The sequence below is a fragment of the Oceanobacillus sp. GQ8 genome, from assembly GCF_059758495.1.
The window spans coordinates 1-57,551 of sequence record NZ_JCAXEV010000006.1 but is presented as its reverse complement, the minus strand read 5'-3'; the positions used below and the strand labels follow the sequence as shown (position 1 = coordinate 57,551).

General features: G+C 39.6%; 64 protein-coding genes (1 of these 64 running past the window's edge). 41 read left to right on the top strand and 23 right to left on the bottom strand.

Going from position 1 to position 57,551, the window contains the following annotated elements:
- The 4 genes in view from AC6CHS_RS17405 to AC6CHS_RS17390 are tightly spaced (at most 30 nt apart) and all read left to right on the top strand, a layout consistent with a single transcriptional unit that may run on beyond the window.
- Window positions 1–1,143 carry the 3' portion of a M20 family metallopeptidase gene (locus tag AC6CHS_RS17405; RefSeq protein WP_498237998.1) on the top strand. Its footprint begins 15 nt before the window's first position, so 1,143 of the gene's 1,158 nt are visible here — the last part of the coding sequence; the start codon falls outside the window, past its left edge; it ends in the stop codon at window positions 1,141–1,143.
- Between the two features lie 11 nt (window positions 1,144–1,154).
- The gene (locus AC6CHS_RS17400; RefSeq protein WP_498237997.1) at window positions 1,155–1,928 is read left to right on the top strand and encodes a basic amino acid ABC transporter substrate-binding protein; all 774 of its coding nucleotides are present in this window, start codon (window positions 1,155–1,157) and stop codon (window positions 1,926–1,928) included.
- A 30-nt stretch (window positions 1,929–1,958) separates the two neighbouring features.
- On the top strand, window positions 1,959–2,618 hold the full coding sequence (locus AC6CHS_RS17395) for an amino acid ABC transporter permease (RefSeq protein ID WP_498237996.1): 660 nt from the start codon (window positions 1,959–1,961) through the stop codon (window positions 2,616–2,618).
- Window positions 2,611–3,333, top strand: a complete 723-nt coding sequence (locus AC6CHS_RS17390) for an amino acid ABC transporter ATP-binding protein (protein WP_498237995.1) — start codon at window positions 2,611–2,613, stop codon at window positions 3,331–3,333. The genes AC6CHS_RS17395 and AC6CHS_RS17390 overlap by 8 nt, the downstream gene beginning before the upstream one ends.
- A gap of 267 nt (window positions 3,334–3,600) precedes the next feature.
- On the opposite strand, the gene AC6CHS_RS17385 is transcribed toward AC6CHS_RS17390, so the two are convergent.
- Window positions 3,601–4,077 (bottom strand): glutathione peroxidase, encoded by a 477-nt coding sequence (locus tag AC6CHS_RS17385; RefSeq protein ID WP_498237994.1) that lies wholly within the window; start codon window positions 4,075–4,077, stop codon window positions 3,601–3,603.
- 174 nt (window positions 4,078–4,251) lie between these two features.
- Complete coding sequence (gene trhO / locus AC6CHS_RS17380) at window positions 4,252–5,220, bottom strand: oxygen-dependent tRNA uridine(34) hydroxylase TrhO (protein WP_498237993.1); 969 nt, start codon at window positions 5,218–5,220, stop codon at window positions 4,252–4,254.
- A gap of 248 nt (window positions 5,221–5,468) precedes the next feature.
- On the opposite strand from trhO, the gene AC6CHS_RS17375 reads away from it, so the two are divergent.
- From AC6CHS_RS17375 to yxiS, 5 genes are all read left to right on the top strand, one after another.
- On the top strand, window positions 5,469–6,641 hold the full coding sequence (locus AC6CHS_RS17375; protein ID WP_498237992.1) for a hypothetical protein: 1,173 nt from the start codon (window positions 5,469–5,471) through the stop codon (window positions 6,639–6,641).
- Window positions 6,638–7,756 (top strand): 5,10-methylene-tetrahydrofolate dehydrogenase, encoded by a 1,119-nt coding sequence (locus tag AC6CHS_RS17370; protein ID WP_498237991.1) that lies wholly within the window; start codon window positions 6,638–6,640, stop codon window positions 7,754–7,756. Before AC6CHS_RS17375 ends, AC6CHS_RS17370 begins: the two co-directional genes overlap by 4 nt.
- A 223-nt stretch (window positions 7,757–7,979) precedes the next feature.
- The gene (locus tag AC6CHS_RS17365; protein ID WP_036577114.1) at window positions 7,980–8,177 is read left to right on the top strand and encodes a cold shock domain-containing protein; all 198 of its coding nucleotides are present in this window, start codon (window positions 7,980–7,982) and stop codon (window positions 8,175–8,177) included.
- 129 nt (window positions 8,178–8,306) lie between these two features.
- Window positions 8,307–8,984, top strand: coding sequence for a class I SAM-dependent methyltransferase (locus tag AC6CHS_RS17360; protein WP_498237990.1), 678 nt, complete (start codon window positions 8,307–8,309; stop codon window positions 8,982–8,984).
- Window positions 8,985–8,995: 11 nt separating this feature from the next.
- The gene (yxiS, locus tag AC6CHS_RS17355; RefSeq protein WP_498237989.1) at window positions 8,996–9,304 is read left to right on the top strand and encodes a protein YxiS; all 309 of its coding nucleotides are present in this window, start codon (window positions 8,996–8,998) and stop codon (window positions 9,302–9,304) included.
- A 22-nt stretch (window positions 9,305–9,326) separates the two neighbouring features.
- Here the strand turns inward: yxiS and AC6CHS_RS17350 are convergent, their stop codons facing one another.
- Complete coding sequence (locus AC6CHS_RS17350) at window positions 9,327–10,202, bottom strand: NAD(P)-dependent oxidoreductase (RefSeq protein ID WP_498237988.1); 876 nt, start codon at window positions 10,200–10,202, stop codon at window positions 9,327–9,329.
- A 131-nt stretch (window positions 10,203–10,333) separates the two neighbouring features.
- Window positions 10,334–11,269 carry an aldo/keto reductase gene (locus tag AC6CHS_RS17345; protein ID WP_058949330.1) on the bottom strand — a complete coding sequence of 312 codons (936 nt, stop codon included), beginning with the start codon at window positions 11,267–11,269 and terminating at the stop codon, window positions 10,334–10,336.
- Window positions 11,270–11,365: 96 nt separating this feature from the next.
- Between AC6CHS_RS17345 and AC6CHS_RS17340 the strand changes: the two genes are divergently transcribed.
- The 3 genes from AC6CHS_RS17340 to AC6CHS_RS17330 all read left to right on the top strand — a co-directional run bounded on the left by AC6CHS_RS17340 (window position 11,366) and on the right by AC6CHS_RS17330 (window position 12,830).
- Entirely contained in the window at window positions 11,366–11,812 is a 447-nt protein-coding gene (locus AC6CHS_RS17340) for a GNAT family N-acetyltransferase (RefSeq protein ID WP_498237987.1), read from the top strand.
- 67 nt (window positions 11,813–11,879) lie between these two features.
- Window positions 11,880–12,584: a TraR/DksA C4-type zinc finger protein gene (locus AC6CHS_RS17335; RefSeq protein ID WP_498237986.1), complete on the top strand. Its 705-nt coding sequence runs from the start codon at window positions 11,880–11,882 to the stop codon at window positions 12,582–12,584.
- 39 nt (window positions 12,585–12,623) lie between these two features.
- A complete protein-coding gene (locus AC6CHS_RS17330; protein WP_498237985.1) occupies window positions 12,624–12,830 on the top strand; it encodes a zinc ribbon domain-containing protein in 207 nt (68 codons plus the stop codon).
- Between the two features lie 43 nt (window positions 12,831–12,873).
- Here the strand turns inward: AC6CHS_RS17330 and AC6CHS_RS17325 are convergent, their stop codons facing one another.
- Window positions 12,874–13,677 (bottom strand): zinc ribbon domain-containing protein, encoded by an 804-nt coding sequence (locus tag AC6CHS_RS17325; protein ID WP_498237984.1) that lies wholly within the window; start codon window positions 13,675–13,677, stop codon window positions 12,874–12,876.
- 215 nt (window positions 13,678–13,892) lie between these two features.
- Complete coding sequence (locus AC6CHS_RS17320; protein ID WP_498237983.1) at window positions 13,893–15,242, bottom strand: S1C family serine protease; 1,350 nt, start codon at window positions 15,240–15,242, stop codon at window positions 13,893–13,895.
- A gap of 169 nt (window positions 15,243–15,411) precedes the next feature.
- On the opposite strand from AC6CHS_RS17320, the gene AC6CHS_RS17315 reads away from it, so the two are divergent.
- The 5 genes from AC6CHS_RS17315 to AC6CHS_RS17295 all read left to right on the top strand — a co-directional run bounded on the left by AC6CHS_RS17315 (window position 15,412) and on the right by AC6CHS_RS17295 (window position 21,303).
- A complete protein-coding gene (locus AC6CHS_RS17315) occupies window positions 15,412–16,104 on the top strand; it encodes a response regulator transcription factor (protein ID WP_498237982.1) in 693 nt (230 codons plus the stop codon).
- On the top strand, window positions 16,101–17,426 hold the full coding sequence (locus tag AC6CHS_RS17310) for a sensor histidine kinase (RefSeq protein ID WP_498237981.1): 1,326 nt from the start codon (window positions 16,101–16,103) through the stop codon (window positions 17,424–17,426). Before AC6CHS_RS17315 ends, AC6CHS_RS17310 begins: the two co-directional genes overlap by 4 nt.
- A 138-nt stretch (window positions 17,427–17,564) precedes the next feature.
- Window positions 17,565–19,394 (top strand): translational GTPase TypA, encoded by a 1,830-nt coding sequence (gene typA / locus AC6CHS_RS17305; protein WP_498237980.1) that lies wholly within the window; start codon window positions 17,565–17,567, stop codon window positions 19,392–19,394.
- 213 nt (window positions 19,395–19,607) lie between these two features.
- Window positions 19,608–20,738 (top strand): PQQ-dependent sugar dehydrogenase, encoded by a 1,131-nt coding sequence (locus AC6CHS_RS17300; protein ID WP_498237979.1) that lies wholly within the window; start codon window positions 19,608–19,610, stop codon window positions 20,736–20,738.
- Between the two features lie 292 nt (window positions 20,739–21,030).
- The gene (locus AC6CHS_RS17295) at window positions 21,031–21,303 is read left to right on the top strand and encodes a YkvA family protein (RefSeq protein ID WP_498237978.1); all 273 of its coding nucleotides are present in this window, start codon (window positions 21,031–21,033) and stop codon (window positions 21,301–21,303) included.
- A 164-nt stretch (window positions 21,304–21,467) separates the two neighbouring features.
- Here AC6CHS_RS17295 and AC6CHS_RS17290 read toward each other — a convergent pair whose 3' ends face one another.
- The 6 genes from AC6CHS_RS17290 to AC6CHS_RS17265 form a co-directional block, all read right to left on the bottom strand.
- Window positions 21,468–22,331 (bottom strand): dimethylarginine dimethylaminohydrolase family protein, encoded by an 864-nt coding sequence (locus AC6CHS_RS17290; protein ID WP_498237977.1) that lies wholly within the window; start codon window positions 22,329–22,331, stop codon window positions 21,468–21,470.
- A 152-nt stretch (window positions 22,332–22,483) separates the two neighbouring features.
- Complete coding sequence (locus tag AC6CHS_RS17285) at window positions 22,484–22,663, bottom strand: hypothetical protein (protein WP_498237976.1); 180 nt, start codon at window positions 22,661–22,663, stop codon at window positions 22,484–22,486.
- A gap of 125 nt (window positions 22,664–22,788) precedes the next feature.
- Window positions 22,789–23,751: an ABC transporter permease gene (locus tag AC6CHS_RS17280; RefSeq protein WP_498237975.1), complete on the bottom strand. Its 963-nt coding sequence runs from the start codon at window positions 23,749–23,751 to the stop codon at window positions 22,789–22,791.
- Window positions 23,744–24,670 (bottom strand): ABC transporter ATP-binding protein, encoded by a 927-nt coding sequence (locus AC6CHS_RS17275; RefSeq protein ID WP_498237974.1) that lies wholly within the window; start codon window positions 24,668–24,670, stop codon window positions 23,744–23,746. The genes AC6CHS_RS17280 and AC6CHS_RS17275 overlap by 8 nt, the downstream gene beginning before the upstream one ends.
- A 137-nt stretch (window positions 24,671–24,807) precedes the next feature.
- Window positions 24,808–24,966 carry a YfhE family protein gene (locus AC6CHS_RS17270; protein WP_081779442.1) on the bottom strand — a complete coding sequence of 53 codons (159 nt, stop codon included), beginning with the start codon at window positions 24,964–24,966 and terminating at the stop codon, window positions 24,808–24,810.
- Between the two features lie 162 nt (window positions 24,967–25,128).
- A complete protein-coding gene (locus AC6CHS_RS17265; RefSeq protein ID WP_498237973.1) occupies window positions 25,129–25,851 on the bottom strand; it encodes a 3-ketoacyl-ACP reductase in 723 nt (240 codons plus the stop codon).
- A gap of 166 nt (window positions 25,852–26,017) precedes the next feature.
- On the opposite strand from AC6CHS_RS17265, the gene AC6CHS_RS17260 reads away from it, so the two are divergent.
- Both AC6CHS_RS17260 and AC6CHS_RS17255 read left to right on the top strand, forming a co-directional pair.
- Entirely contained in the window at window positions 26,018–27,169 is a 1,152-nt protein-coding gene (locus tag AC6CHS_RS17260; RefSeq protein WP_498237972.1) for a thiolase family protein, read from the top strand.
- Between the two features lie 226 nt (window positions 27,170–27,395).
- Window positions 27,396–28,559: a CapA family protein gene (locus tag AC6CHS_RS17255; RefSeq protein WP_498237971.1), complete on the top strand. Its 1,164-nt coding sequence runs from the start codon at window positions 27,396–27,398 to the stop codon at window positions 28,557–28,559.
- A 162-nt stretch (window positions 28,560–28,721) separates the two neighbouring features.
- Here AC6CHS_RS17255 and AC6CHS_RS17250 read toward each other — a convergent pair whose 3' ends face one another.
- Window positions 28,722–29,408, bottom strand: a complete 687-nt coding sequence (locus AC6CHS_RS17250; protein WP_498237970.1) for a DUF1129 family protein — start codon at window positions 29,406–29,408, stop codon at window positions 28,722–28,724.
- Entirely contained in the window at window positions 29,395–29,739 is a 345-nt protein-coding gene (locus tag AC6CHS_RS17245) for a PadR family transcriptional regulator (RefSeq protein ID WP_036577140.1), read from the bottom strand. Before AC6CHS_RS17245 ends, AC6CHS_RS17250 begins: the two co-directional genes overlap by 14 nt.
- A 161-nt stretch (window positions 29,740–29,900) precedes the next feature.
- Here AC6CHS_RS17245 and AC6CHS_RS17240 point away from each other — a divergent pair, with 161 nt between their 5' ends.
- Both AC6CHS_RS17240 and AC6CHS_RS17235 read left to right on the top strand, forming a co-directional pair.
- Complete coding sequence (locus tag AC6CHS_RS17240) at window positions 29,901–30,728, top strand: DUF368 domain-containing protein (protein WP_498237969.1); 828 nt, start codon at window positions 29,901–29,903, stop codon at window positions 30,726–30,728.
- Between the two features lie 58 nt (window positions 30,729–30,786).
- Window positions 30,787–31,107, top strand: a complete 321-nt coding sequence (locus tag AC6CHS_RS17235; protein ID WP_036577142.1) for a thioredoxin family protein — start codon at window positions 30,787–30,789, stop codon at window positions 31,105–31,107.
- A 58-nt stretch (window positions 31,108–31,165) separates the two neighbouring features.
- Here AC6CHS_RS17235 and AC6CHS_RS17230 read toward each other — a convergent pair whose 3' ends face one another.
- Window positions 31,166–31,792 (bottom strand): VOC family protein, encoded by a 627-nt coding sequence (locus AC6CHS_RS17230; protein ID WP_498237968.1) that lies wholly within the window; start codon window positions 31,790–31,792, stop codon window positions 31,166–31,168.
- Window positions 31,793–32,026: 234 nt separating this feature from the next.
- Between AC6CHS_RS17230 and AC6CHS_RS17225 the strand changes: the two genes are divergently transcribed.
- From AC6CHS_RS17225 to AC6CHS_RS17205, 5 genes are all read left to right on the top strand, one after another.
- A complete protein-coding gene (locus AC6CHS_RS17225) occupies window positions 32,027–32,593 on the top strand; it encodes a GNAT family N-acetyltransferase (protein WP_498237967.1) in 567 nt (188 codons plus the stop codon).
- A 55-nt stretch (window positions 32,594–32,648) separates the two neighbouring features.
- On the top strand, window positions 32,649–33,341 hold the full coding sequence (locus tag AC6CHS_RS17220; protein WP_498237966.1) for a response regulator transcription factor: 693 nt from the start codon (window positions 32,649–32,651) through the stop codon (window positions 33,339–33,341).
- Window positions 33,338–34,690, top strand: a complete 1,353-nt coding sequence (locus tag AC6CHS_RS17215; protein ID WP_498237965.1) for a sensor histidine kinase — start codon at window positions 33,338–33,340, stop codon at window positions 34,688–34,690. The genes AC6CHS_RS17220 and AC6CHS_RS17215 overlap by 4 nt, the downstream gene beginning before the upstream one ends.
- A gap of 70 nt (window positions 34,691–34,760) precedes the next feature.
- A complete protein-coding gene (locus AC6CHS_RS17210; RefSeq protein ID WP_159033188.1) occupies window positions 34,761–35,384 on the top strand; it encodes a PepSY domain-containing protein in 624 nt (207 codons plus the stop codon).
- A 192-nt stretch (window positions 35,385–35,576) separates the two neighbouring features.
- Window positions 35,577–36,128 (top strand): PepSY domain-containing protein, encoded by a 552-nt coding sequence (locus AC6CHS_RS17205; RefSeq protein WP_498237964.1) that lies wholly within the window; start codon window positions 35,577–35,579, stop codon window positions 36,126–36,128.
- Window positions 36,129–36,183: 55 nt separating this feature from the next.
- On the opposite strand, the gene AC6CHS_RS17200 is transcribed toward AC6CHS_RS17205, so the two are convergent.
- From AC6CHS_RS17200 to AC6CHS_RS17180, 5 genes are all read right to left on the bottom strand, one after another.
- Window positions 36,184–37,761 carry a bifunctional metallophosphatase/5'-nucleotidase gene (locus AC6CHS_RS17200; protein ID WP_498237963.1) on the bottom strand — a complete coding sequence of 526 codons (1,578 nt, stop codon included), beginning with the start codon at window positions 37,759–37,761 and terminating at the stop codon, window positions 36,184–36,186.
- A 265-nt stretch (window positions 37,762–38,026) separates the two neighbouring features.
- A complete protein-coding gene (phnE, locus tag AC6CHS_RS17195; protein WP_498237962.1) occupies window positions 38,027–38,827 on the bottom strand; it encodes a phosphonate ABC transporter, permease protein PhnE in 801 nt (266 codons plus the stop codon).
- Window positions 38,827–39,645 carry a phosphonate ABC transporter, permease protein PhnE gene (phnE, locus tag AC6CHS_RS17190; RefSeq protein ID WP_498238240.1) on the bottom strand — a complete coding sequence of 273 codons (819 nt, stop codon included), beginning with the start codon at window positions 39,643–39,645 and terminating at the stop codon, window positions 38,827–38,829. Before phnE (AC6CHS_RS17190) ends, phnE (AC6CHS_RS17195) begins: the two co-directional genes overlap by 1 nt.
- Complete coding sequence (gene phnC, locus AC6CHS_RS17185) at window positions 39,639–40,415, bottom strand: phosphonate ABC transporter ATP-binding protein (RefSeq protein WP_379550817.1); 777 nt, start codon at window positions 40,413–40,415, stop codon at window positions 39,639–39,641. Before phnC ends, phnE (AC6CHS_RS17190) begins: the two co-directional genes overlap by 7 nt.
- Before the next feature lie 102 nt (window positions 40,416–40,517).
- Entirely contained in the window at window positions 40,518–41,480 is a 963-nt protein-coding gene (locus AC6CHS_RS17180) for a phosphate/phosphite/phosphonate ABC transporter substrate-binding protein (RefSeq protein WP_498237961.1), read from the bottom strand.
- Window positions 41,481–41,702: 222 nt separating this feature from the next.
- On the opposite strand from AC6CHS_RS17180, the gene AC6CHS_RS17175 reads away from it, so the two are divergent.
- From AC6CHS_RS17175 to AC6CHS_RS17150, 6 genes are all read left to right on the top strand, one after another.
- The gene (locus AC6CHS_RS17175; protein WP_498237960.1) at window positions 41,703–42,599 is read left to right on the top strand and encodes a YegS/Rv2252/BmrU family lipid kinase; all 897 of its coding nucleotides are present in this window, start codon (window positions 41,703–41,705) and stop codon (window positions 42,597–42,599) included.
- A gap of 82 nt (window positions 42,600–42,681) precedes the next feature.
- Complete coding sequence (locus tag AC6CHS_RS17170; RefSeq protein ID WP_498237959.1) at window positions 42,682–43,137, top strand: MarR family winged helix-turn-helix transcriptional regulator; 456 nt, start codon at window positions 42,682–42,684, stop codon at window positions 43,135–43,137.
- A gap of 95 nt (window positions 43,138–43,232) precedes the next feature.
- Complete coding sequence (locus AC6CHS_RS17165) at window positions 43,233–43,859, top strand: SDR family oxidoreductase (protein ID WP_498237958.1); 627 nt, start codon at window positions 43,233–43,235, stop codon at window positions 43,857–43,859.
- Window positions 43,860–44,086: 227 nt separating this feature from the next.
- Window positions 44,087–44,374, top strand: a complete 288-nt coding sequence (locus tag AC6CHS_RS17160) for a glutaredoxin family protein (RefSeq protein ID WP_498237957.1) — start codon at window positions 44,087–44,089, stop codon at window positions 44,372–44,374.
- A gap of 36 nt (window positions 44,375–44,410) precedes the next feature.
- Window positions 44,411–44,812 carry a YppG family protein gene (locus AC6CHS_RS17155; protein ID WP_498237956.1) on the top strand — a complete coding sequence of 134 codons (402 nt, stop codon included), beginning with the start codon at window positions 44,411–44,413 and terminating at the stop codon, window positions 44,810–44,812.
- Between the two features lie 150 nt (window positions 44,813–44,962).
- Window positions 44,963–45,649, top strand: coding sequence for an alpha/beta hydrolase (locus tag AC6CHS_RS17150; RefSeq protein ID WP_498237955.1), 687 nt, complete (start codon window positions 44,963–44,965; stop codon window positions 45,647–45,649).
- A gap of 176 nt (window positions 45,650–45,825) precedes the next feature.
- Here AC6CHS_RS17150 and AC6CHS_RS17145 read toward each other — a convergent pair whose 3' ends face one another.
- Window positions 45,826–46,683, bottom strand: a complete 858-nt coding sequence (locus tag AC6CHS_RS17145) for a DegV family protein (RefSeq protein ID WP_498237954.1) — start codon at window positions 46,681–46,683, stop codon at window positions 45,826–45,828.
- A 76-nt stretch (window positions 46,684–46,759) separates the two neighbouring features.
- A complete protein-coding gene (locus tag AC6CHS_RS17140) occupies window positions 46,760–47,671 on the bottom strand; it encodes a DMT family transporter (RefSeq protein ID WP_498237953.1) in 912 nt (303 codons plus the stop codon).
- A gap of 395 nt (window positions 47,672–48,066) precedes the next feature.
- Here AC6CHS_RS17140 and cshA point away from each other — a divergent pair, with 395 nt between their 5' ends.
- On the top strand, window positions 48,067–49,530 hold the full coding sequence (gene cshA, locus AC6CHS_RS17135) for a degradosome RNA helicase CshA (protein ID WP_498237952.1): 1,464 nt from the start codon (window positions 48,067–48,069) through the stop codon (window positions 49,528–49,530).
- Between the two features lie 485 nt (window positions 49,531–50,015).
- Here cshA and AC6CHS_RS17130 read toward each other — a convergent pair whose 3' ends face one another.
- On the bottom strand, window positions 50,016–50,771 hold the full coding sequence (locus AC6CHS_RS17130) for a rhomboid family intramembrane serine protease (protein WP_498237951.1): 756 nt from the start codon (window positions 50,769–50,771) through the stop codon (window positions 50,016–50,018).
- 162 nt (window positions 50,772–50,933) lie between these two features.
- Between AC6CHS_RS17130 and acpS the strand changes: the two genes are divergently transcribed.
- From acpS to AC6CHS_RS17090, 8 genes are all read left to right on the top strand, one after another.
- A complete protein-coding gene (gene acpS, locus AC6CHS_RS17125) occupies window positions 50,934–51,308 on the top strand; it encodes a holo-ACP synthase (protein ID WP_498237950.1) in 375 nt (124 codons plus the stop codon).
- Window positions 51,309–51,352: 44 nt separating this feature from the next.
- Window positions 51,353–52,867: an NAD(P)H-hydrate dehydratase gene (locus tag AC6CHS_RS17120; protein WP_498237949.1), complete on the top strand. Its 1,515-nt coding sequence runs from the start codon at window positions 51,353–51,355 to the stop codon at window positions 52,865–52,867.
- 59 nt (window positions 52,868–52,926) lie between these two features.
- A complete protein-coding gene (locus tag AC6CHS_RS17115; protein ID WP_498237948.1) occupies window positions 52,927–53,943 on the top strand; it encodes a LolA family protein in 1,017 nt (338 codons plus the stop codon).
- Between the two features lie 374 nt (window positions 53,944–54,317).
- Window positions 54,318–55,442 carry an alanine racemase gene (gene alr, locus AC6CHS_RS17110; RefSeq protein WP_498237947.1) on the top strand — a complete coding sequence of 375 codons (1,125 nt, stop codon included), beginning with the start codon at window positions 54,318–54,320 and terminating at the stop codon, window positions 55,440–55,442.
- A gap of 165 nt (window positions 55,443–55,607) precedes the next feature.
- Window positions 55,608–55,892, top strand: a complete 285-nt coding sequence (locus AC6CHS_RS17105; protein ID WP_081779446.1) for a CopG family ribbon-helix-helix protein — start codon at window positions 55,608–55,610, stop codon at window positions 55,890–55,892.
- A 3-nt stretch (window positions 55,893–55,895) separates the two neighbouring features.
- Complete coding sequence (locus AC6CHS_RS17100) at window positions 55,896–56,255, top strand: type II toxin-antitoxin system PemK/MazF family toxin (protein ID WP_036577165.1); 360 nt, start codon at window positions 55,896–55,898, stop codon at window positions 56,253–56,255.
- 284 nt (window positions 56,256–56,539) lie between these two features.
- Entirely contained in the window at window positions 56,540–57,409 is an 870-nt protein-coding gene (rsbRA, locus tag AC6CHS_RS17095) for an RsbT co-antagonist protein RsbRA (protein ID WP_498237946.1), read from the top strand.
- Between the two features lie 4 nt (window positions 57,410–57,413).
- Window positions 57,414–57,551 (top strand): STAS domain-containing protein (locus tag AC6CHS_RS17090; RefSeq protein ID WP_498238239.1); only part of this gene is annotated, 138 nt, incomplete at its 3' end.

Here is a 57,551-nt window from a genome sequence, read left to right as displayed (position 1 = left end):
ACTAAAGAACTTGATTATATAAAACAAGACTTACAGAAAATGAGTGATCATCTTTATTATAATCCTGAACTGGGGGATCAGGAATTTGAATCAATGAAACTATTAACAAACTATCTTAAGCAACAGGGATTTCGTGTAGAAACAGGCTTAGTTGGAAGACCAACCGCATTTAAAGCTACTTATGAAGGAGAAAAACCTGGATTTAAAATAGCTTATTTAGCAGAGTATGATGCACTGCCTGGGGTGGGCCATGGATGTGGACATAATTTAATCGGGACAATGAGTGTGGGAGCTGCGGTAATACTTAGTAAACAGATTAACCAAATTGGCGGAAGTGTCGTTGTGCTTGGCACACCTGCTGAGGAAACGAATGGCGCAAAAGTTCCAATGAGTGACGAGGGAATCTTTTCAGACATTGATGCAGCGATGATCGTACATCCAAGCGATCTTTCATACTCAAGTGGAGATTCCTTAGCAATGGACGCTATTCAGTTCGCTTATACAGGAAAATCCTCTCATGCAGCAGCTTCTCCAGAAAAGGGGATAAATGCCTTGGATAGTGTCATTCAACTATTTAACGGAATAAACGCCTTACGTGAGCATGTTACTTCTGATGTGCGAATTCATGGCATCATTTCCGAGGGAGGACAGGCAGCAAATGTTGTACCCGATTCTGCTGTAGCCCAATTTTACGTACGAGCGAAAGAAAGAGATTATTTAAATGAGGTTGTAGAAATGGTTCATAACATCGCAAAAGGGGCAGCGATCATGACAGGCGCCACTTTGGAGATTTCCAATTATGAACTAAGCTATGACAATATGCTCACAAACAAAGCATTGTCAGATGCATTCAACAAAAACTTGCAGCAAGTTAGTGAAGGACCTGTTTTACCAGCAAAACAAAGCTATGGATCTATTGATATGGGGAATGTTAGTCAAGTTGTACCGGCAATTCACCCATATATTGGATTTGGTAAAGAAGGGCTAATCGCCCATACGCAGGAATTCGCAGATAAAACAATAACAAAAGAGGGGCATCAAACCTTGGCTGATGGTGCACTATCACTAGCCTTTACAGGATATGACCTCTTAACAGACAAAGCACTTTATCAATCGATGCAACAGGAATTTAAAGGAAAATAGGGGGAGAAAATATGAAAAAGACAATTGGAATTATACTATTTATTATGCTAGTTGCAGGGGGACTTGCGGCTTGTGGGACATCAGATGAAGCTTCAGGAAGTTCGGAGCAAGACAAAAAGGTATTAAAAATGGCAACGTCGGCAGATTTTCCTCCATTTGAATCTCGGGATAACGAGGGAAACTTTGAAGGGTTTGATATAGATTTAGCGCATTTAATAGCAGAAGAGCTAGGCTATGAATTGGATATTGAAGATATGAAGTTTGACGGATTAATTGGTGCCTTGCAGGCAGATCGAGTAGATATGGTGATGTCAGGTATGAGTTCAACTGATGAACGGAAGAAGAATGTAGACTTCTCCACCCCATACCATCATTCTGGCGAAATGTTTGTTACACCATCTGATTCTGCAATTGAAAGTCTTGAAGATTTGAAAGGTAAAACCATTGGTGTTCAGCTCGGTACCATTCAAGAGGAAGGTGCAGAAACCCTTAGTGAGGAATATGGTTTTGAAGTGAAAAAGGTAGATGATGCAGGATTGATTATTCAGGAACTTAATTCCAACCGAATTGATGCTGGCTATATGGATAAAACGGTGGCAACTGGGTTTATAAAAGAGCAAGGACTCATGGGCTTTGATGATCCGACGACAAGCTCTCCAGGTATGGGAATTGCTTTTCCAAAAGGTAGTGAAATGGTAACAGAAGTAAATGAAGTACTTGAAAAGCTTGAAGAAGAAGGAAAGATACAGGAGCTTGAAGAGAAATGGCTCTCTGACATGGAATAAAAATACAGCAGAGAATTGAGGTGTTAAGGCATGAATTTGGATTTCAGCCAAATTGTGCCTTATATTCCTTTTATACTAGAGGGAATTGGGGCTACATTAAAATTTGTAAGTATATCAATTGTAATGGGTTTTGTGCTTGGTACATTACTCGCATTATGTAAAATAACGAAAGTACCATTTTTAAAGGGATTTGCTGTATTTTATACATCAGTGTTTCGTGGAACCCCACTTATTTTGCAATTAATGATTATTTATTTTGCTGTTCCACAGCTCACTGGCTATGATATCTCGGCATTTTTATCAGCTGTACTCACATTTGGGCTAAATTCTGCAGCTTATATTTCAGAGATTATAAGAGGTGGAATCCAGGCGGTGGATCGGGGGCAAACAGAAGCAGCCGAGGCCTTAGGAGTGCCTTATAAGCCAATGATGTTGAACATTATTCTTCCGCAGGCATTCAAAAATATTTTACCAGCCATGATGAACGAGTTTATAACCTTAACAAAAGAGTCCGCCCTCGTCTCCACAATCGGGTACTTGGATTTAATGCGGAGGGCGCAAATTGTGGGCTCCGATATTTACCGGAATTTTGAGCCACTAATTTTAGCAGGCCTTATTTACTGGGTGATGGTTTATATTCTTACGGTGGCAGGAAGTTTAGTGGAACGGAGGCTTCGTCAAAGTGATTAAAGCTGAAAAGATTACAAAAGTGTTTGGAAAGAATATGGTCCTTGAAGAGATATCCACTACTGTTCAACAAGGTGAAGTGGTAACCATTATTGGACCTTCAGGTTCTGGTAAATCAACATTCCTGCGTTGTTTAAATCTTTTAGAGGTTCCAACTTCAGGTGAGATATTTATGAACGGAAACGAGATCACATCTCCTAAAATTAATAAGCTGGAAATTAGAAAAAATATTGGGATGGTATTTCAACACTTTCATCTTTTTCCACATATGACCGTGCTTGAGAACGTTATTTATGCACCGCAAAAGGTAAAGGGCATAGACAAGTCAACGGCTGTGGAAAATGCGAAAAAGCTCTTAGCAAAGGTTGGGCTGACAGACAAAGAAAATGCCTATCCGAATCACTTATCAGGTGGACAAAAACAACGGGTAGCAATTGCGAGAGCGTTGGCGATGGAACCGGAAGTAATGTTGTTTGATGAACCTACTTCAGCACTTGATCCGGAAATGGTGAAAGAAGTGCTTGATGTTATTAAAGATTTGGCTGATACAGGGATTACGATGGTGATCGTGACACACGAAATGAACTTCGCTAAAGAAGTAGCAGACCGTGTATTATTCCTAGACCAAGGAAAGCTAGTGGAGGAAGGAAAACCGAAAGACTTTTTCCATGATCCGAAGTCTTCCAGAGCAAGAGACTTTCTAGATAAAGTATTGTAAAAAGCCTTTGATGTAGAATAGAGTAGTCAGGAAAGCAAAAGCCACGTGGGATCGAAACTTTTAAACGGAGTATCGAGTCTACGCGGCTTTTTTATTAGGTCTAGTTTAATATTTATCCCGGAGCAACCGTCCGTAAGACTCCCACTTCAAAACATGAAGTGAAACCGTGAAGTTTTTAGTGGGAGTAAACGGACGCTAACACCCCGATTCGTGCAACTAACAAACAGTGGGGGAAGAACAAAAACCCCCACTGTCTGAAGTTTTACTTTATTTTAACGCGTATTGGATTGCCTTTTCGAGTTCTTCTGGCTTCGTTTGTGGTGCAAAACGCTCTAAAACCTGCCCATCTTTGCCAACTAAAAACTTAGTGAAATTCCACTTGATTTGTTTCGTTAGTAGGCCTTTTGCTTCCTCGGTTAAATAGCTGAAAAGTGGATGTGCGTTTTTTCCTTTAACATCAACCTTGCTGAACATTGGAAAGGTAACCCCATAGTTTAGCTGACAAAATTCAGCAATCTCTTCATTTGATCCAGGATCCTGGCTGTTAAATTGATTGCATGGAAAACCTAAGATTTCAAGTCCTTGTTGATTGTACGTATCATAAAGCTTTTGCAACCCCTCTAGCTGAGAAGTAAAGCCGCACTTGCTTGCAGTGTTAACGATTAAGAGAACTTTTCCTTCGTACTGTGATAATGAAATTTCATTTCCGTTAATTGTTTCAGCTTTGAATTCATATACACTCATAATAAGCAAGCCTCCTTAGTAAAAGAATAGCAATGGTTCTGTAGCCTGTCCAAACAAACGCTTTTCGAAATAAAGTTAGAAAAAATCAGGTTTGCCTCCTAGTTAAAATTTTATATTTTCCTAACGTGAAAAAAGACGACCCATCTAGGCCGTCCTTTTTTATGAATGGTTATATTAAGCTTTTTGCTTAAGGGATTCGCCGATAGCAGTAAGTCTTTCTTCTACTTCTTGTTCGCTTAAACCATGTTCTTCTACATACAAGTTTCGTGGGCTTACCCGACATTCATGAGTACAGCCACGCATATATTTATGCTCATTTTCTTCAGAGCAGAGTATTTGTTGATTACATTCAGGATTTGCACAGTTTACGTAACGTTCGCATGGCTGTCCATCGAAATAATCTACGCCGACTACAACGTGTTCTTTTCGATTGATTGGCACAGAAATACGGTTATCGAATACATAGCATTGTCCGTCCCATAGTTCTCCTTGTACTTCTGGATCTTTTCCATAGCTTACGATGCCGCCGTGTAGTTGGCTTACGTCTTCAAAGCCTTCCTCAAGCAACCATCCGGAGAATTTTTCGCAACGGATTCCGCCTGTACAATAGGTTAGCACTTTCTTGTCTTTAAATTGTTCTTTATTTTCCTTAATCCAATCCGGAAGCTCGCGAAATGTTTCAATTTCCGGTCGGATAGCACCGCGAAAATGTCCTAGATCATATTCATAATCATTTCGAGCATCGATCACCACGGTATCTTCCTCTTGCATTGCTTCAAAGAATTCCTTTGGAGAAAGATAGTTACCTGTTGTTTCCAAAGGGTTAATGTCATCTTCAAGACGAAGAGACACAATTTCTTCCCGCGGGCGTACATGCATTTTTTTGAAGGCATGACCATCATGTTCGTCGATTTTAAACACCATGTCAGCAAAGCGTGGATCATTGTGCATTGCTTCCATATATTTTTCTGTTTGTTCTATTGTACCAGATACCGTTCCATTTATTCCTTCCGCTGCTACAAGGATTCTTCCTTTTAGCTCAAGCTCTTTACAGAACTGTAGATGCTCTGTAGCGAAGGATTCAGGATCGTCGATTGGTACATACTGATAATAAAGTAATACTTGATAATTTAAATTCTCCATGTTGATTACCACCTATCATTCATATTTGCAAGATATAAATGTTTGGTAGTCGTTATTCTATTTTATAATCTTGCAAGACATTATTTTATCACGTTTGAATTTCTTTTTCTAGTCCGTAACGTAGGTTAAGTGTATTACCCCTTTTAACAAATTAATTCCATTATAGGATTCGTGTTTCTCATAGTAAGAAAAGGGTAAATAAAGAAAGCCAGGTATCTTACATAATAAGTACGATGGAGGTGGGAATAATGGCGAAAGTACGTGTGGGATTGGTTTCTGCCCCAAATCTTCCAGCATATATAGCAGAAGAATTGTGTAAAGAATTGCCAGACAATTTTTCTGAAGTGATTGATAACGAAACAAGCTGGGAAGTAGAGACGACAATAGATACACTTGTCGGAGTTGCGGAAGAAACGAAGGAAGTGCTAGATAAAGCAAACAATATAAAAAAGGATAAAAACTGGGAGTATGTAATTTGTCTAACAGATATCCCGATTTTCTTTAAGAAAAAGATAGTTGTAGGTAATGCGAATTTGGACCATAAGGTGGGACAGGTATCTATTCCTGCATTTGGTGTCATGCCAATGCATAAAAGGATTCGCGTTATCATGATTGAGTTGATGAAAGAACTATATCACAATTCCAGTGAACGAGTTTCGCCAGAAGAACACACACTAGAAAATGGGGAAGATGCTGCTAAAAATATAGGTAGACAGTTTTTCTTCTCTCGTGTGAGGAGGTTAAATGCATCACCGGAAGAGCAGTTAGATTTTCGCTATATAATCCACTCTCGAGTCATCGGATATTTGCGTATACTGTTTGGCATGACGTTTGCCAACCGGCCGTGGGACGCATTACTTTCGTTTAAAAAGATAACGATGCTCTCTTTTGCATCCGGTGCCTATATTTCCATTTTCCCAAACCCTTGGGTGCTTAGTGTAGCCTACTCTCCGCTTAGACTAGTTTTCTTGTCTCTCTTGTCTATATTGGGAATGGTAACGTGGATTATTTTTTCCCATGATCTGTGGGAAAAACCATCACAACATGGAAAGAAGCGTTGGCGGGATTTATATAATCGTACGACATTTTTAACACTAACAAGTATTGTGTCTCTAAATTACATTGTTCTGTTTATTATGTTTCTTGCGGCTATATCCCTTCTCGTTCCCCCTGAATTATTTCAAATAAGGACCCAAGTTGAAGGTTCACCGTCTTTTGTTTATTATTTGAAGCTAGTCTGGTTGGTCACTTCATTCGGAACACTTGTTGGAGCGATAGGTACGGGGTTAGAGAGAGAGGAAAGAATTCGCAATGTTACCTACTCTTTTCGCCAACAGCAACGCTATTATGAAATAGGTGAGGAAGAAAACGAAGAGGATAAGAATGAGGATACTGAACCTGAAAAGAGGTGCAACCAATGACAAAGAAAATTGTAGTTGGATTAATTGCTGCTCCAGAGCTACCTGCAGCTATCGGGAAAAAGTATATTGAAAAGGTTCCTCACCATCTTCAAAAACTAATCGGAAAAGATGTTTCATGGGAAATGGAGTTTATTATAGATCCGCTTACTGGAGCAGCGGAGACAGTAGGTGAAATATTAGAGAAAGCAATTGAAATAAAGAAAGCGCAGGGTTGGGATTATGCAGTTTGTTTAACGGACCTCCCTCTATTTCACAATAAAAACATTGTGGGAGCAGATATTAGTCTGCACCATGCTGTTGCACAATTATCCATTCCTGTATTTGGCTGGCTGCCAACCAAGAGACGAATCGAGAAATCCATCATTCAAATAATTAGGGAGATTTATTATTATAAAGGCAATTCTGATAAAATTGATGAGATAGAGAAATCAGACCCTGAGGTTGTACTTCAGAAGCAATTTCCGGTTAGTCGGGTAAAACGACTCAGCTCCGATGATGATCATGTGGGAAAAGAAGCGCGCTATATTGTATTTCCCAAAAAACTAGGGATATTACGTTTGCTAATGGGAATGACACAAGCAAATCAACCGATGAGCATAATGCCTTCTTTTAAAAGAATAATTGCTATTGCTTTTTCTACAGGTATTTTTGGTCTCATCTTTACTACAATATGGGAATTAAGCTATCTTCTTAGCACATACAGGCTCTTGGGGCTAAATGTAGCGGCTGTTGTATTAATGGTATTCTGGATTATTACTGCACATAATCTTTGGGAAGGCTCGGCTACGCGATCAGATACTAAACTAAGACGAATATATAATCAAACTACAGTCCTCACATTACTTATATCTGTGTTAAGTTATTACGCCGTTTTATTCTTATTGTTTCTTATTGCAATCGTTATTGTAATACCGCCTGACGTGTATGTGTTTTCCATAAATCTAGAAGAAGAGTTTACGTTTCTATACTTCCTTCGATTAGCTTGGACTGCAACTTCAATTTCAACGATTGTTGGCGCAATTGGCGCAAGTCTGGAAAATGAAGAATTAGTCCGTGATATAACGTATGGATATCGACAAAAGCGAAGGTATGATGAGATAAACTCTAAAAAATAGGGAAACGCTTACTATCAAGTCGCTCAGGGAATAAACAACCAGAAGTTTTTTTGAAAATAACATCTCTAATTACTTGCTTTTTAATCTAGAAAAGGTTAAAGTGGATATTAGCAAAAGGAAATTGAAGTTTGAATAATACTTTACGATCTCTTTATCAAAGTGGTGTAAAAGTATTTATGATTCAATTACTTTGCACGATATTTTGTATAAGGAGGTCATTTTAATGACTGGTAAAGTAAAATGGTTTAACGCAGAAAAAGGCTTCGGTTTCATCGAGCGCGAAGACGGAGACGATGTATTCGTACATTTCTCAGCTATCCAATCAGAAGGTTTCAAAACTCTTGAAGAAGGTCAAGACGTTGAATTTGAAATCGTTGAAGGTAACCGCGGACCGCAAGCAGCTAACGTTGTTCGCCTATAATAGTTAATTACAAAAAGGTTTATCTCATCCGTGAGATAAACCTTTTTTTGTACCATAGAGTAATGGCTATCAGGAAAGTTAAAGCAGCTAACGGACTAATAGGAATGACCGAAAAAAAGGGGGAAGAGCATGGAAAGTTTTAACTGGAAAGAAACGGCTGAAGTAGAATGGGATAGCCGGGCCGACTTTTGGCATGAACGTAGCAGGAACATGTGGGAAACAGGCAGCAGAAAGACTATTCTTCCTTTTATACAACGACATATTAAAAAGGGAAGCGATTTACTGGACGTTGGGGGTGGGGATGGATATGGCTCCTATTTGCTAAACAAGGCAGGTTATAGCGTGACGGGTGTCGACCTTTCCGTTGAAATGATCACACATGCTAAAAAGACGGCGCCACAGCGTGAAATCGTCTTTCAAAAAGCGGATGTAAATGATTTACCCTTCCCGACAAATTCATTTGATGCAATCATGGCCGTTAATGTTTTAGAATGGACTGAGAATCCATTCCATGCATTAAAGGAAATGAATCGAGTTACAAAAGAGGGAGGATACCTTTGCGTTGGTATTTTGGGACCAACGGCTGGGCCACGTGTGAACAGTTTTCCCAGGTTATATGGTGAAAACGCAATATGCAACACCATGATGCCATGGGAACTTAAAAAGCTGGCAATGCAGGTAAATCTTCAACATATTGATGACATTGGAGTTTATAAAAAAGAAGTGAAACCAACGAAGGTAGAGAACATGCCACTGGACCTAAAACAAGCACTATCCTTCATGTGGGTGTATCTCTTTAAGAAGTAAGGAGGATTACAATGGATAAAAAGGAAATGGAAGATCAGGTAATAAAAAGTTACCAAAGTGATGAAAAAATGATGATCTTAATCTATGCACAATGGTGTATCAATAATGATTTAGATCCCGAAACGTTATATGTTAAAGCCTATCCGAATCAGCTACATAACCCATCCTTAGCGGAAGCAATGGAGCTTACGGTACCGAAGAAAGAGTCTGAAGAAATACCAACACATACGGTGTTACAGGTGCTACAGTTGTTCGGCAATGATGACTTAGCCTTTATTGTCCAAAGTGAATTGGATAAACAAAAGAGAGAACAGAAATAATCTGTTCTCCATCTTTTACCTCTTATTGTTCGAATAGTTTTATAAGTGCCTGAGTACCACTATCATTTTCACCTTTTTCTGCTAGCTCTTTGTAAAGCTTAAGTGAAAGAGCCAACCCTGGGGTCTCCATGCCAAGCTCCTTAGCAGATTCTAATGCAAGGGTCATATCCTTGATAAAGTGCTTTACATAAAATCCCGGTGCATCATCGCCAGCAATCATTCTTGGTGCTAATTTTGACAAAGAGAAACTCCCTGCGGCACCCGTTGTAATGGTGTCAAGCACCCTAGATGGATCTAGCCCTGCTTTTTTTGCATAGACAATCGCTTCACATACCCCAATCATGTTTGAAGCAATCGCAATTTGATTACTTAACTTTGTATGCTGTCCAGCGCCTGCTTCACCCTGTAGAATAATATTTTCTCCCATTGCCTCCAATACAGGAAGTACTGTAGTAAATGCTTCTTCATCACCACCAGCCATAATGGCTAGTGCACCATTTTTAGCACCAATATCCCCCCCGGATACAGGGGCATCTAATGCTTGGATACCTTTTTCTTTTGCGCGATCGTAAATTTCTTTAGCTAATGCAGGTTTTGATGTTGTCATGTCAATTAGGTAGCTTCCAGGATTAGCATGTGCGAGCAATCCATCTTTGCCGAGATAAACCTCTTCAACATCCTGAGGATAGCCAACAATGGTGATGATAATATGGTTAGAGGTAGCAAGATCTTTTACAGAGTCTGCCCACTCTGCGCCTAGTTCCAATAATGGAAGTGCTTTTTCTTTTGTCCGGGTGTAGACCGTTACGGAAAACCCATCTTGCATTAGATTTTCAACCATGCTGCTTCCCATAACTCCTGTTCCAATAAACCCAATTCGCTGTTCCTTAATATCCATTATTTCACGCCTCCTAATTGAATTTCATGTGCTTATTTGTCCTATTTCTTTATGTACCCTCGAGTGTTTCTTTTTAAAAAGTATAGCATAAAAAGGAGGTATACAATGTGTGTATACCTCCCTAATACTTGTTAACTTTTGAATATATTATCGATCTCATTCATTTCTTCAGTGGTCAATTCCACATTGAGTGTCTGTAGGTTATTTAATACTTGATTAGCACGTTTTGCGCCAGGAATAACCACGTCAATAGCATCCCTTGTTAAATACCACGCTAGCACGACATGTGCGACCTCGACATTTTTATTATTAGCTATTTTACGTACCTTTTCCACCTTTTCCAGATTACGAAGGAATGTTTCACCTTGGAAGTTTGGAGCCTTAGCACGGCCATCCTCAAAGGTAGTGTTTTTATCGTATTTCCCTGCAAGTAAACCAGAAGCAAACGGGAAATAGGGTACAAAGGAAATGTTGTTTTCTGTTGTATAAGGGAAATATTCGGTTTCTGCAGTTCTGTTCAGAAGATTATATTCTCCCTGAAGTACATCCACATAGCCGTCTTTATTAGCCTCTTTTAGTTGATCAAGAGAAAAATTAGATACACCGATTGCTTTTATTTTACCCTGATCTTTCAGTTCTTTTAATGCACCAACCGCTTCATCCTTAGGAGTTTCTTCATCTGGGAAGTGGATATAAAATAAATCAATATAATCTGTTTGAAGGCGTTTAAGACTATCTTCCACAGATTGCTTTAAAAAAGCGGGTGAATTATCGAAAACGATATCCTTTCCAACAAATTTGTGCGCACCCTTGGTTGCAAGTACTACTTCCTGACGTTTACCCGTTTCTTTAATAACTTGTCCAACAAGTTCTTCTGAACGTTCTGGACCATAAATGAAAGCAGTATCCAAAAAGTTCATACCATTTTCAATGGCTGTTTTAACTAATTCTTTGCCTGCCTCTTCGTCAAGATTCGGATAAATATTGTGTCCACCAACAGCGTTTGTCCCTAAGCCAATCGGATTAACTGTCAGCTCTGTTTGTCCTATTTTCGTCTTGTGTTCCATGGGAAATATCCTCTCCTTCTTAAGCGTTGTGAATTATCCTTTACGATAACCCCTGCATATAATAGTATAAGGAAAAAAGCAAAGGAAGGAAAAGAAATGAACTGGCATACAAAAGCATTTTCTGAACTAACGACTACTGAACTATATAAACTTTTGAAAGCAAGAACGGACGTATTTGTCGTCGAGCAAAACTGCGCCTATCCGGAATTAGATAATTTGGACCAGGAAAGCATCCACTTATATTTAGAAGAAGAAGGGGATGTCGCTGCGCTGGTACGTATTATTCCTGCAGGTAACAAATACACAGAAGCCTCGATTGGAAGAGTAATGGTGGTCAATAAATTCCGTGGCAAGGGCTATGCGAGAAACGTGATGGAAAGAGCTTTGCAATTTATCACGGAAGAATGGAAAGAATCTAGGATTAAGATTCAGGCCCAAGAATATTTAAAAGCGTTTTACCAATCACTCGGGTTTAAGCAAATGACAGAGCCATATTTGGATGATGGGATTTTACATATTGACATGATTTGGGAGTCGAAATAAAGAATCACCCTCGATTGTTTTGCACATAGTATACCTACATAGTTAAAGCAATTAGAGGAGGATCCATATGATCACCAAAGAGCAACTATTACAATGTAAAGCAGACTTGGTGCAAAGGCAGAATGAACTGATAAATCATATACAGGATCATTTTGGTACAACACTTGAATTGGCGAAGGAATCGGTGAGTGAACTTTCCAATTATGATAACCACCCTGGTGATATGGGGACAGAACTTTTTGAAAGAGAAAAGGATATTGCCTTGAACGAGCTTGCTGAAACAGAGCTTGAAGATATTAATAAGGCCTTGCATGCGATAGAGGAAGGGACATATGGCATATGTAGCCAATGTGGCGCAGATATTCCCTTTGAAAGGTTAGCGGCTCTGCCAACTGCAGACCGCTGTATGGAGCATGCCGGAAATAATGTAATCTTTGAAGAAGACCGTACTGTAGAAGAAGAGGTCTTTAGCCCAAACATTAACCCAGATGAAGAAACAGAGGAAAACCAGGTCTCCTATGATGCGGAAGACAGTTGGCAGGAAGTAAGCAGATACGGCACTTCCGAAACAACTTCTGATTTTTATGGGGATCATGAGGATTATGATGCAATGTATCCGAACAGTGATGAACTTGTAGGTTCTGCAGAAAATGTAGAAGAGTTTCTCGCCGCAGATATTGATGGAAAGTTTGAAGGGGTTACCTATAACCACAATCGTTATGAAAAGAATCTCGATTCAGTGGAAAGTGATAGTGATGATGAAACCATATAGTCCATACTTCCGTATTATTAATTAGAGGGAGTGGAGAAGATGAGTGAACAAACGGGTTGTATTAAATGCGGGAGTGCTGATGCAGATTCGAAGGAAGTTGCCATGACAGGGACTGGCCTATCCAAAATGTTTGATATGCAGCATAATCAATTTCTTGTTGTGTACTGTAAAAACTGCGGATACTCCGAATTTTATAATAAGAAAAGTTCAAGTGGCAGTAATGTAATTGATTTATTTTTTGGATAGCAAAAAGCGGACCTTTTGGAAAGGTCCGCTTTTTTCATCTCATTTAGAACAAGCTGCCCATCATGCCACCAAGTAAGGTATCCACTATATTAGCTAAAAGGTAACCAGAGGCTAGTAAGGTTACAAAGTAAATACCGATTAGCAAGTAAATTCGATCAAATGCTGGAGCGGGTCTTTCAAGTAAGATAAGAGTTGGTACTAAAAGAATTGGCCCTATCAAACCAATTAGAAGAATGTTCCCCGAAAGAGGGATCTCAATAAGTGCAAGCAAAGAGCCTAAGACGGTTAAAACTAAAAACGGCACCGAATATGCCCCGGTCTTCGCTACAACATCTGTAAATGATAAGGATTGCCCGCCGATCTTCACACCAGCAAATGTAATGGCTGCTATAACACCGAACAAAACTAAAAACTGGATAAGTGGTAACAGAAAGCTGTCAACAAAGGAAACCCGCATGAAATAAGAACCAATGCTACTTGAGATTATGTACGATCCAAGGGAGATTAGCAGGGAAAAAATGACGATAGTTATAATACCTGAAATCAATTGGCTGCTTGTGACGTTCTGTCCTTCGCTAGGCTTTTTCAAAAGTTTTACAAAGAACGACCCAAACTGCGAAGTCTCTCTTTTTACTGTTTCCATAAAATCATTCGATTGACTCTGGTTTTGCTGCTGTCCTGATGCTAGTGGCTGGCTCGGTTCACCAACATTGCTTTCCTGCTCTAAGGTAGGATCAGTGTTTACAGGTTCCTGAGTAGCTGCATTATTTTCCACAGGCAACGGCGCACCACAATTCGTGCAAAACTTTCCTTCTTCCGTTTGCTGTCCACAATTTGGACAAATCATAAAATCACTCCTTCTTATTATTTGGATACTTACATGCATTCGACAAAAAAGGTGTAAATCCTGTTTTTGTTGGAAAATATTAATACATCAAAACGAATTAAACTTCCCGCAGATCAATATTAGAAGAAATGTACGCACCCTATATAAGTATAATGTGAAAAAACCAAAAAAAGAAGGGAGGATAGTCCCCCCTTCTAAAGAATTTCACGTGACGTTTATTGTTCTGTTTCTCCTGCTTGCAAGGTAACCTCAGCAGTTTTTTGTTCTCCGTCACGATAGTACTCTATTTCAACTGTATCCCCAACTGCAGCGTCGGAGTACAGGAATTTTCTTAGCTCTAAAATGGAAGTGATTGCATTCCCATTAATTTGTGTGATGACATCAAATCTTTGTAGACCTGCTGATTCTGCAGAGGATCCAGCTTGTACGTCTGCAATGACCATGCCGCCATCTACTTTTTCAGGAAGCTCAATCTCACTCCGAAATTGGGCAGGAACCTGGCTCAAGGAAGCAGTGCTAATACCGATAAGCGGACGTTCAATCTCCCCGTTCTGCTCTAATTGATCCATAATAGGTAGTGCTGTGTCCATTGGTATTGCAAAGCTAATTCCCTCTACCTCTTCACGGGCAATCTTCATGGAATTAATTCCAATTACTTCTCCATTTCCATTAACGAGCGCTCCACCACTATTACCAGGATTAATAGCAGCGTCAGTTTGGATTACTTCTGTTACCCAGTCTGCTTGTTGGTCCCCATTTGTATCCATGCTTACAGAACGGTTTAGTCCACTGACAATTCCTTTGGTAATCGTATTAGCGAATTCAATCCCTAAAGGGTTACCGATGGCAACAACCGTTTCACCTACTGTAAGGTCCTCAGAGCTGCCGATACTCGCCACTGTATCAATTTTTTCTCCATCTACCTCAAGTACTGCTAAATCTGTTAAGGCGTCAGTACCGAGTACTGTTGCATTAATGTGTTCTTCGTCATCTAACACAACTTCGACCTCTTCGGCGCCTTCCACAACATGTTGATTTGTAACAACATATGCTTTACCATTTTCCTTCTTATATACAATCCCCGATCCAGTTCCAGCTTCTTGGCTATCTGTCCAAACGTTTTGTTGCTGCATATTGCTAACACCAACTACGGCCTTCGCTGTTTCTTCAATACTGGAAGAAAGGGTTGCGTCATCCGATGCTAGTGTTTGCACAATATCCGGAGTTGAGGAAGAGTTAGCGCCATCCCCTCCTGAAACCGAAGAACTTGTATTTATTGGAATAATATTTGTCATAATAAGGGCAATGATTAGAGCAACAGATACAATTCCTCCTGATAAACCACCAAGTATGAAGTGTAGTCCGCTTTTGCTTTTAGTTGGTTTGCCATTTTCAGACCGCTGTTCCGCTGGCGTAGATTCATGATGAACTGTATGCTCTTGTTGCGTAAGATAATCATCGTTTTCTGTCCCACTGTCTTGTTCCAGGTTCCGTTCAGATATTTCCTGGGTTTCATTCCTTTCCGGTTCTCCTTGATGATTTGTATTATATTTGTCTTGGTCCATTGATTATCACCCTTTCGTTGATTTCGATCTATAAGTTGAGTATACCCACAGGTTTTGGGAAACATTTGGTATAAATGTGGTAGAAATGTGTAAAAGTGATAGCTTGTTCAACGGTTAGGTCTTATGTAAAAATAGAAGTAATGACATTAAATCGAAAAGGTGAGCGTGTATGAACTATCATATAGGGGTTGTGGAAGATGATCCGAATATCCAAAATATTGTTACGGCATACTTGAAAAAAGAGGGCTTTGAAGTTTCACTTTCAGATTCTGCTGAGAAGGCATGGGAGATTTGGGAAAACCGTAAGCCAGATATGTGGATATTGGATATTATGCTCCCAGGAATGGATGGGTACGAGTTTTGTAAAAAAATCCGCAATGAAAGCGAAGTACCGATTATCATTATTTCTGCAAAAGATGATGAAATTGACAAAATTCTTGGTCTCGAGCTTGGTGGTGATGACTATTTAACAAAACCATTTAGCCCGAGAGAATTAGTAGCGCGTATCAAGCGATTGTTTAAGCGCTCTGCACCACGGATAAATGTGGGAAATGAAGACAAGGTCATTATCAAAACACATCATATGGAAATATATAAAAGTGAACGGCGAATTTTTTATAATGGAAATGAGCTTGATGTAACAACGAAGGAATATGACATGCTAGTGTTTTTAACGGAAAATGTCAATCGTGCTTTTTCTAGAGAAGACCTGTTAGTAAGGGTCTGGGGAGACGATTATTTTGGTAGTGACAGAGCCGTAGATGATTTAATAAAACGAATACGAAAGAAACTACCTAATCTACCACTAGAGACGGTTTGGGGTTATGGTTACCGATTACGTGATGATGAGGAAACAGAATGAAACTGCAATCACAGCTAAATGCTGCCTTTACTGCCTTATTGCTCGTGATATTGGCTGTCACGGGGTATATCATTTATTCCCTTATTCTTGATATGCTAATTGAGGATGAACAACGTCAACTTAAACAAAATGGAGAGATATTAGCCGAATTAATTAACGAGTCCGGAGCGATCAGTAATGCGGGGCTCAGTAATTTTTTGAATGAGCAGAACCTCCAACTCATTATGTACAATGAACATAACAATGTCATACCGTACTCAACTATTCCAAGCAAAATCGTAAAGGGCTTGTTTGAGAATAATGACTTTTCTGCCCGTGATGAAGCGCTGTGGGAATATAAAAATGCCCGTTATGTAACTTCTCGTATCATCATAACCCCTGAAAGCAATGGCGACCAGCTTATATTGCTAACACCTTTAGATGATTTGCAGGAAGTGCAACAGCAGTTTATCTTCCGACTGCTGATTGTTTTTCTCATTGGGGCAGCAGCTGCCATACTTCTTAGTTATTTTTTAACCAATAAACTTGTTACACCACTTTCCCAACTAAAAAGACAGTTGAAAAAGGTGGAGAATAGACAGTTTGATGACATCAACCGTATTAAAGCAACAGGGGAAATTAAAGAAGTAGAGCAAAGTGTCTATGAAATGGCAAATGAATTGAAGCAATACATTAGGTCACAGCAAACATTCTTTCAAAATGCCAGCCATGAATTGAAAACACCGTTAATGACAATACAAGGATACGCAGAAGGTATCAGAGATGGTATTTTTGATGAAAATGATCAAGACAAAGGTCTTGAAGTGATGGTTACAGAGGTAAAAAGACTGAAGAAAATTATTAATGAGATGATCTTACTTGCAAAGCTGGACAGTGATACGGAAGTATACAATAAAGATAAAGTGTTGGTAGACGATTTGATAGAGCAAGTTGTGGATCGTGCCTTACCGATTGTTAATGACAAAAAAATACACTTTAAACAAGAGGTAGAGGCAAATATTGTCCTTTATGCAGACGAGGAAAAACTCTTACGCGCCCTCTTGAACCTGGTATTTAATGCTATTCGTCATGCTAATTCGACCGTCTCCATACAAGTGCAGAAGCAGGAAAACAACACCCATATTTTAATAGAAGATGATGGTGAAGGGGTGGCTGAGGAATTAATGCCACATATTTTTCACCGGTTTGTAAAAGGTAAAACTGGGGAAACTGGATTAGGATTAGCAATTGCTAGAGCAATTATTGAACAATCAAATGGAAAAATAGCTGTCCATAAATCGGAACTGGGTGGAGCGAAATTTGAGATGATTTTTAAGGGATAGTAAGTTACCTTTTAAGCTGGCACTCGACGCCTTTGTACATTTTTCGTTAATTTTTTGAAAAAACTTTAATATACCTATGGTTTTATGGTATAATCGTATAGTTTGAATCAACTCTAATTTAAAGAGGAGCGTACTTTTATGCAATTAAGAGAAGATATTCGTAATATTGCGATCATTGCCCACGTTGACCACGGAAAAACAACACTGGTTGATCAGTTACTGAAATACTCAGGAACTTTCCGTGAAAACGAACAAGTCAATGAAAGAGCAATGGACTCAGGAGATATTGAAAGAGAACGTGGAATTACTATCTTGGCGAAAAATACTGCGATTAAATATAAAGATACATCTATTAATATTTTAGATACACCTGGACACGCAGACTTCGGTGGAGAAGTAGAACGAATTATGAAAATGGTAGATGGTGTGGCACTCGTTGTAGATGCTTATGAAGGAACCATGCCACAAACTAGATTCGTACTGAAAAAGGCACTTGAGCAGAAGCTAACGCCGATTGTTGTGCTTAACAAGATCGATCGCCCAAATGCCCGCCCTTCAGAAGTGGTAGATGAAGTATTGGACCTATTCATTGAGCTTGGTGCAGATGATGAGCAGCTTGAATTCCCAGTTGTTTATGCTTCTGCATTAAATGGTACATCTGGTCTTGAACCAGAATCCCAAGAAGAAACAATGGATCCTGTTTTTACTACTATTTTAGATCATATTCCAGCACCTGCTGATACGAAAGACGAGCCTTTACAGTTCCAAGTAACATTATTGGATTATAATGACTATGTTGGTCGTATCGGGGTTGGACGCGTAGTTCGTGGTAAAATCAGCGTTGGTCAACAAGTGGTTGTCTTAAAAGAGGATGGCTCACAGAAGTCATTCCGTATTAGTAAGCTTTTCGGCTTTATTGGTCTAAAACGTATTGAAATCCAAGAAGCGATTGCAGGAGATATTGTTGCGATTGCTGGAATGGAAGATATCAATATCGGGGAAACCATTTGCCCACAGGATCATGTTGAAGCACTACCATGGCTACGAATTGATGAGCCAACATTGCAAATGACGTTCGTAGTAAACAATAGTCCGTTTGCTGGACGTGAGGGTAAATATATTACGTCACGTAGAATTGAAGAGCGTCTATTGAAGCAATTGGAAACGGATGTTAGTCTACGTGTAGATCCAACAGATTCTCCGGATGCTTGGATTGTATCAGGTAGAGGAGAATTACATCTATCCATCTTGATAGAGAATATGCGTCGTGAAGGTTACGAGCTACAGCTTTCTAAACCACAGGTAATCATCAAGGAAATTGATGGTGTACGTTGTGAGCCTGTAGAGCGTGTGCAAGTAGACGTGCCAGAGGAATATACAGGTGCAATTATGGAATCACTTGGAGAGCGTAAAGGCGAAATGCTAGATATGGTAAACCATGGTACTGGCCAAGTCCGCCTTGAGTTCAAAGTGCCTTCTCGTGGATTGATCGGTTATGCTACAGAATTCATGACCCAGACACGTGGTTATGGTATCATCAACCATACGTTTGATACGTACGAGCCAGTTATTAAAGGGCAAGTCGGTGGACGTCGTGAAGGTGTATTAGTTGGCCTGGAAAACGGAAAAGCTTCCACTTACGGTATTATGCAACTGGAAGATCGTGGTGTGATTTTCGTAGAACCTGGTACAGAAATATATGCTGGTATGATTGTCGGAGAACACAACCGTGAAAACGATCTGACTGTTAACATTACAAAAGAAAAGCACTTAACAAACGTACGTTCATCTAATAAGGATCAAACTTCTACTATCAGGAAAACAAGAAAAATGTCTCTTGAGGAAGCAATTGAGTACTTGGCAGATGATGAGTACTGTGAAGTAACGCCAGAATCCATTCGTTTAAGGAAAAAAATCCTTAATAAAAACGAGCGGGAAAAAGCATCGAAAAAATCAAAAACAGTCTAATTTGAGTAGGGAATCCATGTTATGCGTGGGTTCCCTATTTTTTGATTGTTATTATTAGAATTACCCGAAAATAGTTTTGTGATTTGTGTGCATTCAATCAACCAGAGGAGCGATGTTACCGCTACATAACCGTGGATAGCCTTTTAATCAACTGGTTTAGGATGAAGTAAGGAAGGCAACTAATAAAGGTAAAATAGAAAGGAGGCTCACCCTATGCGATTTACTGGAATTGCTATTATGTTCATGTGTTTCGTAATACTTACGGCCTGTGCGAAGGAAGAAAAGACCCCCGAATCCACTGAGCCAGAGCAACCTGCTGAAGAAACGTCAGGGGAGGCGGGAGAGAATGAAAATGCCGGTAATGAAATGGAAAACATAGAGCAAGTAGCCCCAGACTTAGAAGCGCCATGGGCAATCGAGAAGCATGATGGGAATTTGTATGTTAGCGAGCGTCCTGGTGCCATTGTCACCATTACAAAGAGTGGGCAAACTCGAAAGCCTGTTGAGTTCGAAAGAGATCTTTCCCAACAGCCAGAGGCCGGGTTGCTCGGCATTGTCTTTCCGGAGGATTTTTCTTCAAGGAAAATTGCATATGCCTATTATTCTTATGAGCAGGACGGAACTTACTACCAGCGTGTCATTGAACTTGAAGAAAGAGAAGAGGCATGGCACGAAGTATCTACTATTCTTGATAGAATTCCCGGAGGGCAGGTGCATCAAGGAGGAAGGATAAAAATAGGGCCAGATGAAAAACTTTATGCCACAACAGGTGATGCGTCTGTTCCCAAAAATGCTCAGGATGTAGAGAGTCTAGCGGGAAAAATTTTGCGGATAAATACTGATGGGAGTGTACCTGAAGACAACCCTTTTCAAGACTCTTATATTTATTCCTATGGGCACCGTAATCCGCAAGGGATGGCTTGGGATGAAGCTGGTTCCCTATACGCTACCGAACATGGATCCAATGCACATGATGAAATAAATTTAATTAAGCCTGGAGAAAATTATGGATGGCCAGTGATACAAGGGGATGAAACTGAAGGAGAGATGGTAACACCTCTTGCTCATTCTGGTGAAGAGACATGGGCGCCATCTGGAATGACAAATTTGCATGGTAGTTTTTTCTTTGCGACCCTGAGTGGGCAAAGCTTAAAGTGGTTTAATCCTAAAAACGAGACAATCAGTACGGTTTTGTCTGATTTCGGAAGAATAAGGGATGTGTATGCCGATGACGGTGGGCTATATTTTATTACAAATAACACAGATGGCAGAGGCTCGCCGTCTGAAGAAGATGACCAGCTATTTTTCCTAAAGCTTCCTACTAACCAACTTCACGAATCATAATAAAAGTTTGTTTTACTGAAAGCTCTGCATATATGCATGTTATGTGAAAAGTATTCAAACAAACGTTTGGCCAACAGCTTCGATGCTTCCATCTGAGAAGGGACTTACAAAAAAGTACGGTACGACTAGGGAGAACTCAATCGGTGATTTTCTGGTAATTTAATCACCCACTAATCCGGTTAGTTTGGGCATACACTTGGATCGGTTTATTAACTGCCGATTAGTTGGGTAAGAAATATATGGATTGGTTTACGTATGAAGAGGGAAAACTGGATATATAGGTGGTGAAGTGGTGATTCGCTCTATTAAACGATTTAAATTTATTTTTCAATTTAAGAAGTTTATTCCATTTCTTAGGGACTATTTTCTAACCAATCAAGTCGGTAAGGGCAAGAAGTTCTTATATGCAGGAATAGCGCTTGGCTATATTTTCTTTCCCTTCGATATTATTCCCGACTTTATACTTGGACTGGGCTTCATTGATGACATCACAGTAGCATTGTTTATCCTAGAGAGAATGGTGAAGTCAGCCCCAGCATCATTAAGAGAGAAGTATTCTTTATAAAGAGACACACCGATTTGATATCGGTGTGTCCTTTTGTTTCCACGTTAGGAATGTATAAAATTTTAGCAAGGAAGCAGTGACAACGTAGTGAAAATTTTGAAGTTCCAAGTATAAGAAAAACTTTCACATTCGCTAAAGGACGAGCGAATGCGAGTTTTTCTAATTTATTTTCTTTTAAGTGGTAAGGTACTGCAGCGAAAGGAACCTCCAGATTTAATGATTTCTGAGAAGGGAACCTCACGCACAGTGAATCCAGCCTCTCGTAATTGTTTATTAACCTGTTTATTTTCAGGAAGACTGATGACTTGGTTTCCACCAATCGAGAGTACATTTGGCCCCATGTTAAATTGTTCTTCGTCTGACACTTCTATTAAGTGATACTTCTTTCGTAATCGTTTGCGGGAAACGGAGTCAACTGCCTTGGAATAAATTAATGCTGTATCAGGGCTGACAATATTTAGAACACAGTCGAGATGAAGAATTTCATCATCCAATGTAATTGGCATCACGTTGTAGGTCGGTAAGTGGTCTTTTAGTGTTTGAATTGCCTTATCAGAGGTGCGATTACTCCTCCCAATCCAAATATCCTGTCCATCTACCAGAACGTCTCCTCCTTCAATAGAATCGGAGAATATATCCTCATAGCTATACTGGTTTGTTTCCAGCCAATTTATTAGAACCTTTTTTTCGGGTTTGCGTAATGCTTCCTCCATTTTTGAAACATATAATGTATCACCAATGGTAAAGCCGATATCTCTTGTGAAAACCTGTTCGTTAAGATCTTGACTGGGATGGAGGCTGATTACTTCTATACCTGCTTTCTTTAACACATTGACAAATTGCTGGTGTTGTCTTAAAGCTCTAGACTGGTCAATGTTTTCTTTTAGAAAGTAGCGTTGTGTCTCATTAATAGCTTCTTTTATCTTCATGTGCTCTGGAGGTACTACTACCACCTTTTGCAGTTCATCATATTCACTATTACAGCTAATCATGTTAGTTTGTTCTTTTGCTGGTATACTTGTCATCATCTTTCATCCCCCGTTAAAAATCCTTTTTGTATTTCTTTTCCCTCTAGGTTATTTTATAAACCAGCTTAGCAATCTTAGAACTGGTATTTACATCCCTATTTTTTACACAAAGATAAAAAAAGGAGACTGCGATTAGGCAGTCTCCTTCCATATTACGGTTTTCTACTTTTCTTCTCTTCTGGGATATACTTGGTGAAATATGCTGCAAATAATAGGCATATAAAAGAGAGCCCCCAGGAAACAATCCCATTCCACTGGACATCAATACGTAGTCCAATGATGAGAATAATGGCACTAATACCAAGAAAGAAAGCAGTTAAATATCGTTTCACGCATAACACCCCTAGAGTTTAGGAAAATTATTACATACTATAGGTTCATTCTAATACTTAAACTTCTTGAAGGAAAGTGAATTAAAATTTTTACCCAAGTGCAACCGTCCGTAAGAAGTTTCACTTTATTGCCCGGCTATATCCCGTATTGTAAAGAATGCCCAAGATAGAGCCATAAATAGGAGATAATAAACGATTAACACAGTTATGGAAAAGCCGAGTGTCATGCCTTCCATGAAAGGCGTGCTCCCAGCAGTATATTGACTTAAGTCCGTGTTAGCAAATAAAATGAACTTCGCCCATGCCCGATCAGAGAAATATAACATAATCGGATTCGCTGCCATCATAAGGAATATGGCAACCCCAATGGCAAGAGCACTATTACGGAATATTGTTGAGATTGCAAACGCAAAAGTAGCCATCATAACTAAGTTTACTAGCTTAAAGCCGTATGCCGGAACAATTTCGCTTATAACGGAGACGTATGCAAGTCCACTTCCATCGTCTACCAGCATATGTGGATTGAATGAGCCGAACCCATAGAAAATCAAACCAATAATGTATGAGAATAGCAGCACAAACAGCAAGGTGAAAAAGGCAAACAGGATTACTGCAGCATATTTAGATAGCAATGCCTTGGTCCTTGTAATCGGACGAATTAACAATAGCTTTATTGTTCCCCAACGGAATTCATTAGCAACAATCCCAGCTGCAATTATTATGGTGAGCAAGCTAACAAGAGACAGTAGTAGTTGATTTTCTAATACAAATTGCATGGCGCCATAACCATCTGGCTGAATATCATTTTCTAGATAATAATTATTTTCCGCAATTATATTAGAATTCATATCATAAAAAATACCGTCTTCTCCTGCGTCCTCCATTTCTTTTGTAAGTTTCTGGTTTTCTTCTTCTAAGGTTTCTCTCCAGTTATCGTCACTGTATTGTTTAGAACTCAATTCATCTATATTACTCAAAAAACCTACGCCAATAATGATCCCGGCAAGGATAATGTACATTGCCCACGTGGATTTTCGTATATAGATCTTGAATAGCTCATTGTAAACAAGTTTAAAAAAATTATTCAATCGTATTCTCTCCAATCAAGTCAAAGAATTTATCCTCAAGGCTGGATTTTGACGAATTTACCTGGTATATAGCTATATCATGTTGGACAAAGCTGCGAACAATCTCAGGTATTTTTTCTTTTTCAGTTTGGAAAAGAAGTGTCTCCCCCTCTGATTTAGCCTCAAGCGCATGATCTGTTTTTAATACATCAACTGCCTGCTTCATTGGGGATACTTGCATTTGTACCTGAATTATATCTTGAGTTTCAGTTGTATTTGTATCCTGCACAGTCTGGGTAGCGATCAGTTCTCCATTTTTAATAATCCCAATCCTGTCACACATTAACTCAATTTCAGAAAGTAAATGACTGGAAATAATGACTGCAACATTTTCTTCTGCTGCTAGGCGTCTTATGTACTGGCGAATCTCCCGAATTCCTGCTGGGTCTAACCCATTAGTAGGTTCGTCTAATATTAAAATGGAAGGGCTGTGAAGCAAGGCTTGTGCGATTCCTAAACGCTGACGCATACCAAGAGAGTATTTGCCAACTTTCTCTTTTATTGGTTTTTCAAGCCCCACCAGTTTAATTACTTCTTGTACACGTTCTTTTGAAATGCCTGGTATCATACGTGCATAGTGCATTAGGTTTTGCCAACCTGTCATAAACGGGTACATTTCAGGGTTTTCTACAATAGCACCTACTTCACGAATGGCATTCTTGAAGTCATGCTTTATACTATTTCCAAGAATGAGAACATCCCCATGACTTAATTCCATTAAACCGACCATCATCCGGATGGTAGTTGTTTTTCCTGCACCGTTTGGTCCGATAAAGCCAAAAACTTCCCCTTTATAAATGGAGAAAGTTAGTCCTTTAATGATTTCTTTTTTGCCAATTGATTTTCTGACATCTTGTAACTCCATTGCTACATTTGACATCAAACCATCCCTCCTTCTGTTATATAGTAATACGAATTAATATAATGATAGTTTCACTTATTTTGTTAAAGATAAGTGAGGCAATTGTGTTGTCATACATAAAAATCACCTTGCCTCCCCAGCAAGGTGTCTCGATATTATTTCTTTAAATTTGGATTTTCTCTTTTAGCTTCTTTCACGCGGGGCTTTCGGTAGCCACCAGCCATATCTGCTTGCTTAAATTCTTTCGCATAACGCACTTCTTGTGCATCGGATAGCTGTTTGTCCTTTGTTGGTTGATACTGTGAATTTCGCATTCTAGCATCCTTTCGTTAGAAGTATTGTTATCTATAATCTTTTCCCTAGAAAACACAGACATAAACATACGAGCTATATATTAGAGAACATTGGCTTAACCGAAGCATTGGTGAAAACAAATAGTTCTGGTGTCCTCTTATTAGTATCTGTTTAAGCCTTTTTTAAAATGGGTTTGTCGCCCATTGTAAGGATTGTTTGATGAATATACGAGGGTGTAATTTTAACTGGAACACCATGTATTCTGCTAAATCTTCTGGTTGCATATATTTTTCCTTATCTTGTTCTTCCAGTTTGTCACCAAAGGCAAGTTCTGTTGCGACCAGACTTGGATTCAAAGTAAAGACGCGAATATTATGTCGCCTTACCTCTTGCATTAAGGCCTCTGTCATCCCTTGGATAGCAAATTTAGAAGCACTATAGGAGGTAGAACCAGCAGTTGCCTTTAAGCCATTACTTGATGAAATGGTAATAATGTCTCCTTGATTTTTTTCTATCATGTCTGGTAACACCGCTCGTGTAACATGATAGGTTCCAAACACATTGACTTCAAAAGTGTGTTTCCACGTTTCCGGGTCCATTTCTAGAATGTTCCCATGGGCCCCAATTCCTGCATTGTTAAGGAGTATGTCAGCTGTACCAAGTTCTCTCTGAAGCTTAGAAATAGCTAAATCCACTTCTTCCTGACTTGAAATATCAGCAACAGCGATGCTAGTTTTCACACCATGTAGTTGAGCCTTTTCTGCTACTTCTTGTAGTTTACTCTTTGTCCGTGCAATTAAACCGACATGGACTCCCTCACTTGCTAATTCGAGTACTGTAGCCCTTCCGATACCACTGCCTGCACCTGTAATATAAGCTATTTTTCCTTTAATCACCTGTCCCACAAAAGATCATCCTTTCTTTGTTATAGGTTAAGTATACGTGCTGTTTTAGCTAGATTCAAAAATTACCGATTAGCCTCACGCGATATTTCAGAGGGTTTTGATAATTATCTTTCATAGTTCGAGTAAGGAGGATATAATAATCGTATAACAGATTGGAGGGAAAGGAATGAGAGAGGTTGTTATCGTGTCAGGGTGCCGAACTGCTGTAGGAAGAAGAAATGGCTCACTTGCCCAGGTGAGATCTGATGAATTGGCAGCAGCTGTGTTGAGTGAAGTGACTTCTAGAGCAAACCTTAGCAAGGATTTAATAGAGGATGTTATTTTGGGTTGTGTCACACAGGTAAAAGAGCAAGGAGGAAATATAGCCCGTACCGCTGCTTTAATGGCAGGTTTTCCTATCCATGTACCTGGTGTTACGATTGATAGACAATGTGGCTCAAGTCAGCAGGCTGTGCACTTTGCTTCACAAGCGATTGCCTCAGGTGACATGGAAGTTGTGATTGCTGGTGGTGTGGAGAGTATGTCACGAGCACCAATGTTTTCTAATATCGGAGAAACAAAGCTTAGTAGTAGTCTGACTGCTAACTATGACATTGTGAACCAGGGGATATCTGCAGAAAAAATCGCTGACCATTGGAACTTCACAAGAGAACAACTGGATTCCTTTTCTTTGCAAAGTCATGAAAACGCTTTAAATGCAATAGAGTCAGGAAATTTTAATAAGGAAATTTTACCTGTTGAAGTAGCAGGAGGTAATGGAGACACAAATGCATTTAAAATAGATGAAGGCCCTCGAGCAGATACAACAAGAGAAGCGTTAGCTAAGCTAAAACCAGTATTCAAGGATAATGGAAAGATAACTGCCGGGAATGCTAGCCAGATGAGTGATGGGGCAAGTGCTGTCTTGTTGATGTCCGCTGATATGGCGAGGGAACTTGGGGTCAAAGCTAAAGCACGTATTATTGCCCGTACCGTTGTGGGGTCTGACCCTACCTTTATGCTGACAGGGCCGATCGCTGCAACAGATAAAGTACTAAAGCGGGCGGGTCTGACCATCGAGGACATGGATCGTTACGAAGTAAATGAAGCCTTTGCATCGGTGCCACTTGCCTGGTTGGAAGAAACGGGGGCAGACCCTGGGAAATTGAATGTGAATGGCGGGGCAATTGCGCTTGGCCACCCATTAGGAGCTACAGGAACTAAACTATTAGTCTCCTTAATGCATGAGCTGGAACGAGTGGAAGGAAGGTACGGATTACTGGCTGTTTGTGAAGGTATGGGGATGGCTAATGCTACGGTTATTGAGAGGCTACCATAAAGCATAACAGGGCGTTGAGAAAATGAATAAACTAAACCTTGCTTGAAAGGTAGATTAAAACAGATGCATTCATCGAAAATAACACAGCTAAGCCACTTTTCAAACCACCCATTAACAGGCTACTTAATGTTACAAAATACGCTAAAAAATGCTAGATTTCCGTACAGCAGATCCGAAAAATAGTATACTAGGGAAGGAGGGATTTAATTTTAATAGAGGTGAATAAATGAAGTATAAAGTAATAAGTATTTTTCCTATCATGCTTTTGATGTTATTAGTCCTAGTCAGTTGTGCTGGGCAGAATATAGAGTCGGTTCAAACAGCAGAAGATCATATAGCTTATAATTCGGCTATTCAAAAAAAGCAAAATATAAAAATGGAGACGAGTATTACGGTAGCAGCAATTGGGGATATGCTGATCCATGAACCAGTATATCGGGATGCACAGACGGAAGGTGGTTATGATTTTACACCGATGCTTCAACAAGTAAAGCAATATTTACAAGCTCCTACAGTCTCGATTGCAAACCAGGAAACGATGATCGGTGGGGAAGCACTTGGCCTGTCCACATACCCGCAATTTAACAGTCCTTTTGAGGTTGGAGATGCATTAAAAGCGGTTGGTGTCGATGCTGTAACGCTTGCCAATAATCATACATTGGATCGTGGAGAAGAAGCAATTCAGCGAGCAATAGAGCATTGGGAAACGATCGATATGATGTACACGGGTGCTTATAAAGATGAAGAAGACCAAAAGCATATTCGCGTGCAGGAAACCGAAGAAGGTATTTCCCTTGCTTACCTTTCTTATACTTATGGGACAAACGGTATTCCCACACCTGTGGGACAGGATTACCTTGTAAACAGGATAGATAGGGAGAAAATCGCGGAGGATATGGCGGTAGCAAAGGAAAAGGCAGATGCTGTTATAGTCAGTCTCCATTTTGGTACAGAGAATGAACGCATGCCAAATGAGGAGCAAAAGGAATTAGCACAGTACACTGCAGACCTTGGCGCGGATGTCATCATTGGTCACCATCCCCATGTATTACAGCCAGTAGAATGGCTAACAGGGGAAAATGGAAAGCAAACTTTGGTTGCCTATTCGCTGGGGAACTTCTTATCCTCTCAGCAGGAATATTACCAGCGAATTGGAGGAATGCTGCAGTTTTCTATAAGAAAAACCAGTCAGGGTGATGAAGCTCAAGTCACAGTGGAAGAACCAGCATTCTTACCAACATTTATGAGCTATACCGATTTTAAGGATTACCAAGTATTGCCGATGTTTGATTTAACTAATAAGGAGCTTGCTGGAGCTTCGAATGCTTATGACGCTATAAAAGACCATCTTTCACAATGGATGCCAGAATTGCAGTTTATTGAAGAATAAAAAACGAGGCGGCCCCCTCTGAACGTTACATTATACGTTTGAGGGGGCTTATGTCTGTAAAAAATACGAGCGGGTTTGGAGGCGACCCCCCCTGAAGTTAGCTACCAGTGTAACTTCAGGGGAGCTGCCTAACCGATCGGTTTTTACTTTGTACTAGCTCGTTTAAAAGTTTTGTTTTCTTCTCATAAGAAAAGACAAAACGTAGAATATCACGCCCAAAATTGCTAAATAGTATGTTGGGATGCTAACTTCCTTACCAAATGACGGCATGACAAATTGTATGACGACAATGAGTCCGATAAAAGCAGTGCTAATAGCCCATACCTGTAAAAATTCTACCCAATTTTTTGTCTCCTTTTTGGAGAAGGTAGATTGCTTAATCCATTTTAAAATTGCCAAAATAAAAGCCCCGAGCAGTAGCAGATCAATACCCACTATTACGAGTCCAGATCCAATGGAAAAAGTCGTTAGCGCACTTCCAATATCAAAGAAATAATTGAGCGCAGTGCCTAAAATTCCATAAGAGCCAGCAAAAAAGCCGAGAAATTGCAGGATGACCATCATGATTAAGGATACTTGATTCTTCCGATTCTCCGTTGGAATTTCTTCTACAACCTCTTTGCAATACGCCTTAGGATCATTACCAAACACCTCTTCAGCTGTTTTTCCTTCCTCTTGTGCTTGTAAGAGATGCTCAAGCATTTCCAACAAGACCTCTTCTGTTTGCTGCTCAGATTTATTGCCGTTCAAACGGATATAAAGCAGCATGTCTTCATAATACTTTAAATTATGCTCTGTTAGTCTGGTGCGTTTTTCATTGTTTAGCTCAATGATCTCAGTTGCTTCCATCTGTTTTTCCTCCTTGCTCGATAATATTGTCGACAGGTCCCTTAATTAATGTCCAATGATGGGTAAATAATTGTAATGCTTCCTGTCCTTTTTCTGTAAGCTTATAGTACTTTCGCTTAGGACCAGATTCCGATGCCCGCATTTCACCAATGATGAGTTTTTCTTTTTGTAAACGAAGCAGTATTGGATAGATAGAACCCTCACTTACATCAGACAAGCCAAATTGCTGGAGCTTAACGGATAGCTCATAGCCATAGGCTGGCTGTATGTTTATGATGGAAAGAATACAACCTTCCAGAATCCCTTTTAATAATTGACTGCGTAATGACAATTTACCACCTACCTTGTATAACAATATAGAGGTTAAAATAATAACTACCTTGTTTAACAAAGTAGCTTACCTTAAGTATAAAACTTTTTCTATAAATTGCAAGTCTTATTTGATATGATGATTTTATGTAGAAAATTGAAACGCAAAAGGGAGATTTAAAAATGGAGTGGAAAAACATATATCGAGGCATGATGATGGGAGCAAGTGATGTGATCCCAGGGGTAAGTGGGGGAACGATAGCGGTTCTACTTGGTATTTATGACAGATTAATTGCTGCAATTAATGGTTTGATGAGTAGAGACTGGAAAAAACAACTTGGCTTTTTAATTCCGCTGGGGATAGGTGTAGCAGCTGCAATATTGCTGTTAGCAAAATTAATAGAGTGGTTGTTTGAACATTATCCAGGGCCAACACAGTTCTTTTTTCTGGGATTAATAATTGGGATTCTGCCTTATTTGTTTCATAAGGCAGAGGCGAAACAGAAGTTTAAAGGGAGCCACATATTACTGCTACTAGTGGGTGTGATTGTAGTTGGGTCCATGATTTTCCTTAATGCCGGAGAGGCAGCAGTCATAACTACTATGGATACAAAAACATATATATTGTTATTCTTTTCTGGTTTTATCGCAAGCAGTGCGATGATTTTGCCAGGAATTAGTGGTTCCTTTATGCTCCTTATATTAGGTGTCTATCCAACCGTTATTGGAGCAATTAGCAATCTCCATTTCGATATTATCGCGGTAACAGGATTGGGAATTGTTATTGGCCTAGTGTTTATGAGTAAAATTATTAATTACTTTCTTACTCATTTTCGGACAGGTACCTTTGCATTGATTATCGGGCTTGTGATAGGTTCGATCTTTGTAGTATTTCCAGGAGTGCCTGCCACAACGCCTTTATTCCTCCTAAGTGTCGTGACATTTGCAGCTGGTCTTTTTGCAGCTTATATACTTGGAAGAGTGGAGTACAAGGACGAAAGCACACAATAGGACAAGTATCTTAAAACACGTTATACTGAAAGTATGTATGATGAAGGAGTGAAATATAATGGAGCATCTGGCAACAGAAGAGCAATTTAATGAAATCATTCAAAGTGAAGAACCAGTCATTGTAAAGTTTTTTGCAGATTGGTGCCCAGATTGCAAACGAATGGACATGTTCATCGGAGACGTGATGGAGGAGTTCAATAATTATAAGTGGTATCAAGTTAACAGTGATGAAATAAAAGGTATTGCCCAACAATATGAAGTAATGGGTATTCCGAGTATTCTTATTTTCCAAAATGGAGAAAAAAAGGCCCATCAACATAGTGCTTATACAAAATCACCAGAGTCTGTTACGGAGTTTTTGCATCAGCAATTAGGTTAGGCTAAAACGAAACGACCCGCAGTTTATACTGCCGGGTCGTTTTTTCTTCCTCAAAGAATTATTCCAAAGTAAAATGGATTGCTTTCTCACTGTGAAATAGAACTTTCCCGTTTTTTGCCTGGTATTGATGATTAGATATAGATAGATGTAATGCCTTCTCTACATCTGCTTGATAATGGGATGGAATTTCCAATTGAGTAAGTTCCTGTTCATTAACTAATGCCGTATCAGCTGGTATATTTGTACTTTCCCATTCGATTAGAAAGGGAAGTTTGGTAGCTGGCTCAGGGAAGAGCATTTTCCAAGAAAGCGCCGTTCCATCTGGCCTTGTTCTTCCGGCAGCAACTGGGCCATGATAGGGGATCCCATCCTGTTTAAAATCCGCTTCAAATTGTGCCATATCTTCCGTACGTAAAGCATACTGTATTGGTTTTTCCTCGTTTTCCTCCAATGCTTTAACTACCTGCTTGATAAGTGGGTTGTTAGAGTGAGAGGCAAGCTGCTTATCAAATAAACCGATCCACTCGATATAGCAGTTATTAGCAAAATATGCGAGAAAATTATGTGTCCCCCACTTTTCGTGTTTTCCTCCTTTTACTACGGTTATCCCGTGTGTTGCTCCAAATTCCTCTGCGGCTTTCTTTGGATCATGGGCTGTAATGACAATATGGTCGATGGCTAACAAGGAAACTCCTCCTTTATCCCGGTTCAACCGTTCGTAAGACTCCCACTTCAAAACATGAGGTGAAACAGAGTTTTTAGTGGGAGTAAACGGCCGTTAACACCCCGATTCTTTCAACTAACAATCAGTGGGGGAAGAATGAAAACCCTACTGATTGTTAGTTTCACTTTATATGTTTCTAATTTTCATAAATCTAGTATAATAGAAAAAACTTCATTTGTAAGGGAGAGGGACTTCTTGAATAAACATCCATTGCTTATTGATTTTCCACAGGAAATAACGACAGAAAGACTCCTCATCAGAATACCTCAGCCAGGGGATGGGCAGAGCCTTTATGACGCAATCCAAGCAAGCAAACCTGAGCTAAAAAAATGGTTACCGTTTGCTCAGGGGGAACAGACTTTAGAGGAAACAGAAATTAATGTTAGAGATGCGCATATTAATTTCCTCAAACGTGAAGACATGCGGATGCACATCTTTTTAAAGGACACCAATACGTTAATTGGATCAACTGGCTTCCATCGTCCGAACTGGGATATTCGGAAGTTTGAAATAGGGTATTGGTTAGATACGAGATATTGCGGCAATGGATATATGACGGAGGCAGTAAGTGGCCTTACGGAATTTGCCTTCCAGGAGCTGCAAGCTAATCGTATAGAAATACGCTGTGATGAACTAAATAAGCAGAGTAGTGCTGTTCCAGAGAGACTTCACTTTCAGTTGGAAGGTATATTAAAAAGTGAGGATAAAGCGGTGGATGGCGAGGAACTACGGAATACATGTATTTACGCTAAGACAAAATAGATCTAGGATTTAACTGCCCTTTTTCTAGAATCCAACTTGAAAGCTGGTGAAAGCAATGACGCAGCCTAAAATCTTAATTGTAGAAGATGAACAAAAGCTAAGCAGAGTGCTCCAGCTAGAGTTGGAGTATGAAGACTATGAAACAGGAATTGCTGCGGACGGAAAGGAAGCATTAGAAAAGATGGAGGAAGAGCGCTGGGACTTGGTCTTACTTGATATCATGCTGCCAAAACTGAGCGGTTTAGAAGTCTTACGAAAAGTGCGGAAGTCTGGAGAGAAGATGCCGATTATTTTATTAACAGCAAGAGATGAAGTGCATGATAAAGTTAGCGGCCTTGATATCGGTGCAAATGACTATATTACAAAACCCTTCCAGATTGAGGAATTACTTGCCCGTGTCCGAGTACATTTACGAACCACAATTAGCCAAAACAATAGCGGAGAGTTACTTAAAGTCGGTGATCTTACTGTGAATATGGGGAGCAGAGAAGTGAAGCGGCAGGAAATGAGTGTTGATTTAACACCACGAGAATTTGACTTACTTGTTTGTCTTCTGAAAAACAAAAACATTGTACTAACAAGAGAGCAACTTATCGAGCAAGTATGGGGTTTTGATTACTATGGAGATACAAATGTAGTTGATGTTTATATTCGTTATCTTAGACAAAAAATAGATAAAGGTTATGACGAGGCTTATATCCAGACAGTTCGGGGCGTTGGCTATACAGTGAAGGATCGGTCCAAATGAAGCTTCGGACAAAAATTCAATTGTTTTCCAGTATTTTCATCCTTTTTCTTGTTTTACTGGTTAACACAGCGATCTATTTCCTTTTCTATAAGATTTCAACAGACAGCCAACTAGAACAATTAGCTGAACAAACCTCTACCATTATAGAGGCGGTAAACAACGATCCAGCAACTGCTACCAATGAATTTATGAAAGCATATTTACCACAGAACGGGATGATAAGGGTCATTGATCAACAGGGGACGACATTTCTTACGGAATTAAATGATACCTATGCCTTTCGTGATCCCATTTTTACGGAGACGGAGAAACAGGAAATCATATCTCCTGAAGATGCCCCAGACGTCGCAGTGATTTCAAAGCCCATCATTTGGAGTAATGGGAGCCATGCAAATGAGGTCGTTACAATAGAGGTTTCTAGTCAGTTAACTCCTCTTGAAGAGACAATGCAAACACTATTTTTTGTTTTAATGGCAGCTTCAATTATTATGCTCATTCCCATTATTATTGCTGGAAACGTACTCAGCAGGTTTTTATTGAAACCGATCAAGGCACTGATCTATGCAATGCGCGAGAATATGCAACAAACATCATGGAAAAAAATAAATGTGGAATCTCGTTCAAAAGATGAATTATACGAAATGGAAATGACCTTTAACGAAATGATTGATTTCCTGAAAGAATCCTATGAAAAACAGGAAGTCTTTGTCTCGGATGCCTCGCACGAATTAAAAACTCCAATTTCGATTGTGAAAAGCTATGCCCAATTATTAAAGCGGAGGGGAACGGGAGATCAGGAGCTTGTTAAGGAATCATTAGAAGCAATTGATTCTGAGGCAGATCGAATGCAAAAGCTAGTGGAGCAGATGCTTTCATTAGCTAAAAATAAGCAGGACAGGGAGAAAGAAAACGTGAATCTAACTCCGCTTGTGGAACAGACCGTCCTAACCTTTCAAAAAGCTTATGATCGAGAAATCCAATTCAAACGGACAAGTGAAGAATGTATTGTTCAGGGACTACCTGATCAACTACAGCAGGTTGTTTATATATTAATAGATAACGCTTTGAAGTATAGTCAAGGAGAGATTGAAGTGGAGTTATCAGGTAGAGATACGGTAATCGACCTTACAGTAAAGGATTACGGAAAAGGAATAAGCCAGAAGGATCAAAGCCGGATATTTGATCGCTTTTACCGGGTAGATAAGGCGAGGAGCAGAGATACTGGTGGAACAGGTCTAGGCCTGGCAATAGCAAGATCCATCACGGAGGCTCATCATGGAGAACTCACGGTTAGTAGTAAACTAGGTAAAGGGACAAGTTTTTTACTTACCCTGCCACTTTCTCATTGAATTCTAATCTTACTCACCAATTTTTCAAAGTATGAGCTATTACACTCAAAGTAGTTGGGAGGAGAGTCCGATGAAAAAAAAGACTGTTATGATGACAGTTGGGCTTGTTGTGCTAGTGCTGATTGGATTTGGGATTTATCATTCTTTTGCCAGTTCTGCAAGCCATGACTACTCAAAGAAAGACATAAAGCAGGTGATCACGACCCAATATCCTGGAGAAGTGAGTGAACCACAGCTGAATGAAAAGGAAGGCTTTTATGAAGCTGTTGTAGATCATGAGGGAAATAAATATATAATTAAGGTTGATGCAAACACAGGCGAAGTAAAAGGACTAGAGATGACGGAAAAACGTACAGAAACCAATGCAGATGCAAATAAATATACAGATCCAGGCAAGGGATCTGATAATGCAACGACTGAAGAGCAAGACAATGGCAGTGAAAAAGGCCAAGAAGACGATGAAGAGGGAGAAACGAAGCATACTGAAGAGGACGTGACCGTCAGTTTGAGTGAAGCGAAAGAGATTGCATTAGAACGTTTCCCTGGTAGAATTGATGAAGCTGAATTGGATGAAGATGATGGCAGGTATCTTTATGAAATTAAAATTATTAATGGAAACGAAGAAGCGGAATTAGAGATCGATGCTTTTACAGGGGAGATCCTTTATCAAAATATCGAAGTCGATGATGACTAATTTGTGCAAAGCTGCTGGGTGGCAGCTTTTTTTGATGGGTTTATAGGATCCCGGGGAGGTTCTTAATCGGCCTTCCTAAAAAACGTGTGCTTTGAGCTTTTGATTTTTTCTCATCAAATTCTAATGTTATCCACACTGTCTTTTCATTGGGGGCGGCTATTATATAAGTATCAACAAAAAGGAGGAATAAAGATGATGAATAAAAAATTAGGTTTAATAATCGGTTCAATGGTAGGTGCAACAGTGTTGGGACTTGGTGTTTACCATTCAAGTGCAGACGCTAAAGACACGAAGTTAAACACAGATAATATCCAACAAATGGTGTCAGAACAATATCCGGGGACTATTACCGAACTCGAGCTTGATAAAGAGGGAACAAAGAAAGTATATGAGGTCGAAGTGAGAGATGGGGATACGGAAACCGATCTTAAACTCGATGCAGATACAGGAGAGGTATTAAAAGAAAAGTCAGAAGTGGTAGACGCAGATGATGATTTTGATGACAATGAGAAAGAAAATACAGTGGCTAAGACAGATGACTTAATTAGCGAAAAGAAAGCTACAGACATTGCTAAAAAGGAATTTGATGGGGAAGTTCGCGAAGTAGAACTTGATGAAGATGATGGAAGAGTTGTATATGAAATAGAGTTAGTTAAAGATAAAAAGGAAGCGGATTTTGACATTGATGCTGTAACAGGCGAAATTCTTGAAATGGATATAGACACAGAAGATGATGATGACTAACATGAAAGGTGAAAAGGCGGGCTTGTAGTCCGCCTTTTTGCTTTCTGCATTATCATTACTTCGCTTTCACTTCAAAATTAGGGGTAGCGGTAGCTTTTACGGTTTTGTGTCGCTCAAAATAAGAACGAATAATTTCCACAGCATCCTTTTGGATTTCTCTTACCACAGGCTTCTCTTTAAACATATCATAATTACCCCCGCCAGTAGCTCGATAGTTATTAAGTACAACATGATAGCTTTCGTCATAAGCTATTGGTTTGCCATGATAGGAGATGTCTTTAACTCTATTTCCTACAGGCTCATCTACTGAGATAGAGTACTGGATACCTTCCCACATATCATAGTTATAATGTTGTGGCTTAGGAGTTTCAAACGCAGGGTTAACAGCAATATCTCCATCAATTAGCGTGAAATACTCTGCACTCTTTTCTAATGCCTTCTTTATGTCTTCTCCTGTAAGCTCGAGCACTACAAGCGTATTTGGATACATATAGTTAGATACGACATCCCGCATTGTGACAGAAGATGAAAAGCCTTTAGATGTATTATTAAGTAATGAAGTAACAGAGATATCAACACCGCTTTCCTCCATTTGCACCTTCTGTATGAATTCAATGAAGGGGTGCTTGGCAATTCGCACTTGGAATGGATCACGAATTGTCATATCACCTTTAATAAAACCGATTGGTTCATCTAGCCAATTTTGAGTCGAAGCTTCTAAAGCCTCTATTGCCTTTAATGCCTCGTTATCGGCAGGGACAGAGGTGAGATCACGAAGGTGGGCTTCTTTTTCTGTGATTATCCACTTTCCTGATGCGTTAGACAAGGAAAGGTTTATTTCTCCATATAACGTTCCATTATTACCTGGCTGGATTACAAGCACATCATTAACTTTTCCAGTAAGCTTTCGATGCTGATGACCAGTCAGCAGGACATCAATTCCCTCTATGTCACACATTCTGTATCCTTGGTTTTCCCCTGTAAGGGCTTCTGTTTCATGTCCGGTCTCCAGATCACGTTCAAATCCTCCATGATAGGAAGCGATAAGAATATCTGGCTCTTCTGTTTGACGAATATAAGTTGTCCATTTTTTTAACGTTTCATAGGCATCTGCAAAATACAGACCCTCTATATGCTCTGGTGATTCCCAGTTCGGGATGTAATGAGTAGTTACCCCGGTAATAGCAACTTTAATACCGTTCGGTAATGTTTTCATAATATAAGCAGGGCCATATTTCGGCTCATTTGTGACGGTATCGATGATATTAGCTGAGAGCCAAGGGAATTGAGATTGTTTCACAGCATCAGATAATACATCACTGCCAAAATTGAACTCGTGATTTCCAATTACTGCGCCATCAATCCCGATTTGGTTCATAATCGTGATCATTGGATTTTCAGTATGTCTATGCTGTTTAACATAATGGGTCATAAATGGTGTTCCCTGGATTAAATCGCCATTATCAAGCAAGAGAACATAGTCTTTTTCCTTTCGTACCTGCTTAACAGCAGTGGCATACTTAGCTAACCCGCTATCAGAGTGCTCATTAGTAGCGTATGAGAGTGGCATGGCATTTCCATGCACGTCACTTGTATATAATAGTGTGAGTGAAGCTTCTTCGTGTTTTTTCATAGTGATGCATCCTTTCTACATAAAGTGAAACTTCAATCAGTGGGGGTTTTCATTCTTCCCTCACTGATTGTTAGTTGAACGAATCGGGGTGTTAGCGTCCGTTTACTCCCACTTAAACATCACGGTTTCACTTCATGTTTTGAAGTGGGAGTCTTACGGACGGTTGCTCCGGGATAAAGTCATGTCTCTTAGTGATTAGTTTCCTGAGACATAAGGAAAGTCCCACAGGCTATACCTGCGGGACATGACATAGTATCACCCTTTATTATACGATTTTACGACGTATACGGGCAGATATAAAGTCGATGATTGTTACAACAATAATTATAGCGAGAAGAATTAGACCCATTTCATTCCAATTACGGTTATTCGCAGCGAAAATAATCATTGTACCAATACCGCCAGCACCTACGATACCGAGGATGGAAGAGGCACGGATGTCTATTTCAAAACGGTAAATCGCATAGGAAAGAAATTCCGGTATAATCTGTGGAATGACCGCATAGAAAAGTATTTGAATCTTATTCGCTCCATTCGCTTCCATTGCTTCGACAACCTTCATATCAATCGATTCAATGACTTCTGAGTAAAGCTTACCAAGCATACCTGTTGAACCAATCGCAATAGCTAAAACCCCAGCAAATGCGTTGGGTCCTACTGCTACTACAAACAGGATAGCTAGGATAATATCCGGAAAAGCACGGACTGCTGATAAGATCCATTTTCCTATTATGGTAAGAATTCTGCTTCCTGTCATGTTTTGTGCAGCTAAGAAGCCTAATGGGATAGCAAGTATCGCAGCCATAAAAGAACCAGCAAACGCTATTAATACAGTCTCCAGTATGCTTAAGGAGACGTCAGCGGTTGAGGACCAATCCGGCCTAAATAGGTTTGGTATAACACGAGCAAAGTTATTTGCAATACGGTCTATTGCCCTTGCCCAGTCAATGTCAATCCCAAGAAAAGTCCATACATAGATCGCAGCAAGAATGACTACTATAAGGAGAGCTTTTAATTTTTTAAACAACGATTTTTCTGGCTTTGGAGGTAGTGTGTAGGATTCCATTAAATTAGTGCCTCCCTTAGCTTGTTGCTGATATATTCAATGACAATGACAACGACAAAGATTAAAACAATAATTGCCATCGCATTTTGGTAGTTGTAGAAACCGAGTTGTTGGTTTAGAACAAGACCGATTCCTCCCGCTCCTACAAGTCCAAGAACGACAGAGGCACGTATGTTTATTTCAAATACATAAAGTACAAATGATGTGAATTGCGGAAGCACCTGTGGTACCAGTCCAAAAAAGATAACTTGGAAGACGTTACCTCCTGAAGCCCGCATTGCCTCCAATGGATTCATGTCGACAGATTCAATGGTCTCACTAATAAGCTTAGCAAGAATACCTAATGAGAAAATGAAAAGTGCTAAAATTCCGGGTAGTACACCAATACCAAACAGTCCAACGAAAATTACTGCTAGGACAAGATCAGGTATCGTACGTAAAATATTCATCAACGTTCTTGTTACGTAATATAACGGTTTAAATGTCGTAATATTTTGAGCGGATAGTATCGCTAATGGGATGGTTAGAATTGTTGCAAATGTGGTCGCCACAATTGCCATTTGTATAGTCTGTGCCATCGGGTCCCAAACAGCTGGTATTACACTTAAATTAGGTGGGAAAAATTTCCCAGCAACTGTAAACATGTTGCCAAGTGAATTACCAAAACCGCCAACCATATCACGCTGTGTCCAAATCATACTGAAAAGATAAAAGCCGATTACGACAAAGAAAATGAGAGTAACTCTTGCTTTTGTCTTAATAGGAAATAAGGGCGGTGTATTACCTTTTATTACATCCTTTGATTGATTGGTCACGATTCATCCGCCCCCCCACGCAAGTCATCCTCACGTATCGAACGGCCATAAATTTCCTCAAAGGTCTTTTCGGTAACTTCAGAAACTGGTCCATCAAATACAACTTCCCCTGCACGCATTCCAATGATACGGTCTGCATATTCCATTGCCATATCGATGAAATGAAGGTTTACGATGGTAGTGATGTTATCCTCTTTATTAATCTTCTTTAAATATGACATAACTTGATGCGAAGTCGGGGGATCCAAAGAAGCTACAGGCTCATCTGCTAGTATATAGCCTGGTTTTTGTGTGAGTACACGAGCTATACTGACACGCTGCTGTTGACCACCACTTAGTTCGTCAGCGCGATTGTAAATTTTCTCTGAAATATTCACCCGCTGCAGACTCTCGTAGGCAAGTCCAACATCTTCTTTTTTATAAAGGTTTAAAATTGAACGCAATGTTCCTGTATGTCCAAGACGTCCCGCGAGTACGTTCTTAAGCACATTGCTACGCTTTACCAAATTATAATTCTGAAAGATCATACCAACTTTTGTACGTAATTTACGTAATTCGCCACTTCGGTACGATAGAATGTCTTCGTCATCAACTAACAGGGAGCCTTTTGTAGGCGTAACAAGACGGTTAATACTGCGAATGAAAGTTGATTTTCCCGCACCTGATAAGCCAACAATTACAACAAATTCACCGTCGTTTATCGTTACGTTAACATTTTTTAGTCCTTCTGTACCGTTAGGGTAGACAAGACCGACATCTTTAAATTGAATCATTATATGTACTTCCTCCATTACAGCCTTAGTTTTTCTGAAAACTAGGAAAAAAGGGAGAGATTAAGCTCCCCCTTTTCCAATTCAGTTTATGTTTAATAACTTTTAAAGCTCGATATTGTCTTTGAATTCCTGATATGTTTCTTTAACTACTTCATATTCTTCGTCTGAAGCTTCGTCAATTGCATCCCAATTGTAAACATCGTTCATAATTTTAATCATTTCTTCATCATCGTTAAATGACATGAAAGCATCCTTGATTTTTTGAACAAGCTCATCGTCTAAATTTTTCGTTACGGAAATTGTATCGTTCGGAATTTCATCTGTGTAACCAAGAACAGTCAACTTATCCATCACATCAGGATATTCTTCTTCAAGCTCTGTACGCACATCATCAAATGTTGTCGCTACATCAGCATCTCCATTGTATACTTCGAGTGCAGCATTATCATGAGCACCTGCTTGTACAGTGCCACTAAAGAAACCACTTTCTAGTTCAGCTGCTGAATCATAATCGAACTCTTTCATTAGTTGGCTTGCAGGGAAAAGATAACCAGACGTAGAACCCTTATCACCGTATGCCCAAACTTTTCCTTCAAGATCAGCAAGTGACTCTATACCAGAATCAGATCTAACAAGGTATTGTGCTTTATATGTACCAGAACCGTATCTAATAGATTTTAAGATTACTTCAACATCATATTGCTCGTTTGCAAGAACATATCCAAAAGCAGGGATAAAACCGATTTGTACTTGGTTTGCACCCATTGCTTCAACTAGTGCATTGTAGTTCGTCATTACTTGTCCTTTTACTTCAATTCCCAATTCTTCACCTAAACGATCTGCTAGAGGTTCTACAGTATCAGCGATTGTGTCAGAATCTTGTGAAGGAACAAATCCCATTACAAGTGTATCTGGGGTATCCCCACTGCTCTCGTTGCTGTCTTCGCTACTCTCGCTGCTGTTATCACCTTCCGCATTGCTTGAGTCTGAATCATCAGAGCTTCCGCATGCCGCTAAGAACAGTGCAAGTGCCAGCACAAGTAATAGACTATAAAGTTTTTTCATCTTGACCCTCCTGTTATTTCTTAATATATCTTACTATTATATTAAATACCAAATAGGTCGAAAATGCTAGACTATTTTTATAATTTTACGTAATTTTTACAAAGTAATTGTAGAATAGTAATAGATAGTAAAATACTAGGTTTCTATATTGCGACAATGTGAGGTTTCTTTTGTCCTGAAGAAGGAAATAAATACAATAACGTATAAGAGGAGTTGATCGTCTTGCCAAGATTCAGTAAGGCATTGTTACTATATAACGGAAATGCGGGCAAAGGGGATATAGAACAAAAGCTTAGAGATACACTTCCCATACTCTCGCGAGGTATAAAAGAGCTCATCGTCTTGCAGACAGCCTCTATAGAAGAAGTTACAGAAACATGCAAAACGTATTCTGATCAAGTTGATTTACTCATTATTTTAGGTGGGGATGGTACGTTACACTGCTGTATTAATGCCCTAGCCCCACTGCCTAACAGGCCAATTATTGCTGTGTTACCTGGTGGAACGTCTAATGACTTTAGTAGAATGCTTCAATTACCGCAAAATTTAGCAAGTGCCGCGGAGGCTATAGTAGATGGAAAGGTCATAGATGTGGATGTTGCCCAATCAGATGATACATATTTTTTAAACTTCTGGGGAATTGGGATGGTTGCAGAAACGTCCAAAAATATTGATGAACAACAGAAAAAGTCATTAGGGGTTCTCAGTTATTTTATGAGTACACTTAAAACAGTTAGTAGATCTGAACAATTTACTTACAACATTGAAGCAAAAGGTGAAGTTTATGAAGGAGAGGCAGTCGGGGTTCTCTTACTCAATGGCACTTTTATAGGGACGCGCCAACTTCCCATTTTAACGATTGATCCTACTGATGGTCTGTTGGATGTACTTATTATTAAAAATTCTAGCCTTGCATCCTTTAGGGAGCTTCTTTCTATGAACAATGCCGAATTAAATAAGGAAGCACTAGAAGAATTAACACATTTCCAGTCAAATGAAATAAAAGTTAGTACAGGGTCTGCTAAAGAGATAGATATGGACGGGGAAATCTCTACGAATACGCCGGCTACCATCCGTGTTCTCCCTAAGCACATCCAGATGATGAAAGCGGTGGAGTAAATACTATTTAAAAATCTTTCTATTCAGCCGATCAATATAATAAGAAAATGATAATGGGTAAATTAGAAAGTGGGAATTATGGGTGCATACATCTCAACGATTAAATGAAAAGAAACAAGACCCTTCCTTAAAGCTCTTTGTCGTATTGGCAAAGTCTTATCGGTCAGTAATGGAGCAGGTAGAGAAAGATATTCAGTCAAGGGGTTTAAATCTAACAGATTTTGCAGTTCTAGAGCTTTTATACCATAAAGGAGAGCAGCCTCTCCAAAAAATTGGTGAAAAAATTCTATTAACAAGTGGAAGCATTACGTATGTTGTAAACAAATTAGAAAGGAAGGGATATTTAAAACGCAAACCTAATCCTGCTGACAGACGGGTAACGTTTGCTGTCATTGAAGAAAAGGGTACGGAATTATTAAGTAGAATCTTCCCAGGCCATTGGGACAAAATTAAAGAACTTATGTCTGTCTTAGATGATGACGAAAAAGTATTCGCAATTAACATTTTAAAAAAGCTCGGAAAAAATGAGATGGAATAGATTATTAGCTGAAGCAAAACATCCTCATATATGTTTTGCTTCTTTTTATTTAGGATACATACCATTATATGACTTTATACAAGGAGGCATTATAAATGCGCGTATTAGTTATCGGAGCAAATGGTGATGTAGGGAAAAACATCGTAAAAAATATAAAGAATACAAAAGAGCTTGAGCCAGTCGCTATGATACGAAAAGAAGAACAGATCGAATACTTTAAAGATTTAGGTGTGGAAACAGTTTTAGCTGATCTGGAAAGTGATTTTGAAAAAGCCTTTCACAACATAGATGCAGTCGTCTTTGCTGCTGGTTCTGGACCAAATACAGGTCCTGATAAAACCATTATCATTGATCAGGAAGGAGCAATCGAAGCGGCAGATCTTGCAATGAAGAACGGTGTAGAGCGCTTTGTTCTTCTAAGTTCCATGGGAGCTGATCAGCCAAAAGGAGCTTCCGAGGGGAAATTTTATCTGTATGCGAAGCACCGTGCAGATGAATATCTAAAATCCTCAAATCTTAATTATACGATTATTAGGCCAGGTGCTTTAACAGACGACCCTGGAGAAGGGAAAGTGAACCTTCAGGAAAGTGGAACAGAATTTGGCAAGGTGCCACGGGAAGATGTTGCAGCCGTAATTGTACACCTTTTAACTAAAAAAGAAGCAAATGGAAAAGTATATGAAGTAGTGAGTGGCAACACGGAAGTAGCCAACGTATTATAATAAGCCGATTGTAATCAGTGCCCGCCACTTTTAAATTGAAGTGGTGGGTTTTTTATCCTAAAAACAGCCTAGAACCTCTGTATCCTTTTGTCCTCTTTCACATAATTAACGCAAAAAGGACATCATGATTTACTTTTAATGTTACATTAATATTACAAAGAGGTTTCAATTGTAATGAGAAGGGTATAGGAAAAATGTATTATTTAAACACTTGCGGAGGTATCATCATGAGTGAAAACAATGTATGGGTCTATATAAGCGAAGATAACGAAGATTGTGAGCGGGTATTACAACTTTTGGATAGGAAAAATGTTCCCTATGAGGTGAAAAATGTTACAAAACACCCGGAAAACAAGAAGGAGATGCAGAAGCATGGCATTTATGGCACTCCTGCGACGTTTATCGGGGACGAAAATAATCTAATACTTGGATACCAAGAAGAAAAGCTTAACCTCATGTTAGGAGTGCTGGATAAAAACTATCTGTTGAACACAGATGCTGATCCTGATGCATAATATATACCAGTTAACATGAAAGGGAGGTATGTAAAGATGTATCAACGGCCTTACGATCAGTATAATAATTATTATCATCCTAATTTTAATAGTGGAATAAATGAACCATCATACCAACCACCACACCAACCATCCTATTCTATTCCACCAACTAACGCAGCATACCAACCACATCAGTTCCAAACACCGTATGAATTTTTCTCGAAACCGCAGCAACCTGTAAACTGGCCGGAGTATATGCAAACAAATTATCCAGTAAACACGCAACAACCATCGAACTTAGAAACAGGGAGCAATATAAACGGATTTCCCCAAAAAGGAGAAACGCAACTAGACCTTGATAAAGTACTGTCCACAGTGGGTCAAATTGCCAATACTTATCACCAAGTATCCCCGATTGTAAAACAGTTTGGAAGCGTAATGAAGCTTTTTAGGTAGCCAGTATAAAAATTGTCCTTCATATGAAAAGATCATTGGAAAATAAATGAACCGAAGGAATTATTAAAATTCGTTTTTTTAAAAAAACGGTAATACTTTATATTATTAAGGGTAAAAGAAGGGTAGATGAGGAAAAAGAGGAGAATTTTTATGATAGGATGTTTAGTCGTACATGGATATACTGGGGGACCTTATGAAGTAGAGCCATTAGTAAATTACCTGCATGAACACACCGATTGGAACATTGAAGTGCCAACACTACCTGGGCATGGAAGACAGCTTGATCTAAAAGGAAAATCTCACAAGAGCTGGATAGGCGCTGCAGAAGAAGCACTTAAGGGTTTAATGGAAAAGTACGACCGCATTTATGTCATCGGGTTTTCAATGGGTGGCATGATTTCTGCTTATCTGGCTGCCAAGTATAAAGTAGACAAGCTTGTCCTACTCGCCCCAGCGGGGAAATATTTATCATTCAAGCAAATTGCCGTGGATGCAGGTGGTTTTGTCGCAGATGGCGTAAGAGGAAAGTTAGGGAGTAACAAGTTATATAACCACTACCGTAACAAATTAGGACGGGTCCCGTTTAAGGCAAACTTGGAGTTCTTGAAATTAGTTAAGTTTACCAGGGGATACTTAAAAAAAGTTGAATCCGAAGTCCTCATTGCCCAAGGTCAGATGGATGGGATGGTTCCATATAAAACTGCTTATTATCTAGATAAAGAAATCACCTCAGAAAGGAAAGAGGTAGTATTTTTTGAACGCTCCCGACACCTTATTTGTCTAGGAGACGATAGAGAGACCTTGAATAGTATGGTGCTTCAGTTTCTAATCAAATAGAAAACAAACGAAAAACGAGACAGCCAGCTGCCTCGTTTATTATTTCACATTAGGAAAGTATAAAATTTTAGCTAGGAAGCAATTACGATGCAGTTAAAATTTTAATGTTCCAAGTATAAGAAAAACGTATACCTTCGCTTAAAGACGAGCGAAGGTATACGTTTTTCTAATGGAACTTATTTATCCTTAAAGAAGGAAATAACTAGCGCTCCTTCACCACCATATGTGGAAATAAGTGGGCCAGCTTCTGTCAAATAAGCATCTTGAAATGGATGAGCATTTCGAATATCCTCTAACACACTTTTAGCACGACTTTCTGCTTTGCAATGGGTCATAGAAATAACCTTGTTCTCCACCGATTTAGTATATTCCCCGATTTGCTCAATAAATCTACGAATCGATTTTTTGTCCCCACGGACTTTTTCTGAAACTTCAATGGAGCCTTCTTCACTTGCTTTCATTAATAATTTTATATTAAGTGTTTTAGCAATGGTTCCTTTTACTTTATCTAGCCTTCCGCCTAATACCAGATTATCTAATGTTTTTAATATAAATAAGGTAGTAGTCTGTTCTACTCGTGCTTCCAGATGCCTTGTTAACTCTGAAAAGCTATAGCCTTCTTGAAGCTTTACCTTCGCTTCATGTAATAGTAGAGAAATACCACAGGAGGCGGTCTTCGTGTTTATTACTTCTATTTGTCGCTGTGGTTCTTCTTCGAGCAGCAAATCTTTACCAGCAACTGCATTATCATAGGTGCTGCTTAGACCTTTGGAGAGGCTTAGCATTAATATGGGCTGTCCTGGGTCGACTTGCTTATATGCCTCATAAAAATCATGTGGACTAGGTGCAGCAGAGCGTGGGAGCTCATGGTCTTCTTTAATTTTTCTATAAAAATCATTAATATCCAAATCTGTGCCCGTTTTATATTGCCCATCGGAAAAGTGTAAATAAAGGGGAACAATGATTAGATTCAGGTTGTCATGGAGGCGTTGTGGAATATCCGCTCCTCCGTCAGTCATTAATTGAACGTTCATGAGATCACCCGTTTCTTAAAAGTAAGGTACTGCAATTATAGCAGTTGGTTCCTATGATTTATACTCACAGTAGAGCTTATTTACGCTCTTTTTGTGCGATTGTCACAGAAGATTTCCTTGACGTACTTAATATAAATAGAAATAAACCAAAGATAACGATGGTCCCTCCTAATAACTGGGATCCTGTCACCTTTTCATCAAGTAATAAATAGGCCAAAATAGTAGCCCCCACTGGCTCAAACACAATGCCCATTGAGATAGTGGAGGTGCTTAACCACTTTAATGCCCAATTAAATAGGGTATGGCCGAAGAAAGTCGGTACAATGGCCAAGGCAAGAAATAACCCCCAGTGGTTGGCAGGGTATCCGAAAAAGGGGTTCTGAACCGCGAGATTATAAAGTAACAGTGTTATGGAGCTAGCCCCATAGACAAGAAAGGTGTAAGTCATTAAGGAAACGTTTCTTCTGACACGTTGCCCAAATAAAAAGTACACGGTTACAGTGATAGCCCCAAATAATGCGAGAATATCGCCAAGCAAAGCCATTCCACTTATTTGAAAATCACCCCAGCTAATAATGAAACTTCCGAGCAGGGCGATGAGCATACTGATAACCGCTCCTGGAGAAAATCTTTCTTTAAAAAAGAAATAGGTCCCGAGAAAAGCAAATATGGGCTGTAACGTCACTAGCACTACCGAGCTTGCAACAGAGGTATAGTTAAGCGACTCAAACCACAAAATAAAATGGAGAGCGAGAAAGATGCCTGCCAGTATGGAAAAGAGCCAATCACGCCTTTCGACATTTCGAAATTCATTTCGGTACTTTAATAAAACGACGGGACTCATAATTAAGACGGCAAACAATAGCCGGTAGTTTGCAATGATTGCAGCCGGTGCTTGATCTGCCAATTTAACCAATACAGCTGATGTCGAAACAGAAATGACACCGATTACCACGGCGGCATATGGGTTGAATGGGGGAAGACGCATCTTAACCCTCCCTAACTTATTAAGAGTACTTACAAGACAAGTTTTTCTTTATGTTCTAATTATTCTACCACGGTCCTTGTAAAAAATCACATCTGCAAATTAGTATCATGATAAATAATGTGTTATGATTGTATTTGTATGAGTTTTCGAGTGAGGCCTCTTACCAGAAATTGGTGATGCCTTTTTTGTACTTTAGGGAAAGTATAAAATTAATGATACTTTTAAATCGAATTTAAAATATAATGTGAGAAATTTCCTTCATATAGCCGTCGCAGTGAGATTGGAACGTTTGCTGTTTTAAACATGCGGGTAAATTATTTTCAAACTAAAGTATAAGAAAAATCCAAGGCCTCTTTGACGAATAAATTTTTTTAGAAAAAGGAGTAGAGGAATAGGTGACAACATTTAATGAAATAGGCATTTCCAGTCCTATCATGAAAGCATTAGAAAAAATGGGTTTTGAAGAAGCAACACCAATACAGGCGGAGACCATTCCACTTGCAATGCAAGGGAACGATGTAATTGGACAAGCCCAAACAGGTACAGGTAAAACAGCGGCGTTTGGTATTCCAATGATCGAGAAAATTGATTCCAAACAACGTAAAATCCAAGGGCTAGTAGTAGCACCTACACGTGAATTAGCTATTCAGGTAGCAGAGGAACTAAATCGTCTTAGTAAATTTAAAGGAGTACGAGCTTTAGCTATTTATGGCGGTTCACCAATGGATAGACAGATTCGTGCGCTTAAGGACGGTCCACAGATCGTTGTTGCGACACCAGGTAGACTGCTTGACCATATGAGAAGAAAAACAATCCGTATTAATATGGTACAGACTGCTATATTGGATGAAGCGGATGAAATGCTTAACATGGGCTTCATTGATGATATCCGTGATATTTTGAAAGGTATTCCTGAAGAAAGACAAACCTTGCTTTTCTCAGCGACGATGCCAAAAGAAATCCGTGATATTGCAACAAACTTAATGACCGATCCTAAAGAAGTTAAAGTAAAAGCAAAAGAAATGACTGTAGAGAATATTGATCAGTTCTTTATCGAAATACCTGAGAAATTTAAATTTGATACACTGAACAATCACTTAGATATCAACGCACCTGAGTTAGCTATTGTGTTTAGTCGTACGAAGAAGCGTGTGGACGAAATTACAGAAGGATTACAGGCAAGAGGTTATCGTGCTGAGGGAATCCATGGTGATTTAACACAAGGTAAACGTATGTCCGTATTGAACAAGTTCAAAGGTGGACGTGTTGATGTACTTGTTGCAACAGATGTAGCAGCTCGTGGACTAGATATCTCTGGTGTTACCCATGTATATAACTTTGACATTCCACAGGATCCTGAAAGCTATGTCCACAGAATTGGACGTACAGGGCGTGCAGGTAGAACGGGTGAAGCTATCTCCTTCGTTACACCGAGAGAGATGTCACACCTTCAATTAATTGAAAAAGTTACGAAAAGCAAAATGAAACGTCTGACTCCACCGACTAATCATGATGCTCAAAAAGGTCAACAGCAGGTTACTGTTGAAAACATCTTAAAAACAATTGAAGAAAAAGACCTGAAAACATATCATGAAGCAGCTAACACGTTGTTACAAGAACATGATTCGATGTCAGTTATAGCTGCAGCGCTGAAACTTATGACGAAGGAAAGACGTGATACACCAGTACGTATTTCATCAGTCGCTCCTATCAGTGTTAAAAAAGCACAGAGTTCAAATGATCGTCGTTCGAATAACAAACGTTTCTACGGGAAACGCAACCAAGGTGGCGGTGGCCGCAACCAAGGTGGAAGAAACAACCGTAAAGGGAATTACCAAAAACGGGGAAATCGCGATTAAGTTACAAAAGCGAAAAGCGCACGTTTTTAAGGAAGGCCGACTAAGTACGCCCCGTCCTAGGGCAACGTCGGCATGACCCGGATCCTCCGGGCCCACGTACGAACTGCGCCTGGCCATGCCAGGTGGCTCCATGTTGTCACGCAAAGTGACGGTTTTAATGGAGCATTCCTCGTAGGAGATAAAGGAATCATGCCCCTGCAAAAGGGGTATGTCGGCGTTGGCCGACAAGGCAGGTGTTAGTCGACCTACCTAAGTTACAATCGATGATGACTTTCACCCTCCGGGTATAAGGGCGACTAAGCCTCTGGTTTTCACCAATCGGCAAGTCTTCTTTATTGTACGGAGGTGAGGGAAGTTGCGCTAGTCGCTGTGTGTTTTGAGCTATACGAACAAAAGCGAAAAGCGCACGTTTAGAATGAAAAGCATGAAAAAAGGTTACACCTCATTTTTTAAGGGTGTAACCTTTTTTTAGTTCCAAGGCTATTTTAAAGTATACGACTTAGCAAACCAAGTAGTGCGAGTACAACAATGACAATCCAGAATGCATTCTTTTTCACCTTCGAAGGGACACGCTTTTTCTTCCATCTGTTTGGATCAAATTGTACCCCATCATCGTCACGGTAGCGACGTTGCCACGGTGAATAGGGCTTCGTTCGTCGAAGGACAAGTGGTGCGATTACAAATCCGCCGATAAACCCAAATATATGGGCATACACATTAATGTTAGGTCGGAGAAACGTCATTATTAAGCCAATTACAATGATAACTGTAATCATTTGAGAACTTTGGTAATCCAGTAAATGCTTGCGAAAAAATCTCATGAAAATATAGATTCCAAACAACCCAAAGACAGCTCCTGAAGCGCCAACGTGTGTATAGATCGCATGTCCAAAAATAAAGCTAGCAATATTGGCGACAATCCCAGCCCCAACATAGGCAAGGATAAATTTCGTCTTGCCAAGCATTTGTTCAAGCGCCGGTCCAAATAAGACGAGAGAAAACGAGTTGAACAGCATATGCATTAAACCAGCATGGAAAAACATTGGAGTGATAAGTCTCCAATACTCTCCCTGAGCAATATGGTAGTTGCTTCCTGCTCCGAGTTGATAAAGGGTATTCCCAATTGGCAACATTAGAAAATCTTGAATTAACCATAATATGATATGAATAATTATGATAGTAGAAACGACAGGGTAGAATTTGATGAATTCTGTTACACTTCGTTCATTTCGTATAAACATGACGTCCTCCTCATTTATAATTAAAACGTTAGGTAACTTTGCAGGTAGGGTATTATTATAGTGTAGTAGTATATAAACGATCATATGACCATTAATAGCGTACTAAAATACTGGATGAATGTGCAACAATAAGGCTTTTATAGGTGAAAGGAAAGAAAGCGGATGATTAAAGGTATTGGAATAGATCTAATTGAACTAGACCGGATAGCGGAAAGCTTGCGAAAAGGTGACCGACTTTCAAAAAGGGTGTTAACCAATAAGGAACTGGATATTTTTAATTCCCTTCCAACTGAGATAAGAAGGGTTGAATTCCTTGCAGGTAGGTTTGCAGCCAAGGAGGCTTTTGCAAAAGCAGTGGGTACAGGTATAGGAGAATTAAGCTTTCACGATATGGAGATACTGCCCCAACAAGGTGGTGCTCCTTTCCTTCATGCACCTGGATATAGCCATGATAAAATATTTATTTCGATTACACATAGCAGGGATTATGCTGCCGCTCAGGTAGTGATCGAAGCGGATAACGACATGCATAATTGATAAGGTTGTCTCATATATTTTAGTGCGGGTAGGAGGGAACAGTTTTGTATATTGTCACCGCAAAAGAAATGTACGATATTGACCAGTTTTCGATGGACAGGGCAGAGATGAATGGCAGTATGTTAATGGAAAATGCAGGTAGAGAAATAGCCCAGAGAGTAAGTGCCATGATTGATTTTGAGCAGCCCTTGTGCGTTTTGGTTGGCTCAGGTAATAATGGCGGGGATGGTTTCGTTATTGCCAGAACATTACTGAATATGGGGTATAAAGTGACCGTACTTCAGGTTGTGGATGATAAGAAAATTGTTGGACATGCAGCATACCATAAGCGTCTCTACCTGAATTGTGACGGCATCGTGATGCAACCGAACAAGATTAACGAGACTTTGGATGGACTGGATAAAGAAGACGTTATCGTGGATGCCATGGTCGGCATTGGAGTGAAGGGGGATTTACGAGAGCCGCTGTACTCTCTCGTAAATCAAATTAACCAATTGGACAATCTAGTCGTATCAGTAGATATTCCATCAGGTTTACCAGCTGATGAGGGAGTAGCAGATTTTACTGCTGTACAAGCTGATTATACCTTTGTGATAGGTGCCATTAAGCAAACGGTCTTTATTCAACATACCGCTCCGAGTTACGGAAAGTGGGAATGTATCTCCATCGGTTTTCCACAGGCAGCCTTTAAACAATTGGAAATGGAACGGAAAGTATGGACAGAAGCGGCATTTCAACGTACATTTCCTGGACGAAGTGAATATGACCATAAAGGAGATCATGGCAAAGGCTTGGTTATCGGGGGATCCTCAAACATGCCTGGAGCATTAGGTCTTACCACGCGTGCAGCACTGCGTTCGGGGGCAGGGCTGGTAACAGCAGCTACCACGGATAGTGTCATTCAACGTATTGCTTCCTTCTGTCCAGAGGCTACTTTCGTTACAGTTCCGGAGATAAATGGCCATCTTAAATATGGAAATGATATAGACTATGAGGGATTTGATGCAGTGGCAATAGGCATTGGTATGGGACGTGAAGACGCTTCTCGTCCTGTAATTAGACATGCAGCAACTGCAAAAATACCGCTCATCATTGATGGGGATGGGCTGACCCATTTAAAGGCCGACCTTGGAGTGCTTGATGAGAGAGAAGAGCCCGTTATCCTGACACCACATCCAGGTGAAATGGCAATGCTTCTTGATCTATCTGTAAAGGATGTATTGATGCGACCTTTTCATTACGCTAAAAGGTTTGCTACTGATCATGGCGTCTACGTTGTTCTTAAAGGAGCCTTTACGATTATTACCGACCCTAATGGAAAACAGGCAGTGAATATCACCGGAAACGCCGGACTTGCAAAAGGTGGGAGCGGGGACGTACTAACGGGAATCATATTAGCGATGATCATGCAGAAACAGTCTATATTTGAAGGGCTTTGCAATGCCTGTTTTGTACATGGTAAATCCGCTGATTTGTTAATACAAGAGTCGCACTCCCAGCATGACCTGCTTGCTTCTGATGTTATCGAAGGAGTTTCACTGGTATATCGTACATTCTGATGATCTTGTGTGACAATGTTCCCTAATGTTTCTACTGAGACAAGGGAGATATGATGTCAATGAAAAGAATGCTAGGTATTTTAATTGTTATGGCAGGATTTGTATTTTTACTGGCAGCCTGTGGGGAAAAGACCCAGGAGGATGTACTTGCTGATTTAGAAGATACGATGAAGGACATGGAAGGCTATAAGGCAAATGCTGAAATGAGTATGAATACAGGGCAGGAAGATCAAAAATTTGCAATTGATATTTGGCATAAAAAAGACGACTTGTTTAGAGTAGCGTTAACGAACGATATGGACGAAAAAGGAAGTCAAGTCATTTTAAAAAATAAAGATGGTGTATTTGTTCTAACTCCAGCTTTAAAGAAAAACTTTAAATTTCAATCCGATTGGCCTGAGAACAGTAGTCAACCATATTTATATCAATCACTTGTAAATGATATCAAAAAAGACAAAGAGGCAGAATTTGAATCAACCGACACTCACTATATTTTTAAAACAAAAACGAACTATCAAAGCAATAACAATCTTCCTTATCAGGAGATCCATTTTGATAAGAAATCTCTAACACCAGTAGAGGTTAAAGTGCTAGATAAAGATAAAAATGCACTCGTTGTAGTAAAATTCTCCAGTTTCGAAAAAGATGCTAGCTTTAAAGAGGATGACTTTAGCATGGAAAAGAATATGGCTAGCAACGCAACAGAGGACGAAGCTGTTTCTGGAGAGGTAGAGGACAATGCCCTAACAGTAACTCTACCGACATTTATGGCTGGTGCTGAATTGGAGCAGAAAAAGGAGATCGATTTAGAAGATGGAGAACGTGCCATCCTAACTTTCTCGGGTGACAAGAATTTTACACTTGTACAAGAAAAACGAAATGTTGTCCCAACTATGACCTCTCCTCAGGAAGTGAAGGGGGACATCATCAATCTAGGTCACACCGTGGCGGGCTTGTCAGACAATACATTGGAATGGTCCTATAATGGTGTGGATTATATCCTAGCAAGTGATGAATTAACAAAAGAAGAGCTAATCCAGGTGGCACAATCCGTACAAGGTCAAGAAGTGAAATAGAATGAGATTCACAGAAGCAGACTCGTCAACAGGAGAGGGGGTCTGCTTTTTTGTTTGTTCCTTGTCTAGCTCCATGTGCTAAGTGGCTCCTGTAATTTTCTGATTAAAGGAAGCTTGCAGGTTTGAAGTATTAGTTAGAGCAGAAGATCGCACATCATAGTGGTTATGACATTCAAAAAACGAGAGAGAAAACTCGGAAAAAGCACATCATCCTCTCTCACCCAATCAGCTCAACTTCTGACTAGTACCAGACAAGTTTAATCCACCTTCCATTAATAGTCTCTCTACAATTTTCTTATCGTTGACAGGTATAGATGGAAAGGAAATAATAGAAGGAGATTTTTTAATAGAAGGATGTAAGGGAGGATTTTCAGTTGAATCGGGCTATTATCAGACCCACATGGGCAGAAATAGATTTAGACGCTATTACACATAATATTAAAGCAATGCACGAACGACTGCCTGAAAAAACGAAAATAGTTGCTGTGGTTAAAGCAAATGGGTACGGTCATGGGAGTATACAGGTTGCTAAAAAAGCCCTTGACTCAGGTGCCACATCATTGGCGGTAGCCCTGCTTGAGGAGGCGTTAGAGCTAAGAGAGGCTGGTATTGATGCTCCTATTCTTGTAATGGGATGGGTCCCACCTGAAGCTGCGGCAATTGCTGCAAAGTATCATATTACCCTGACATTCTTTCAAAAGGATTGGTTGGACCAGGTTAGCAGGATGAAGTTGGATGAAAGATTGCAGCTACATCTAAAGCTTGATACTGGAATGGGAAGAATAGGGATACGTTCAAGTGAAGCATTACGCGAGATATTATATGCATTAAATGACAAACCAAGCATATATTTAACAGGAGTGTACACTCATTTCGCAACAGCCGATGCACCGAACCTAACCTATTTTCATAAGCAAAAAGAAAAATTTGAGAGAATGCTCTCCGAACTGAGGGAACAGTGGTCAGGGGAGGTAACCGTTCATATTGGGAACAGTGCAAGTGCAATTCGTTTACCAAGGGATATGTATGATTTTGTCCGTTATGGTATATCTATGTATGGTCTGTACCCCTCCCAGCCAGTTAAGGAAGAGCAGGCAATAAACCTGAAACAGGCTTTCTCTCTCCACAGCAGGTTGGCTCATGTAAAGCAAATTGAAGCTGGAGATGCAATTAGTTATGGTTTAACGTACAAGGCTGAAAAGACGGAATGGATTGGAACGATACCTATTGGATATGGAGATGGCTGGATTCGCAAACTTCAAGGTTTTTACGTGCTTGTAGATGGAAAAAGGATGCCCATTGTCGGTAGAATTTGTATGGATCAAACCATGATTCGGCTGGATCAGAAATATCCTGTGGGGACAAAAGTAACATTGCTTGGCTCCCAGAATGGCTCATTTATTAATATTGATGAAGCGGCAGCCTATGTAGATACCATTAGTTACGAGATTCCCTGTTTACTTAATGAGAGAATTCCACGCATTTACAAAGGCGGATAAAAATGTCCAACCAAAGCTTTATACCACATTTTTATAATATTAAACGACAAAACAAGCGAATTTAGTTAATTTTTTTTAAGAACCCTTTGCAAACGCCCAGATTCAATGATATCATTAAAAAGAATTTGATTATGTTCGTTCAACAGTTGGCGGAGGTGCATGGTTTTGTCAGAGAGTTTACAAGAAGTCTTGGTAAAGATACCTAAAAACCTGTTAAATGAGGTGGATGGATTAATGAAACATGAAAATAGTGATTTGAGCGATTTCATCTGTCAGGCAACAAGAAACTTTTTAGAGCACAAGAGAGATGAACACATTCAGCAATTTCATGAAACAATGCAACGAGGCTATGAAGAAATGGGCCGCATTAATCTAACAATTGCTTCGGAAGCTTTTCAAGCTGAAGAGGAGGCTGAAAACACCTTAGAGCGCTCTGTGATCGGGGTGTAAACGTTGATCGTTCAAAGAGGCGAAGTATACTTCGCTGACTTATCCCCTGTGGTTGGATCAGAGCAGGGAGGCGTCCGCCCAGTATTGATCCTACAAAATGATATTGGAAATCGGTTTAGTCCAACTGTAATTGTAGCTGCAATTACAGCACAAATTCAGAAAGCCAAGTTGCCAACACACGTTGAGATCAACGCAAAGCGCTACGGATTTGACCGCAATTCTGTCATATTGCTAGAACAAATACGTACGTTAGATAAGCAGCGGCTTACGGATAAAATAACAAAGCTCGACAACGAAATGATGAAAAAAATTGATCAGGCATTAGAAATTAGCCTTGGTTTAAAAGATATGTACGGCCAATAGAAATACCCTTGTTTAAAGTGACAAGGGTATTTTTAATGGGTAAAAATAGTTAAGCTGACATAGACTACGGATCAATCAAGCATATGAGCTCGCAACCAATCACCACAAGCCCTCAATCGACCAAGTCCGATCCAAACGAAGGGTTATGGCTTAAAAGAATGGAATTGGTTGTGTTACAATAAAACAGAAAAAGTATTGATGTAAGATATTTTGATATATTTATACAAAAATCGCATGAATATAACAGGACTGGCTTAAGATAAAAAGAAAATGGGGGGAAAAGGATGGATCAGAAATTTAAACAATCGGCAATTGAAAATAGTGATTCAATAGTACAAATGTGGATGGAAGAAATTAATTCAATAAAAGATGGCAACTATACTGCCAGCATATCGGACGAACTATTTGAAAGTACGAACAGGGAATTCGTAAATGTCATTTTTACGAGTATTAAAAGCCAAGGCTCAACCAAGGTTGTGGAAGACTTCTCTGAAAAAATTATTAACCTAGGATGGCCCCTTAGCTACATAACAGACGGATTACAGGTTTTTCGCAGGGTGACAATTGATTATATCCTGGGACAATCTGTGAAAATAGATTCCTCTTATATATCTGATGTCATTAAAAGTGTTGACGCATGGGTAGAGCCGATAATCCGTCAATTGGTAAACGAGTATTCAGGAAGCTGGGAGCATATTGTTTCATTGCAAAGAGTAGCTCTACAAGAGTTATCTGCGCCGCTTATCCCAGTAATGGACCGAATTACAGTGATGCCATTGATCGGTACAATTGATACAGAGCGTGCAAAATTGATCATGGAAAACCTTCTAGAAGGCGTCATTAAGCATAACTCAGAGGTAGTACTCATTGATATTACGGGTGTGCCGGTTGTAGATACCATGGTTGCGCATCATATCATTCAGGCGGCTGAAGCTGTCCGACTTATTGGGTCAACCTGTATTCTTGTTGGAATTCGACCGGAGATTGCTCAGACCATTGTAAATCTCGGTATCGACCTAGGTAAATTCCCGACGAAAAGCTCGTTGAAAAAAGGCTTTACAAAAGCATTAGAAATCACGGGTAGAGAAGTTATTGAGCATGAAAGAACAGAAGAGAATGTAGAAAAGCTTATTGAATCTTTAAAAGGGGAGTGAAATCATGCGTATACCGATATTGAAATTGCATAATTATCTGCTCATTTCTATTCAAACTGAAATTGATGATAATACTGCAATCCAGTTTCAGGAAGACCTATTAAGCAAAATCCATCAAAGCGGAGCAACTGGAGTTGTGATT

Bases quoted from the DNA above. Each gene is read 5' to 3' on its own strand.
- AC6CHS_RS17400 (WP_498237997.1), top strand. From the start codon at position 1,155: ATGAAAAAGACAATTGGAATTATACTATTTATTATGCTAGTTGCAGGG.
- AC6CHS_RS17395 (WP_498237996.1), top strand. From the start codon at position 1,959: ATGAATTTGGATTTCAGCCAAATTGTGCCTTATATTCCTTTTATACTA.
- AC6CHS_RS17385 (WP_498237994.1), bottom strand. From the start codon at position 4,077: ATGAGTGTATATGAATTCAAAGCTGAAACAATTAACGGAAATGAAATT.
- trhO (WP_498237993.1), bottom strand. From the start codon at position 5,220: ATGGAGAATTTAAATTATCAAGTATTACTTTATTATCAGTATGTACCA.
- AC6CHS_RS17375 (WP_498237992.1), top strand. From the start codon at position 5,469: ATGGCGAAAGTACGTGTGGGATTGGTTTCTGCCCCAAATCTTCCAGCA.
- AC6CHS_RS17370 (WP_498237991.1), top strand. From the start codon at position 6,638: ATGACAAAGAAAATTGTAGTTGGATTAATTGCTGCTCCAGAGCTACCT.
- AC6CHS_RS17365 (WP_036577114.1), top strand. From the start codon at position 7,980: ATGACTGGTAAAGTAAAATGGTTTAACGCAGAAAAAGGCTTCGGTTTC.
- AC6CHS_RS17360 (WP_498237990.1), top strand. From the start codon at position 8,307: ATGGAAAGTTTTAACTGGAAAGAAACGGCTGAAGTAGAATGGGATAGC.
- yxiS (WP_498237989.1), top strand. From the start codon at position 8,996: ATGGATAAAAAGGAAATGGAAGATCAGGTAATAAAAAGTTACCAAAGT.
- AC6CHS_RS17350 (WP_498237988.1), bottom strand. From the start codon at position 10,202: ATGGATATTAAGGAACAGCGAATTGGGTTTATTGGAACAGGAGTTATG.
- AC6CHS_RS17345 (WP_058949330.1), bottom strand. From the start codon at position 11,269: ATGGAACACAAGACGAAAATAGGACAAACAGAGCTGACAGTTAATCCG.
- AC6CHS_RS17340 (WP_498237987.1), top strand. From the start codon at position 11,366: ATGAACTGGCATACAAAAGCATTTTCTGAACTAACGACTACTGAACTA.
- AC6CHS_RS17335 (WP_498237986.1), top strand. From the start codon at position 11,880: ATGATCACCAAAGAGCAACTATTACAATGTAAAGCAGACTTGGTGCAA.
- AC6CHS_RS17330 (WP_498237985.1), top strand. From the start codon at position 12,624: ATGAGTGAACAAACGGGTTGTATTAAATGCGGGAGTGCTGATGCAGAT.
- AC6CHS_RS17325 (WP_498237984.1), bottom strand. From the start codon at position 13,677: ATGATTTGTCCAAATTGTGGACAGCAAACGGAAGAAGGAAAGTTTTGC.
- AC6CHS_RS17320 (WP_498237983.1), bottom strand. From the start codon at position 15,242: ATGGACCAAGACAAATATAATACAAATCATCAAGGAGAACCGGAAAGG.
- AC6CHS_RS17315 (WP_498237982.1), top strand. From the start codon at position 15,412: ATGAACTATCATATAGGGGTTGTGGAAGATGATCCGAATATCCAAAAT.
- AC6CHS_RS17310 (WP_498237981.1), top strand. From the start codon at position 16,101: ATGAAACTGCAATCACAGCTAAATGCTGCCTTTACTGCCTTATTGCTC.
- typA (WP_498237980.1), top strand. From the start codon at position 17,565: ATGCAATTAAGAGAAGATATTCGTAATATTGCGATCATTGCCCACGTT.
- AC6CHS_RS17300 (WP_498237979.1), top strand. From the start codon at position 19,608: ATGCGATTTACTGGAATTGCTATTATGTTCATGTGTTTCGTAATACTT.
- AC6CHS_RS17290 (WP_498237977.1), bottom strand. From the start codon at position 22,331: ATGATGACAAGTATACCAGCAAAAGAACAAACTAACATGATTAGCTGT.
- AC6CHS_RS17275 (WP_498237974.1), bottom strand. From the start codon at position 24,670: ATGTCAAATGTAGCAATGGAGTTACAAGATGTCAGAAAATCAATTGGC.
- AC6CHS_RS17270 (WP_081779442.1), bottom strand. From the start codon at position 24,966: ATGCGAAATTCACAGTATCAACCAACAAAGGACAAACAGCTATCCGAT.
- AC6CHS_RS17260 (WP_498237972.1), top strand. From the start codon at position 26,018: ATGAGAGAGGTTGTTATCGTGTCAGGGTGCCGAACTGCTGTAGGAAGA.
- AC6CHS_RS17255 (WP_498237971.1), top strand. From the start codon at position 27,396: ATGAAGTATAAAGTAATAAGTATTTTTCCTATCATGCTTTTGATGTTA.
- AC6CHS_RS17250 (WP_498237970.1), bottom strand. From the start codon at position 29,408: ATGGAAGCAACTGAGATCATTGAGCTAAACAATGAAAAACGCACCAGA.
- AC6CHS_RS17240 (WP_498237969.1), top strand. From the start codon at position 29,901: ATGGAGTGGAAAAACATATATCGAGGCATGATGATGGGAGCAAGTGAT.
- AC6CHS_RS17235 (WP_036577142.1), top strand. From the start codon at position 30,787: ATGGAGCATCTGGCAACAGAAGAGCAATTTAATGAAATCATTCAAAGT.
- AC6CHS_RS17220 (WP_498237966.1), top strand. From the start codon at position 32,649: ATGACGCAGCCTAAAATCTTAATTGTAGAAGATGAACAAAAGCTAAGC.
- AC6CHS_RS17215 (WP_498237965.1), top strand. From the start codon at position 33,338: ATGAAGCTTCGGACAAAAATTCAATTGTTTTCCAGTATTTTCATCCTT.
- AC6CHS_RS17210 (WP_159033188.1), top strand. From the start codon at position 34,761: ATGAAAAAAAAGACTGTTATGATGACAGTTGGGCTTGTTGTGCTAGTG.
- AC6CHS_RS17205 (WP_498237964.1), top strand. From the start codon at position 35,577: ATGATGAATAAAAAATTAGGTTTAATAATCGGTTCAATGGTAGGTGCA.
- AC6CHS_RS17200 (WP_498237963.1), bottom strand. From the start codon at position 37,761: ATGAAAAAACACGAAGAAGCTTCACTCACACTATTATATACAAGTGAC.
- phnE (WP_498237962.1), bottom strand. From the start codon at position 38,827: ATGGAATCCTACACACTACCTCCAAAGCCAGAAAAATCGTTGTTTAAA.
- phnC (WP_379550817.1), bottom strand. From the start codon at position 40,415: ATGATTCAATTTAAAGATGTCGGTCTTGTCTACCCTAACGGTACAGAA.
- AC6CHS_RS17180 (WP_498237961.1), bottom strand. From the start codon at position 41,480: ATGAAAAAACTTTATAGTCTATTACTTGTGCTGGCACTTGCACTGTTC.
- AC6CHS_RS17165 (WP_498237958.1), top strand. From the start codon at position 43,233: ATGCGCGTATTAGTTATCGGAGCAAATGGTGATGTAGGGAAAAACATC.
- AC6CHS_RS17160 (WP_498237957.1), top strand. From the start codon at position 44,087: ATGAGTGAAAACAATGTATGGGTCTATATAAGCGAAGATAACGAAGAT.
- AC6CHS_RS17155 (WP_498237956.1), top strand. From the start codon at position 44,411: ATGTATCAACGGCCTTACGATCAGTATAATAATTATTATCATCCTAAT.
- AC6CHS_RS17150 (WP_498237955.1), top strand. From the start codon at position 44,963: ATGATAGGATGTTTAGTCGTACATGGATATACTGGGGGACCTTATGAA.
- AC6CHS_RS17145 (WP_498237954.1), bottom strand. From the start codon at position 46,683: ATGAACGTTCAATTAATGACTGACGGAGGAGCGGATATTCCACAACGC.
- AC6CHS_RS17140 (WP_498237953.1), bottom strand. From the start codon at position 47,671: ATGCGTCTTCCCCCATTCAACCCATATGCCGCCGTGGTAATCGGTGTC.
- AC6CHS_RS17130 (WP_498237951.1), bottom strand. From the start codon at position 50,771: ATGTTTATACGAAATGAACGAAGTGTAACAGAATTCATCAAATTCTAC.
- acpS (WP_498237950.1), top strand. From the start codon at position 50,934: ATGATTAAAGGTATTGGAATAGATCTAATTGAACTAGACCGGATAGCG.
- AC6CHS_RS17115 (WP_498237948.1), top strand. From the start codon at position 52,927: ATGAAAAGAATGCTAGGTATTTTAATTGTTATGGCAGGATTTGTATTT.
- rsbRA (WP_498237946.1), top strand. From the start codon at position 56,540: ATGGATCAGAAATTTAAACAATCGGCAATTGAAAATAGTGATTCAATA.